Annotated in this window: 46 protein-coding genes, 2 tRNA genes, 3 rRNA genes and 1 pseudogene (2 of these 52 only partly in view); 28 read left to right on the top strand and 24 right to left on the bottom strand. The window is 62.8% G+C overall.

The window, feature by feature from the left end; translation table 11 throughout:
- The 3 genes in view from LOY54_RS03280 to LOY54_RS03270 are tightly spaced (at most 11 nt apart) and all read left to right on the top strand, a layout consistent with a single transcriptional unit that may run on beyond the window.
- On the top strand, positions 1-308 hold the 3' portion of the coding sequence (locus LOY54_RS03280) for a hypothetical protein (RefSeq protein WP_258609249.1). The gene continues 151 nt to the left of window position 1, outside the view; 308 of the gene's 459 nt are visible here — the last part of the coding sequence; its start codon lies beyond the left edge, outside the window; the stop codon is at positions 306-308.
- An 11-nt stretch (positions 309-319) separates the two neighbouring features.
- Positions 320-943, top strand: a complete 624-nt coding sequence (locus LOY54_RS03275) for a 1-acyl-sn-glycerol-3-phosphate acyltransferase (protein WP_045195830.1) — start codon at positions 320-322, stop codon at positions 941-943.
- A 1-nt stretch (position 944) separates the two neighbouring features.
- Complete coding sequence (locus LOY54_RS03270) at positions 945-1,877, top strand: phosphatidate cytidylyltransferase (protein ID WP_045195828.1); 933 nt, start codon at positions 945-947, stop codon at positions 1,875-1,877.
- A gap of 3 nt (positions 1,878-1,880) precedes the next feature.
- Here LOY54_RS03270 and LOY54_RS03265 read toward each other — a convergent pair whose 3' ends face one another.
- Positions 1,881-2,639: a TSUP family transporter gene (locus tag LOY54_RS03265; protein WP_045196566.1), complete on the bottom strand. Its 759-nt coding sequence runs from the start codon at positions 2,637-2,639 to the stop codon at positions 1,881-1,883.
- 102 nt (positions 2,640-2,741) lie between these two features.
- On the opposite strand from LOY54_RS03265, the gene LOY54_RS03260 reads away from it, so the two are divergent.
- Positions 2,742-3,650: a LysR family transcriptional regulator gene (locus LOY54_RS03260; RefSeq protein ID WP_258596320.1), complete on the top strand. Its 909-nt coding sequence runs from the start codon at positions 2,742-2,744 to the stop codon at positions 3,648-3,650.
- Between the two features lie 105 nt (positions 3,651-3,755).
- Positions 3,756-4,100: a cupin domain-containing protein gene (locus LOY54_RS03255; protein ID WP_045195824.1), complete on the top strand. Its 345-nt coding sequence runs from the start codon at positions 3,756-3,758 to the stop codon at positions 4,098-4,100.
- A 101-nt stretch (positions 4,101-4,201) separates the two neighbouring features.
- Here the strand turns inward: LOY54_RS03255 and mmsB are convergent, their stop codons facing one another.
- Positions 4,202-5,089 (bottom strand): 3-hydroxyisobutyrate dehydrogenase, encoded by an 888-nt coding sequence (mmsB, locus tag LOY54_RS03250; RefSeq protein ID WP_258609246.1) that lies wholly within the window; start codon positions 5,087-5,089, stop codon positions 4,202-4,204.
- A 10-nt stretch (positions 5,090-5,099) separates the two neighbouring features.
- Positions 5,100-6,626: a CoA-acylating methylmalonate-semialdehyde dehydrogenase gene (locus LOY54_RS03245; protein WP_093387789.1), complete on the bottom strand. Its 1,527-nt coding sequence runs from the start codon at positions 6,624-6,626 to the stop codon at positions 5,100-5,102.
- 136 nt (positions 6,627-6,762) lie between these two features.
- On the opposite strand from LOY54_RS03245, the gene LOY54_RS03240 reads away from it, so the two are divergent.
- On the top strand, positions 6,763-7,710 hold the full coding sequence (locus tag LOY54_RS03240; protein ID WP_045195818.1) for a LysR family transcriptional regulator: 948 nt from the start codon (positions 6,763-6,765) through the stop codon (positions 7,708-7,710).
- On the opposite strand, the gene LOY54_RS03235 is transcribed toward LOY54_RS03240, so the two are convergent.
- From LOY54_RS03235 to LOY54_RS03175, 13 genes are all read right to left on the bottom strand, one after another.
- Positions 7,711-8,202 (bottom strand): OmpA family protein, encoded by a 492-nt coding sequence (locus LOY54_RS03235; protein WP_371128691.1) that lies wholly within the window; start codon positions 8,200-8,202, stop codon positions 7,711-7,713.
- A gap of 12 nt (positions 8,203-8,214) precedes the next feature.
- Positions 8,215-9,486: a diguanylate cyclase domain-containing protein gene (locus LOY54_RS03230; protein WP_045195816.1), complete on the bottom strand. Its 1,272-nt coding sequence runs from the start codon at positions 9,484-9,486 to the stop codon at positions 8,215-8,217.
- Entirely contained in the window at positions 9,483-10,058 is a 576-nt protein-coding gene (locus tag LOY54_RS03225; protein ID WP_045195814.1) for a YfiR family protein, read from the bottom strand. The genes LOY54_RS03230 and LOY54_RS03225 overlap by 4 nt, the downstream gene beginning before the upstream one ends.
- Positions 10,059-10,171: 113 nt before the next feature.
- On the bottom strand, positions 10,172-12,253 hold the full coding sequence (gene recD, locus LOY54_RS03220; RefSeq protein ID WP_258609244.1) for an exodeoxyribonuclease V subunit alpha: 2,082 nt from the start codon (positions 12,251-12,253) through the stop codon (positions 10,172-10,174).
- Positions 12,250-15,939, bottom strand: coding sequence for an exodeoxyribonuclease V subunit beta (gene recB / locus LOY54_RS03215; protein WP_258609242.1), 3,690 nt, complete (start codon positions 15,937-15,939; stop codon positions 12,250-12,252). Before recB ends, recD begins: the two co-directional genes overlap by 4 nt.
- Entirely contained in the window at positions 15,936-19,415 is a 3,480-nt protein-coding gene (gene recC / locus LOY54_RS03210; protein ID WP_258609240.1) for an exodeoxyribonuclease V subunit gamma, read from the bottom strand. The genes recB and recC overlap by 4 nt, the downstream gene beginning before the upstream one ends.
- Positions 19,416-19,542: 127 nt before the next feature.
- Positions 19,543-19,658, bottom strand: a 5S ribosomal RNA gene (gene rrf, locus LOY54_RS03205).
- A gap of 135 nt (positions 19,659-19,793) precedes the next feature.
- Positions 19,794-22,684 (bottom strand): 23S ribosomal RNA (locus LOY54_RS03200).
- A 214-nt stretch (positions 22,685-22,898) separates the two neighbouring features.
- Positions 22,899-22,974 (bottom strand) — tRNA-Ala (locus tag LOY54_RS03195).
- Positions 22,975-23,003: 29 nt separating this feature from the next.
- Positions 23,004-23,080: transfer RNA gene (locus tag LOY54_RS03190), tRNA-Ile, on the bottom strand.
- Positions 23,081-23,146: 66 nt separating this feature from the next.
- A 16S ribosomal RNA gene (locus LOY54_RS03185) occupies positions 23,147-24,683 on the bottom strand.
- The 16S, 23S and 5S rRNA genes sit together here with 2 tRNA genes alongside, the layout of an rRNA operon.
- A gap of 608 nt (positions 24,684-25,291) precedes the next feature.
- Entirely contained in the window at positions 25,292-26,785 is a 1,494-nt protein-coding gene (locus LOY54_RS03180; RefSeq protein ID WP_045197105.1) for a CoA-acylating methylmalonate-semialdehyde dehydrogenase, read from the bottom strand.
- Between the two features lie 72 nt (positions 26,786-26,857).
- Positions 26,858-28,204, bottom strand: a complete 1,347-nt coding sequence (locus LOY54_RS03175; protein ID WP_093376384.1) for an aspartate aminotransferase family protein — start codon at positions 28,202-28,204, stop codon at positions 26,858-26,860.
- Between the two features lie 237 nt (positions 28,205-28,441).
- Here LOY54_RS03175 and LOY54_RS03170 point away from each other — a divergent pair, with 237 nt between their 5' ends.
- From LOY54_RS03170 to LOY54_RS03145, 6 genes are all read left to right on the top strand, one after another.
- On the top strand, positions 28,442-29,461 hold the full coding sequence (locus LOY54_RS03170) for an AbrB family transcriptional regulator (RefSeq protein ID WP_258609238.1): 1,020 nt from the start codon (positions 28,442-28,444) through the stop codon (positions 29,459-29,461).
- Between the two features lie 48 nt (positions 29,462-29,509).
- Positions 29,510-30,424: a LysR family transcriptional regulator gene (locus LOY54_RS03165; protein ID WP_093376392.1), complete on the top strand. Its 915-nt coding sequence runs from the start codon at positions 29,510-29,512 to the stop codon at positions 30,422-30,424.
- Positions 30,425-30,486: 62 nt separating this feature from the next.
- On the top strand, positions 30,487-31,149 hold the full coding sequence (locus LOY54_RS03160; RefSeq protein WP_045197097.1) for a TetR/AcrR family transcriptional regulator: 663 nt from the start codon (positions 30,487-30,489) through the stop codon (positions 31,147-31,149).
- A 9-nt stretch (positions 31,150-31,158) separates the two neighbouring features.
- Complete coding sequence (locus LOY54_RS03155; RefSeq protein ID WP_093376399.1) at positions 31,159-31,743, top strand: YigZ family protein; 585 nt, start codon at positions 31,159-31,161, stop codon at positions 31,741-31,743.
- A gap of 337 nt (positions 31,744-32,080) precedes the next feature.
- Positions 32,081-32,761: an SDR family oxidoreductase gene (locus LOY54_RS03150; RefSeq protein WP_258609236.1), complete on the top strand. Its 681-nt coding sequence runs from the start codon at positions 32,081-32,083 to the stop codon at positions 32,759-32,761.
- Positions 32,762-32,876: 115 nt separating this feature from the next.
- Positions 32,877-34,232 carry an 8-oxoguanine deaminase gene (locus LOY54_RS03145; RefSeq protein ID WP_195885619.1) on the top strand — a complete coding sequence of 452 codons (1,356 nt, stop codon included), beginning with the start codon at positions 32,877-32,879 and terminating at the stop codon, positions 34,230-34,232.
- A gap of 4 nt (positions 34,233-34,236) precedes the next feature.
- Here the strand turns inward: LOY54_RS03145 and LOY54_RS03140 are convergent, their stop codons facing one another.
- Entirely contained in the window at positions 34,237-35,325 is a 1,089-nt protein-coding gene (locus tag LOY54_RS03140) for a calcium:proton antiporter (protein WP_213602531.1), read from the bottom strand.
- Between the two features lie 146 nt (positions 35,326-35,471).
- Here LOY54_RS03140 and LOY54_RS03135 point away from each other — a divergent pair, with 146 nt between their 5' ends.
- Positions 35,472-36,425 (top strand): adenosine deaminase, encoded by a 954-nt coding sequence (locus tag LOY54_RS03135; protein ID WP_258609232.1) that lies wholly within the window; start codon positions 35,472-35,474, stop codon positions 36,423-36,425.
- Positions 36,426-36,634: 209 nt separating this feature from the next.
- Here the strand turns inward: LOY54_RS03135 and LOY54_RS03130 are convergent, their stop codons facing one another.
- Entirely contained in the window at positions 36,635-37,351 is a 717-nt protein-coding gene (locus LOY54_RS03130) for a helix-turn-helix transcriptional regulator (RefSeq protein WP_045197087.1), read from the bottom strand.
- A 432-nt stretch (positions 37,352-37,783) separates the two neighbouring features.
- The gene (locus LOY54_RS03125; RefSeq protein ID WP_258609230.1) at positions 37,784-38,701 is read right to left on the bottom strand and encodes a LysR family transcriptional regulator; all 918 of its coding nucleotides are present in this window, start codon (positions 38,699-38,701) and stop codon (positions 37,784-37,786) included.
- A gap of 117 nt (positions 38,702-38,818) precedes the next feature.
- Here LOY54_RS03125 and LOY54_RS03120 point away from each other — a divergent pair, with 117 nt between their 5' ends.
- On the top strand, positions 38,819-39,832 hold the full coding sequence (locus LOY54_RS03120; RefSeq protein WP_195885616.1) for a zinc-binding alcohol dehydrogenase family protein: 1,014 nt from the start codon (positions 38,819-38,821) through the stop codon (positions 39,830-39,832).
- A 125-nt stretch (positions 39,833-39,957) separates the two neighbouring features.
- Complete coding sequence (locus LOY54_RS03115; RefSeq protein WP_176794194.1) at positions 39,958-40,122, top strand: hypothetical protein; 165 nt, start codon at positions 39,958-39,960, stop codon at positions 40,120-40,122.
- Here LOY54_RS03115 and LOY54_RS03110 read toward each other — a convergent pair.
- The gene (locus LOY54_RS03110; RefSeq protein WP_123565040.1) at positions 40,106-41,287 is read right to left on the bottom strand and encodes a multidrug effflux MFS transporter; all 1,182 of its coding nucleotides are present in this window, start codon (positions 41,285-41,287) and stop codon (positions 40,106-40,108) included. The two genes, LOY54_RS03115 and LOY54_RS03110, sit on opposite strands and share 17 nt — an antisense overlap.
- Positions 41,288-41,401: 114 nt before the next feature.
- A complete protein-coding gene (locus LOY54_RS03105) occupies positions 41,402-41,599 on the bottom strand; it encodes a heavy-metal-associated domain-containing protein (RefSeq protein ID WP_258609229.1) in 198 nt (65 codons plus the stop codon).
- Between the two features lie 147 nt (positions 41,600-41,746).
- Between LOY54_RS03105 and LOY54_RS03100 the strand changes: the two genes are divergently transcribed.
- From LOY54_RS03100 to cueR, 3 genes are read left to right on the top strand one after another with little or no spacing between them, the layout of a single operon-like run.
- Positions 41,747-42,133 (top strand): hypothetical protein, encoded by a 387-nt coding sequence (locus tag LOY54_RS03100; protein WP_045197115.1) that lies wholly within the window; start codon positions 41,747-41,749, stop codon positions 42,131-42,133.
- Between the two features lie 54 nt (positions 42,134-42,187).
- Complete coding sequence (locus LOY54_RS03095; protein ID WP_258609227.1) at positions 42,188-44,590, top strand: heavy metal translocating P-type ATPase; 2,403 nt, start codon at positions 42,188-42,190, stop codon at positions 44,588-44,590.
- A complete protein-coding gene (cueR, locus tag LOY54_RS03090; protein WP_010221738.1) occupies positions 44,587-44,991 on the top strand; it encodes a Cu(I)-responsive transcriptional regulator in 405 nt (134 codons plus the stop codon). The genes LOY54_RS03095 and cueR overlap by 4 nt, the downstream gene beginning before the upstream one ends.
- Positions 44,992-44,996: 5 nt before the next feature.
- Here cueR and LOY54_RS03085 read toward each other — a convergent pair whose 3' ends face one another.
- Complete coding sequence (locus LOY54_RS03085; protein ID WP_045197075.1) at positions 44,997-45,890, bottom strand: PA4780 family RIO1-like protein kinase; 894 nt, start codon at positions 45,888-45,890, stop codon at positions 44,997-44,999.
- A 280-nt stretch (positions 45,891-46,170) separates the two neighbouring features.
- Here LOY54_RS03085 and LOY54_RS27525 point away from each other — a divergent pair.
- Together LOY54_RS27525 and LOY54_RS27520 are read left to right on the top strand one after the other, a co-directional pair.
- Positions 46,171-47,259, top strand: a pseudogene (locus LOY54_RS27525) (cache domain-containing protein); the annotation flags it as partial.
- A 90-nt stretch (positions 47,260-47,349) separates the two neighbouring features.
- Positions 47,350-48,117, top strand: coding sequence for a methyl-accepting chemotaxis protein (locus LOY54_RS27520; RefSeq protein WP_404944413.1), 768 nt, complete (start codon positions 47,350-47,352; stop codon positions 48,115-48,117).
- Positions 48,118-48,120: 3 nt separating this feature from the next.
- Here LOY54_RS27520 and LOY54_RS03075 read toward each other — a convergent pair whose 3' ends face one another.
- Entirely contained in the window at positions 48,121-48,909 is a 789-nt protein-coding gene (locus tag LOY54_RS03075) for a helix-turn-helix transcriptional regulator (RefSeq protein ID WP_213602537.1), read from the bottom strand.
- 87 nt (positions 48,910-48,996) lie between these two features.
- Between LOY54_RS03075 and LOY54_RS03070 the strand changes: the two genes are divergently transcribed.
- Positions 48,997-50,019 carry a bile acid:sodium symporter family protein gene (locus LOY54_RS03070; protein WP_258609225.1) on the top strand — a complete coding sequence of 341 codons (1,023 nt, stop codon included), beginning with the start codon at positions 48,997-48,999 and terminating at the stop codon, positions 50,017-50,019.
- On the opposite strand, the gene LOY54_RS03065 is transcribed toward LOY54_RS03070, so the two are convergent.
- Positions 50,006-51,283, bottom strand: coding sequence for an acetyl-CoA C-acetyltransferase (locus LOY54_RS03065; RefSeq protein ID WP_258609224.1), 1,278 nt, complete (start codon positions 51,281-51,283; stop codon positions 50,006-50,008). The genes LOY54_RS03070 and LOY54_RS03065 overlap by 14 nt on opposite strands.
- Before the next feature lie 116 nt (positions 51,284-51,399).
- Between LOY54_RS03065 and LOY54_RS03060 the strand changes: the two genes are divergently transcribed.
- From LOY54_RS03060 to LOY54_RS03030, 7 genes are all read left to right on the top strand, one after another.
- Entirely contained in the window at positions 51,400-52,752 is a 1,353-nt protein-coding gene (locus LOY54_RS03060; RefSeq protein ID WP_093376441.1) for a 3-oxoacyl-ACP reductase, read from the top strand.
- Between the two features lie 2 nt (positions 52,753-52,754).
- Complete coding sequence (locus tag LOY54_RS03055; protein ID WP_258609222.1) at positions 52,755-53,609, top strand: MaoC/PaaZ C-terminal domain-containing protein; 855 nt, start codon at positions 52,755-52,757, stop codon at positions 53,607-53,609.
- Between the two features lie 61 nt (positions 53,610-53,670).
- Positions 53,671-53,976: a MazG-like family protein gene (locus LOY54_RS03050; protein ID WP_258609220.1), complete on the top strand. Its 306-nt coding sequence runs from the start codon at positions 53,671-53,673 to the stop codon at positions 53,974-53,976.
- Entirely contained in the window at positions 53,973-54,722 is a 750-nt protein-coding gene (locus tag LOY54_RS03045) for a methyltransferase domain-containing protein (protein WP_258609215.1), read from the top strand. The genes LOY54_RS03050 and LOY54_RS03045 overlap by 4 nt, the downstream gene beginning before the upstream one ends.
- Positions 54,723-54,745: 23 nt before the next feature.
- Positions 54,746-55,381 carry a DUF4136 domain-containing protein gene (locus tag LOY54_RS03040; RefSeq protein ID WP_045197059.1) on the top strand — a complete coding sequence of 212 codons (636 nt, stop codon included), beginning with the start codon at positions 54,746-54,748 and terminating at the stop codon, positions 55,379-55,381.
- A gap of 19 nt (positions 55,382-55,400) precedes the next feature.
- Positions 55,401-55,961: a DUF4136 domain-containing protein gene (locus tag LOY54_RS03035; protein ID WP_093376454.1), complete on the top strand. Its 561-nt coding sequence runs from the start codon at positions 55,401-55,403 to the stop codon at positions 55,959-55,961.
- 103 nt (positions 55,962-56,064) lie between these two features.
- A protein-coding gene (locus LOY54_RS03030) for a pilus assembly protein TadG-related protein (protein ID WP_249744380.1) crosses the window boundary here: on the top strand, positions 56,065-57,671 show its 5' portion. The gene runs 331 nt beyond the window's last position; the window shows 1,607 of its 1,938 coding nt (coding positions 1-1,607); the start codon lies at positions 56,065-56,067; its stop codon lies beyond the right edge, outside the window.

Raw genomic sequence — 57,671 nt, 5'->3', positions numbered from 1 at the left:
TACTGAGCGGCCTGTTGTTGCTGGCAGGCTTGCTGCAAAAGTTCTTTGCCATGCGCGTCGCGCTGGACGCCGACCTGTTTGCGCACCTGGCCACGCGCAGCGATCAGCTTGCGCAACACACCCAGGCGCTGGACCAGTCGTTGTTCAGCCTGGGCCTGAAAGCCAACCCGGCCGATAACCGCGACTGGCAGGCACGCGGCCTGGCGGCGCTGGGCCTGCTGCGCAAACAACTGCTGTGCTTTGCCGTACAGGCCGTGCTGGCGCTGGTCGGCATCCTACTGTTGCCCTTGCTTCATTTCGCCGGATAAGGACCTTGCCCATGCTTGCTGCCCTCACCGCCTTTGCCATCACCTCGGTCGCCCGCCTGATCACCGGCGCCCGCGCCTTGTGGCTGGGCTGCACGCCGCAACCGGTGCAACGGCTGTACTACGCCAACCACAGCAGCCACGGCGACTTCGTGCTGATCTGGGCCTCGCTGCCCCAGCCGCTGCGCCAGCACACGCGGCCGGTGGCCGGTGCCGATTACTGGCAAAAACCCGGTGTCCGCCAGTTTCTGATCAAGCGGGTGTTCAATGGCGTGCTGATCGATCGCCAGCACAACGACGCCCAAAGCAATCCCCTGCAACCTATCCAGGATGCGCTGGCCCAGGGCGATTCGCTGATCTTCTTCCCCGAAGGCACGCGCAACCTCAGCGACGAACCGTTGCTGGCGTTCAAGAGCGGCCTGTTCCACCTGGCCAGCGCCCACCCGCAGGTCGAGGTGATCCCGGTGTGGATCGCCAACCTCAACCGGGTCATGCCCAAGGGTCGCGCCCTGCCGCTGCCCTTGCTGTGCACCCTGAGCTTTGGTGAGCCGCTGCACCTGCAAGCGGACGAAAGCAAGCACGCGTTTCTCGACCGGGCCCGCCAGGCCCTGTTGGCCCTGGCCCCGAAGGAATCCTGAGATGGACAACAACACCCTTTCGCTGTTCGCCGGCATCGGCGGCCTGCTGCTGCTCGCCAGCCTGATCGGCCGCCTGCTCAAATGGCGCGCCGGCCCCGCCCCCCACGCGGTGATCGACAACCTCAACGCGCGGATCAACGCCTGGTGGGTGATGGTCCTGGTCATCGGCCTGGCGTTTCTGTTCGGCAAGCTGGGCGTGATCCTGCTGTTCTACTGTGTGTCGTTTTACGCCTTGCGTGAATTCCTCACCCTGACACCCACCCGGCGCAGCGACTACCCGGCACTGGTCGCGGCCTTTTACGTCGCCCTGCCGGTGCAGTACCTGTTGATCGCCATGGACTGGTACGGGCTGTTCAGCATTTTCATCCCGGTCTACCTGTTCCTGCTGCTGCCGATTCTCGCCAGCTTCGGCGGCGACACCACGCGCTTTCTCGAGCGTGCCTCGAAGGTGCAGTGGGGCTTGATGATCGCGGTCTACTGCCTGTCCTCGGTACCGGCCTTGATGACCCTGGACATCCCCGGATACGAAGGCCGCAACCTGCTGCTGATCGCCTGGCTGATCCTCGTGGTGCAGATCTCCGATGTGCTGCAGTACGTCTGCGGCAAGCTGTTCGGCAAACACAAGGTGGCGCCGAAGCTGTCGCCGTCAAAGACCGTCGAAGGCCTGGTTGGCGGCGTGGCCCTGGCCACCCTGATTGGCGCCACCCTGTGCTGGATCACGCCGTTCAGCTTCTGGCAGGCGGCGCTGATGGCCCTGACCGTCAACCTCATGGGCTTTGCCGGCGGCCTGGTGATGTCGGCGATCAAGCGCGATCGCGGCGTCAAGGACTGGGGCCACATGATCGAAGGCCACGGCGGTATGCTCGACCGCATGGACTCGGTATGCTTCGCCGCGCCGGTGTTCTTCCACTTCGTGCGTTACTGGTGGGCGTAAGCGTTATACCAACAGATCGTAGGACAGCTTGCCGATCAGTATGAGCAGCAACACCAGGAACAGCGCGCGCACGAAGGGTACGCCCTTGCGCACTGCCAGCCAGGTGCCAGTCAGCGCGCCAAGGATGTTGAAGGCGGCCATGGGAATGGCGATCAGGTAGAGCACGTTGCCGGTGGGAATGAAGAACATCAATGCGGCGACGTTGGTGGCGATGTTCACCAGTTTCGCCGACGCCGAGGCATGCAGGAAGTCGAAGGCGAAGCAGCGAATGAACAGGAAGATCAGAAAGCTGCCGGTGCCCGGTCCGAACAGGCCATCGTAAAAACCGATGGCGCCGCCGATGACGATCGCCAGCAATTTTTCGCGGGTGCCGATGCGCATCGGTTTGTGCAGGGCACCGAAGTCCTTTTTCCAGAAGGTGTAGATCGCCATCAGCACGATCAGCACCAGCACCGCGGGGCGCATCAGCCCTTGCGGCACCAGCGATACCGTGGCGGCGCCGACGAAGGCCATGGCAAAGGCCGCACAGGCCGCCGGAACCACCAGCCCCCAGTCGATCACCACCTTGCGCACGAACGAGCGGGCGGCAAACGCCGTGCCGCAGGCCGAGGCAACCTTGTTGGTGCCCAGCAAGGCAGCCGGGGGCGATGCTGGCAGCACGTTGAACAGCGCCGGAATCTGGATCAACCCGCCACCACCGACTGCCGCATCGATCAGCCCGGCGGCAAAGGCAAACACGCAAAGCACAACGATATCGACCATGGGTTTCAGGCTCTGGCAGTCAAAGAAGGGCGCGCCAAGGTTAACCAACGGCCGGGTTTTGTGTTGCAATGCCATATTGCAAAAACTGCAACGAGGTAGTGCATGGCCCTGGATATGCTCGCGGAGCTGGAAGCCTTCGCAATGGTTGCCCGCAAGCGCAGCTTCGTCGCTGCGGCACGCGCTCTGGGGCGCTCGCCCAGTGCTGTAACCCGCGCTGTGCAGGCCCTTGAGGAAAACGCCGGGGCCAAGCTGTTCAACCGCTCGGCCAATGCCGTGAGCCTTACCGAGGCCGGCGAGCGCCTGCTGCCCTATGCCGACAAAATGCTTGATCTGCAACGTGAGGCCGATGAGGAGCTGGCCGGGCTCAGCGGCCTGGCCTCCGGCTGGGTGCGGTTCTGCGCCCCCGAATCACTGGCGCCGGTATTGCCTGGCCTGATTGCGCGATATGGCGAACGCTACCCGCAGGTGAACGTCGATGTGATCTTCAGCGACGAGCCGATCGACCCGGCCAAGAGCAAACTGGACTTCGCCATTCGTGGCGCCTTTGCCCAGGACAGCGAACTGATCGGTTATCCGCTGTGGCGCTACTCGCGCTCCTTGTATGCCAGCCCTGCCTACCTGCAAAAACACGGCATGCCCGCCTCAATCGAGGCGCTGGAAGCACACGCGCTGATCCTGCATACCGCGCCGCGGATCCTCAAGGAATGGCAGTTTCGCAGCGCCGACCAGGCCGTCAGCCTGCGGGTGCATCCAAAGTTTCGCTTCAGCTCCGGGATCGCTGTATTCCAGGCCGCCCTGGCCGGCGTCGGCATCGCCCGCCTGGCCGACTGGCTGGCCGAACCCGAGGTGCAGGCCGGGCGCTTGCAGCGGGTTTGTGCCGAGTACCGGCTGACCGCCAGCAACGGCGACAGCCCACAAATGCATGCGGTGTACCCGGCCGGCAGCTTGCCGCAGCGAGTCAAGGCGCTGCTGGAAGTGATCCGCGGCTTTGGTGACAGCCTCGAGCGCTAATCGAAGGTTTGCGCTCCCAGACAGCCAAAGGTCGAGACCAGACATCTGCCCGGCGCCGATCGCGCCTATGGTGATGGACCTTTGAGTCATCCTCTGGAGCCTGGAATGTCCGATTTCATCACCGTGCTGCGCGAGACCTGCCCTACCCCCGTGCTGGATGCGACCAAGTGGCAACGCATCGGCGGCGACCCGCACACCGTCAACCTCAACGCCTATGTGTCGGCCGATGGCAGCAAGATCATGGGCACCTGGATCTGTACGCCGGGCAAGTTCCAGGTCCATTACGAGAAGTGGGAGTATTGCCACTTCCTCGACGGCTACTGCGTGATCACCCCGGAAGGTGAGCAGCCGGTACATTTGAAGGCCGGTGACGTGTTCGTCATCGAACCTGGGATGAAAGGCACCTGGGAGGTGGTGGAGACGGTGCGCAAGTACTTCGTTTTTGCCTGACAGTTGGGGCTGCCCAGGCAGCCCATCGCTGGCAAGGCCAGCCCCCACAGAATGATGTGTGCGCAGTACCTGTGGGAGCCAGCCTTGCTGGCGATGCTCTTTTACTCGGGCTTGCGATAACCTTCGACAATCGCCGAGAAATCCTTGCCACCCTCGCCGCGCAGGCTCATGGCCTGGTACAGCTGCTGGGCCACCGCGCCGAGAATCACCGGCTGGTGCGCCTGACGCGCGGCTTCTGTCGCCAGGCCCAGGTCCTTGAGCATCAGCTCGGCACCAAAGCCACCGGTATAGCCGCGCGATGCCGGGGCCGTGTCGATGATGCCCGGCCACGGGTTGTAAGTGTCCGAACTCCAGCAACGGCCGGTCGAGCTGTTGATGATCCCGGCCAGGACTTTGGTGTCGATCCCCAACGCGTTGCCCAACGCCATGGCTTCGGACACGCCGATCATCGAGATACCCAGTAGCAGGTTGTTGCAGATCTTGGCGATCTGCCCGGTGCCGACTTCGCCGCAGTGGACGATGTTGCGGCCCATCTGCGCCAGCACCGGCTGCAAGGTGGCGAACAGCGTGTCGCTGGCGCCGACCATGAAGGTCAGGGTGCCGGCTGCGGCACCGCCGGTACCACCGGACACCGGCGCATCGGCAAGGTCAACGCCCTGTTTGGCCGCTGCGGCCGCTACGTCACGGGCGGTCTGCGGGTCGATGGTGCTGCAGTCGACCACCGGGGTCCCGGCCTTTACCCCGGCCAGCACGCCATCTTCGTTGAGGTACACGCCGCGCACATGGGCGGCGGCCGGCAGCATGGTGATCACCAGTTCGCTCTGCTGCGCGGCATCGCGCGGCGAGTTGCTGATCTGCCCGCCGAGCTCGGCAAGCTCTGCCAGCACGGTCTTGTTCAGGTCGAACAGGTTCAGCTGATGCCCGGCCTTGATCAGGTTGCGGGCCATGGGCGCGCCCATGTTGCCAAGGCCGATGAATGCAATACGCATGATGAGCTCCTTAGCGCAGGCTGATGGTGGTGTTCACGCCATCGTTGACGCTGTCATCATCAAACCAGCGGCTGGTGACGGTCTTGGTCTGAGTGTAGAACTGCACCACTTGTTTGCCGTACGGGCCCAGATCGCCGAGCTTGGAGCCGCGCGAGCCGGTGAAGCTGAAGAACGGTACCGGCACCGGGATCGGGATGTTGATGCCGACCTGGCCGACGTCGATCTCGTTCTGGAACTTGCGCGCCGCCGCGCCGCTCTGGGTGAACAGGCCAGTGCCGTTACCGAAGGGGTTGCGGTTGACCAGGGCGATGGCTTCGTCGAGGGTGTCGACTTCCAGCACCACCAGCACCGGGCCGAAGATTTCCTGGGTGTAGATCTGCATGTCGGTGGTCACCCCGGAGAACAGGGTCGGGCCGACGAAGTTGCCCTGCTCGTAGCCCGGCACGCTGACCTCGCGGCCGTCGAGCTCGAGCGTGGCGCCTTCCTTGATACCGCTTTCGATCAGGCCCAGCACCCGCTCCTTGGCGCGCTTGGAAATCAGCGGGCCGACATCGGTGCCCGGCTCGCTGCCAGCGTTGACCTTGAGTTTGCAAGCCAGCTCCTTGAGCTCCGGCAGCCACTCGCGGGCCTTGCCCACCAGCACCGCCACCGAGGTGGCCATGCAGCGCTGGCCAGCCGCGCCGAAACCGGCACCAACCAGGGCATTGAGGGTTTGCGTGCGATTGGCGTCCGGCAGCACCACGGCGTGGTTCTTGGCGCCCATCATCGATTGCACGCGCTTGCCGTGCTGCCCCGCCAGGTTATAGACGTGGGTGCCAACCTCGGTGGAGCCAACGAAAGAGATCGCCTTGATATCGGTATGGGTGCACAGCGCATCGACCACCTGCTTGCCACCATGGACGACGTTGAGCACGCCGGCCGGCACACCGGCTTCGACCGCCAGCTCCACCAGCAGCATGGTCGACAGCGGGTCCTGTTCGGACGGTTTGAGCACGAAGGTGTTGCCGCAGACGATGGCCATCGGGAACATCCACAGCGGGATCATCGCCGGGAAGTTGAACGGGGTGATACCGGCGCAGACGCCGATCGGCTGGCGCAGGGTGTAGGTGTCGACGCCACCGGCAACGTTTTCGGCGAACTCGCCCATCTGCAAGGTGCCGATGCTGCAGGCATGCTCGACCACTTCCAGGCCGCGGAAGATATCGCCTTCGGCGTCGGCAATGGTCTTACCCTGTTCAGCGCTGAGGACTACGGCGATGCGCTTGGAGTGTTCGCGGATCAGCGCCTGCAGCTTGAGCATGATGCGCATGCGCGCGCCGATCGGGGTGTCGCGCCAGGTCTTGAACGCACGCTGGCCGGCGGCGATGGCGGCGTCGACTTCTTCGGCGGTGGCGAAGGGGACGCGGGCCAGCACTTGCTGGGTGGCCGGGTTGACCACGTCGCGCCATTCGCTGGTTTTCGATTCGACCCATTGGCCGTCGATCAGCAGCTTGACCTGCTCGACCTTGGTCTGGCCGGGAGTAAGGGATGCGTTCATGTGCGTTCTCCTGAAATTGTTGTTAGGGAGAGATCGACGCCACCGGGTCAGCCACGGCGGGCGCTTGGGTCCAGGGCTTTTTTGGAGTATAGATGTGCAAACATCTAATAAGAACGCACATAAAAGCCGGACCAACATGCAAAAAAACATCACCTCCCTGGGGTCGCTGAACTGGGATGACCTGAAGTTTTTCCTTGAAGTGGCGCGTACCCGCAAGGCCAGTAGCGCGGCCAAACGCCTGGGCGTCGACTACACCACGGTGTCGCGGCGGATCAGTTCGCTGGAAGTGGCGCTGGGCACTCTGTTGTTCGAAAAGTCGCGGACCAACGGCTTTGTCCTCACCGCCGAAGGCCAGCGCCTGCTCAGCTATGCCGAATCCATCGAAAGCACCCTGCACATGGCTTGCGAGCAGGTTTCCGGCTCCGGCGTGGCGTTGTCGGGGCATGTACGCATGGGCTGCACCGAAGGATTTGGAAGCTTCTTCGTCACCCCGCAGCTGAGCCATTTCGTTGATGCCTACCCGGCGATCTCGGTGGACATCCTGCCGCTGCCGCACTTCATCAGCCTGTCCAAGCGCGAGGCCGACATCGTCATCGCCCTCGAGCGCCCGGAACACGGGCCCTACGTGTGCTGCAAGCTGTGCGATTACCGCCTGCGCCTGTACGCCACCCAGGAATATCTGGACAGCCACGAGCCGATCACCCGCAGCAGCGACCTGGCCCGCCATCAGTTCATCAGTTATGTCGACGACCTGGCCTTCAGTTCCGAGCTCCTGTACCTGGCCAACCTGATTCCGGCCGCCAGCGCCAACCTGCGCAGTACCAGCGTGATCGCCCAGTATGTAGCGGCGCAGCAGGGCCGTGGCCTGGCGATCCTGCCGTGTTTTCTGGCCGCACAAGACCCGCGCCTGGTGGCGATTCTGCCGGAGGAGGTAGAGATTACCCGGCAGTTCTGGATGTACTGCCGGGAGGATTTGAGGAAGTTGAAGCGGATCACCCTGTTGTGGGATTACATCCGCGATGTCACCGAGCGCAACACCCCGCTGCTGATGGGCGAGTCGCGCGCGATGAGCTTTGCCGACTGATCAGTCGGAGGCGACCACGATCGACACCCGGCGGTTTTCCAGGCGTCCGGCGCGGGTGTCGTTGCTGGCCACCGGCTCGCTGCTGCCCAGGCCGCGGGTTTCGACGTTTTCCGGGCGCATGCCGACGCCGACCAGCACATTGGCCACGCTCTGTGCGCGGCGCTTGGACAGTTGTTCGTTGTAGGCCGCGCGGCCCGAGGCATCGGTATGGCCGTCGACCCGCACGCGCTGGATGTTCACCGACAGCAGCGACTTGCCGATGCGCTCGACAATCGTCCGGCTCTGGGCGTTGAGGGTGTCGACATCGCTGCCGAACAGCACTTTGCTCGACAGGCCGAACTCCCAGCCTTCATCGGTGAGCTGAAAGCCCTCCTGCTTGAGCAGGGCAATCTGTTCGGCGGTCAACCCTTTGGGTGGCACGCTCTGGCAGCCGCCCAGGGCGAACAACGCCAGGGCCAGGCAGATAAAATGAAAACGTAGTCGTTGGCTCAAATGAATCACGGTTCAGCTCCTGTTTTTTACATGATGAGCAGAGCGCTCCGGCTCTGCCATTTGCCCCTGGCCACGCAAGTTGCGCTTGGCCTGATACATCGCCGCATCAGCGGCATTGAGGAGGTCGGAAGGATTACCGCCGTCGTCGGGAAAATAGGCAATACCGATGCTCAGCGACGTGACGATGATCTGCCCTTCGCTCAGGCGGATTGGCAGTTTCATGCTGGCGGCAATCTTCTCGGCGATGCGCCGGGCGTCTTCGTGCGCGTGCAGTGGCGCCAGCAGCACGGCGAATTCGTCACCGCCCAGGCGAGCCACCAGATCATTTTCACGAAGCTGCGCACGCACCCGGGTGGCCACGCTGATCAGCACTTCATCGCCAGCGGCGTGGCCAAAGTTGTCGTTGACCTCCTTGAAGTTGTCGCTGTCGAGAAACAGCAAGGCCAGGTGTTCATTGTGCTTTTGCGCATTGCGCAGAGTGCGGCTCAGGCGGCCTTCGAAAAACGCCCGGTTCGGCAAGCCGGTGAGGCTGTCGTGGCTGGCCTGGTGGGCCAGGCTTTCGTTCTCGCTCTGCAAGTGGCTCTGCCACGACTCCAGCTCGTCAAGCAAGGCGTTGAAGTCGTTGCCCAGCTCGTTGAGCTCGGCGATCTGCGCCGGTGGCACGCGGCGGTCGAAGCTGCGCTCGCGGCGCGCAGCATGGGCGACGTTGGCCAGGCTGCGCAGCGGCCCGACAATGTCGCCGAACATACGCCGCGACAGGTACAGCGCACTGAAAGCGCTGAGCGCCGTGCACAACAGGATCCCGGCCAGGCCGCTGAGCAGGAAGCGCACCAGGCTGCCGCCCTGCCCCACCAGTTCGATACGCCCGACCTGCTGGCCCTGGTGCAGCACCGGCAGAATGATCGGCTCTTCCAGGAGGCTGCGGGCGATCAGTTGCTCGGTCTGCGCCAGCAGGCCGCTGTCATTGCGCTGCCAGCGCGCCAGCAGCTCGCCATTGTCGTCGAACACCTTGACGTCGGCGACTTCTTCCGTGGTGGCAATCAACGCCAGCGCTTCGTTGGCCGCACCGGCGTCGTTGAATACCACTGCCGCTTCCACGGTGTAATTGATCGAACGGGCAATCAGGTGCAGGTTGTGATTGGCGTAAACGCGCAAGGCCAGCACGCCGAGCAGGGTCAGCGAGACCCCGGCAAGGCCGACGGCAAGCAGCGCCACGCTCAGGTGGCGGCGACCAAGCACGGCACGCAGGGTCGGGCGCTCGCGCCCCTTGCCAAAGCCAATCATGGTTGCGCCGCCCGCCGCCGCGAGAGCTGCAGCACGCTGGGGTGGATGCGCACGCCGCTGCGCGCCACCGAGTCGAGGTTGACGTCGAACGCTACCTGGCGATCGCCGACCCGCAGGCAGAACAGGCTGCCGACCGTGCACGGGTCATCGGCCTCGCTCATGCTCAGCACCGGATGACCGCTCAACGCAGTGAACAACCGGCTACGTTCGTCCTGGCTGAGCTTGCCGATATAGATCGCATCGCACTCATTGGCGATGCGCGGGTCGCTGGCCAGCAAGCGGCGCACCAGCACCGGGCGACCGGTGGCCTGGGTGGTGCCTTTGACCAGATCGTCGGCATATTCGGTCGGGCCGATCAGGCACAGGCGCAGTTGTGCCGGCTCAACCGGCCAGCGTGCGTAACTGAGGATACCCAGCACAACCTGGGTGACTGCCTTGGCTCGCTGCTCGGCCAGGTTCGACGTGACCTCAGCCTCGGCACCGGCCTGCGCGGCGAACAGCAACAGCATCGCGGCCAGCAGCGAACGCGTCAGGCTCGTCACACGTCCCGATGTCGGGGCGGCCACATTCATGAGGGAAATCTCTTAAAACCACGCAGGATGATGCCGCAACGATAGCACAGAGGCCGATTTTCCAGCGAGGGAGCACCTCCCCGGCGATCCGGTAATAGGCCGAATCGCCGTGCTTAAACCTGCTCCAGCATCAGCCCCGAGATACGTTTGACCTTACGCCGCACCGCGTCTTCAAACACGCCCTGGCGTGGCTCGATCAAACTAAAGCAGGTCTTGGCCCGGGTGATACCGGTGTAGATCAACTCCTTGGTCAAAACCGGGTTCAGGGCGTCTGGAAGCACCAGCGCGGTGTGGGTGAACTCCGAGCCCTGGGACTTGTGCACGGTCATGGCGAACACGGTTTCGACTTCATTGAGCCGGCTCGGCAAGACGAAACGCACACCGCCGTGCCCGTCATTGCGGGCAAAAGCCACGCGCAGTACCTGTTGCCCCTCATGCTGCTCATCGGGCAGGCGCAGGGCGATGCCGATATCACCGTTCATCAAACCCAGGCTGTAGTCGTTGCGGGTCATCAGTACCGGGCGGCCTTCATACCAGGGCTGCTCACTGTCGATCAGCCCCGCCGCGCCGAGCACCCGGCTGACCCGCTGGTTCAGGCCTTCGACACCCCAGGCCCCCTTGCGCACGGCACACAGCAACTGAAAGGTCTCGAAGCCCTGCAACACCTGCATGGCCCAGGTTTCCCAGCGTGGATCATCCACCGGCGTACCAGGTTGCGGGCGCTGCTGGCGAAGGGTTTGCAGGTAGCTGCGATAACCCTGGGGGCCATCACTGCCACGGCCCAGGCCTTCGAGCAGCAAGCGATCGAAGTTGCGGTCCTGCTCACCGCGCAGGGTCAGGGCAAACACATCGTCCTGTTTCTGGTTGAGCAGGGCCCGGGCCTGATCGGCCTCCTGGCGGTTGACCAGGCGTGCCAGCTGGCCAATGCCGCTGCCTTCGCCAAAGCGCCGCGAGTAGCGCAGCATCACCACTTGCTGCGCCAGCGGATACTGCCCGGCGCTGCCCGGCAGCAGTTCGCTGCCCGCCAGGGTTTCACCACTGACCTGCTCCAGCCAGGCCTGGGTCTCGGGGCTGTAGCGCCCGGCCTCGGCATCGCGGCACAGGTCACCGAGTACCGCGCCGGCTTCCACCGAAGCAAGCTGGTCCTTGTCGCCCAGCAGCACCAGGCGCGCATGGGGCGGCAAGGCGCCAAGCAGGTTGGCCATCATCTCCAGGTCGATCATCGAGGCTTCGTCGACCACCAGCACATCCAGCGGCAGCGGGTTGCCGGCATGGTGCCGGAAATGCCGTGAGCCCGGGCGGCTGCCGAGCAGACGGTGAACAGTGGAGACGTCGGTGGGAATGTTGTCTCGGACCTCGGCAGCCACCGCCAGGCGCTCGACCTGCTGGCCGATGGACTCGGTCAGACGCGCGGCGGCCTTGCCGGTGGGTGCCGCCAGGCGAATACGCAGCGGTCGCCCCGCCTCCACCGCAGGCGCCTGCAACAGGGCCAGCAAACGCACCACCGTGGTGGTTTTACCGGTACCCGGGCCGCCGGTAATGATGCTGAAGGCGCTGCGGGTGGCCAGGGCACAGGCCAGCTTTTGCCAGTCCACCTGAGCGCCAGGAACGCCACCCTCGAACAGTTGCGCCAGCCGCGCCGAGAGGTCCGCCGGGGTTGGCTCGACCTGCTGCAGGCGCTCGCGCAAGGCGTTGTCGATACGCCGCTCGTAGGCCCAGTAACGGCGCAGGTACAGGCGCTGGCCATTGAGCACCAGCGGGCGGGCGCTGTCTTCGCTGTTGCTGCCATGGGCCACCAACCGGCTGCGGCCCAGTTGCTGCAGCCAGGTGTCGAGGGTCAGGCGCTCGAGCAGTTGCGAGGGCAACAGCAATGGCCCGGCCAGGGCGTCCCCCTCCGGCGGCAGCGACAGGGCAAAATCCGGCTCGGCCAAAGTTTCACCCAGGTCGAGGCAGACATGCCCGTGGCCCAGCTGATGACTGGCCAGGGCCGCCGCCAGCAGCACCAAGGGCTCGCCGCCAGGGTCGCGGTCACCGAGGAAACTCACAAAGGCCCGGTCCAGGGCACGCAACCAGCCCCGCTCGACCCAGCGATCAAGCAAGGCCAGCAGGTCTGCGCCCTTGCTCAGCGGCTGCAGGGCCGCCAGGTGGCCGGCATCCAGCGGCGTCGGCAACAGGTCGTCGAGGCTACGGCTCATGGGGCGTCTCCGAAAAACAGGTCGTGTTGCTGCGGGGCGCTGACGCCGCGGAACAGCGCATCGAGCTGCTCGATCAGCTCACGCGGTGGCTTGACGAAATACAGGCCGCGAGAAGCCGAATCGACGCCACGCAGGAAGATGAACAGTGCCCCGCCGACATGCAGGTCGTAGTCATAACCCGGCAGCCGCGCGCGCAACTGGCGATGCAGGGCCAGCAGGTAGAGCACGTATTGCAGGTCATAGCGGTGGCTGAGGATCGCGCCTTCCATGGCCAGTTCGCTGTAGGCCAGGTCATCAGGCCCCAGCCAGTTGGATTTGTAGTCCGCCACGTAATAACGGCCGTCGTGTTCGAAGGCCAGGTCGATAAAACCCTTGAACATGCCATTGAGCAGCGCCGGTTGCGCAGCCAGGCGCGCGACGCCCTGATGGGTGTATTCGCACACCAGCTGGTCGAGCCGGCCGACATCGACCTTGTGGCTGGCGAACCAGAACTCCATTTCGATCTGGTACTGGCTTAGCTGGCTCAAGGACAACGGTGAGCTATCAGGTGCCAGGGCCATGGGCTGTGCGAGCAGTTGCTGCAACCACTGGCTGAGGGTCGGGATCCAGCCGGTCCAGTCGCGGCGGTTGCAGCGCTGGCCGACGGTGCGGGTCAATTGCTCGGGGTCGGCGCTGACCTGGGCGAACCCTTCGTGCCCGGCCCACTCAAGCAAGCCGTGGAGGAAGGTGCCGGGGTTCGGCCCGCGCGGGAAGCGGTGGATGTCGCCACTACCGGGCATCACTTCACGCAGCTGCTGCGCGTCAGGCCGCTCGTCATCGAGCAGTTGTTGCGCCTGAGAGCTGTCGGCTGCCAGGGTCATGGCCTCTTCGCCGATGCGCAAAGCACTGTAGGAGGCGATCCACCAGTTCTCCGCAGCCCGGCGTTTGGGCTGGCGTGCAGGCAGCAGTTCGGCCTGGTTGCGCGGGGCGCTGTAGGCCTGTTCATCCGGCGCTGGCAACTCGATACTGGCGATGGCCGGGCAGCCGGACTGCAAGGCCTGCAGCCAATCGCCCAGTTGGGTCGAGGCCGCCAGGGGCGTGCCGCCACCCAACAGGTAACCCAGGGCCGAGCGATGCAGGGTCGAGGCCTTGCCGGTGCCACGCTTGAGGTCGGCAACACCGAGCCAGCAAGCATGCTGGGCGCGGGTCAAGGCCACGTACAGCAGGCGCAGGTCTTCGGCCAGGCGCTCGTCGTCAGCCAGGGCGATCTGTTCGGCATCCGGGGTCAGGGTCAGGTGCGCCTGGCCTTCGCCGTCGTGCCAGGCCAGGGGCAAGCGCGAGCCATCGACCGGCTTGCTGGTGCAGATGAAGGGCAGGAACACCAGGGGGTATTCCAGGCCTTTGGATTTGTGGATGGTTACCACCTTGACCAGTTGTTCGTCGCTTTCCAGGCGCAGGATCTGCTCTTCGCCAGCCTGACCCGAGCTGGCCAGGTGCTCGCCCAGGTGGCGAATCAACGCCTGCTCGCCATCCAGCTCGGTGGCCGCCTGTTGCAGCAGTTCGGCCAGGTGCAGCAGGTTGGTCAGCACCCGCTCGCCATCACTGCGGGCCATCAACACTTGAGGCAAGTCGAAATCGTGCAGCAGGCGCCGCAGCATCGGCAGCACACCCTGGCTACGCCAGATCAGCCGGTACTGGCGAAACTGCATGACCCAGCGCTCCCATACCCGCTCATCCTGGTTCAATTGCGCCAGGGCGCTGAGCGGCAGGTTGAGGGTGATGCTGGCAAGTGCCGCCTTGAGCAGGCGCTCGGCATCCGGCTCGGCGCAGGCCTTGAGCCAGGCCAGCAAGTCATGGGCCTCCTGGGCGGCGAATACCGAATCCTTGTCGGAGAGGTACACACTGCGGACATCGCGAGCCGCCAGTTCGCCGCGAATCAGCTGCGCCTCACGGCCATCGCGCACCAGGATGGCGATATCCGAAGGCAGGCAGCCACGCAGCGACTGATCGGCTTGCATGAAACCGCTGCGCCCCTGCTGTCCGCCATTGAGCAAGGCGACGATCTGGCTGGCACAGCTGGCAGCCTGCTGCTGCCGGTAAACGGCGCCGGAAACCGGTTCTTCAGTTATCAGTTGCCAGAGGTTGAGTGCTGGCACCGGCACGCCATCGACCTGCAGCTGCTCGCTGCGGCCCTTGGCCTTGACCTCGAGAAACGGCACCGGGTTGTCATTGCCGTCACGGAACAAGAAAGCGCCACGGCCCGACTCACGCACTTCAGCCTGCATGAACACATGGTTGACCGCCGTGACCATGGCCTGGCTGGAGCGGTAGTTGGTATCCAGGCTGTGCAGGCGCCCGGCCGTGGCCCGGCGTGCCCCCAGGTAAGTGAAGATGTCGGCGCCGCGGAAGGCATAGATCGCCTGCTTGGGGTCGCCGATCAGGAACAGGCCGGTGTCGCGGACGTTCTCTTCAATCCGGTAGATGCGCTGGAAGATCCGGTACTGCACCGGGTCGGTGTCCTGGAATTCGTCGATCAGCGCCACCGGGAACTGCTCGCGAATCAGCCCGGCCAGGCGCTCGCCGGCGTCACCGTGCAGCGCATGGTCGAGGCGCAGGAGCATGTCGTCGAAGCCCATTTCGGCGCGGCGGCGCTTTTCCTGCTCGAAGCGGGCGCCAACCCAGGCCGCAGCGTGCTCAAGCAGACAGGCATCAGGCGTGGGCAGGCCCTGAAGCTGGTCGCGCAGCGCCTCCATTGCCTGCAATGCCGGGTGCGCTGGCGGTTCGCCCTTCCAGGCTTCGGCCATGCCGGCGCGGGTAAAGCGGCTGAAGCCGGTGCCCAGGTCCAGCTCCAGTGCCTGGTGGTCTTCGGCCCAGGCCTTGAGCTTCTCGCACCAGGGCTCGAAATAGCGTGCCTGCATCTTGCGCCCATCGACCTGCTTGGCGGCCAGGCCGTCCCGGCAGATCTGCAGCAACTCGTCGGACCATTGCGCCCAGGGTGCCTTGAGCGTTTGCAGCAACTCGGTACGCTGTTGCAGCACCGCCTCGATCAGGGCCTGGGGCTCTTCTTCGTCGCTCTCGATGCGCTGGCGGCCGAACAGCGCGCGCACCCGTGGCAACAATGCTTCGGGGCTGACCCAATGGGCTCGGACCCAGGCCAGCGCATCGCCTTGCATGCTGTAGCAGAAGCGCCGCCAGTAATCACGCATGACCTGGCCGAGCAGGTCGCTGTGGTCGGTTTCCAGGGTCTGGGTAAACAGGCTGCCGCTGTCGAAAGCGTGCTCGCGCAGCATGCGTTGGCACCAACTGTGGATGGTCGACACCGCGGCTTCGTCCATCCATTGCGCGGCCACGTCCAGGCGATTGGCGCACGCTGCCCACAGCGCCGGCTCATAGTCATCGCGCAGTTGCTCAAGCAAAGGGTCGGCTTCACTCAACTCGCCACGGAAATAGCGCGCAGCTTCTGCCAGGCGAGTACGAATGCGTTCGCGCAACTCCTTGGTGGCGGCGTCGGTAAAGGTCACGACAAGAATCTGCGGCGGCAACAGCTCGCGGCCAAAGCCCTGCTCGCCGCCATGGCCGAGCACCAGGCGCAGGTACAGCGCCGAGATAGTGAACGTCTTGCCGGTACCGGCGCTGGCTTCGATAAGCTGGCTGCCGTGCAGGGGAAAGGTCAGGGCCAGGGGGGCAGGGGCAACTCCAAGGCTCATCGAGCACTCTCCTCTTTGCCCAGCGTCTGCCAGGGCGCTTCGAACATGGGGCGGTACAGGGCCTCGCACCAGCCTTCGAATTCTTCACTGGCACTGAGTGCCGCAAAATCGCTGAACTGCCGGGCCAGCGCGGTGCTTTCGCTGCGCTCGCCAAAGCTGTTCTGGCCATCGCCGTCGTAGGCCTTGGCCGCTGCGGCCAGGGCTTTGTCGGCATCGCTCTGGGCCAGCCAGGCAAAGGCCGTTTTCACCGCCACCGGCAGCGGTGCGTTCATGCCCGTTTGCCGGGCCAGTAACAGGTCGCCCAGCAGTTCAGCGGCACGGGCTTGTTCGAGCGGCGCCAACAATAGCGTAACGTCGGTGGCGACCACGGCGCTGTACAGCTTCAGGCCCACCGCACAGGCGGCCAGGTGCATGACCCAGGTTGGCGTCAGCCGGTGCCACTTGAGGGTGCGGCCACTGCTGATGCCATTGGGCAAGGTGGTGATGCTTAGCAAGGACTCGTCTTCGCGCTGGTAGACCCGGCCCAACCAGCCTTCAAGCTTGAGCTGGCGATACTCGAAGCGGATCGGCACGGCGTTATCCACAGGCAACGGCCACTGCTGCAGCAGCTGTTGATAACGCTGCAGCAGGTCGGGCAACGGCTCGATCAGCTCGGCCTGCAGGCATTCACCGAAACCGGCCAGTGGCAGCAGCCCGTAGCCCTGCAGGCGCCGGGCTTGAGTGGTCAACGCCCGCTCGCTGTCTTGCGGGTCGGCCAGGGCTGCTGCCAGCAGGCTTTCACTCAGGCTGTAGCGCTGCAGGGCATCGAGCACGAATGGCTCTTCATCGGCCAGGGGCGCTTCCACCGACTCGAAGAACACCTTCAAACGCTGGCTGAAGAAGTGCCGTACCGGATGGCGGAGGAAGTCTTGCAGCAAGGTCAGGGTCAGCGGTTCATCGCTGCTGTAAGCCGGCAGCTCATCCTCAGGCTTGAGCTGTTGTTCGCCAGGCAGATGCAGGGAGCGCCACTCACGGGCATAGCTGAACAGGTTGCTGCCCTTGTGAAAGTAGCGGGCGCTGAACGGCTGCAACGGATGCTCCACGGTCAGCGCATGCAACAACTGCTCACCGGCGTTGAGCTTGCCGCCCACCTCGGCACCGGCCAGGCGCCAACCCGCCGCCAGATGATCACGCAACTGGCCGATCAGCACCGAGGCCGGGCGTTCGCTGTTGTCGCGAATGCTGCGCCCGACCCAACTGACGTACAACTGATCACGGGCCGACAGCAGCGCCTCGAGCAACAGGTAGCGATCGTCCTCGCGCCGCGAGCGATCACCTGGACGGTAGTCACTGCCCATCAGGTCGAAGTCCAGCGGCGGCTGCGCACGCGGATAGTCGCCATCGTTCATACCCAGCAGACAGACCACCTTGAACGGGATCGCGCGCATGGGCATCAAGGTGCAGAAGTTCACCGAACCTGCGAGAAAGCGCTGGGACAGCCGACCCTGGTCGAGCCCGGCCAACCAGGCTTCACGGACCACCGTGAGCGGCAGCAAGTCTTGCAGGCCGACCGACTCACAGGTCTGCAACCAGGTTTCGCGCAGGGTCTGCAGTTGCACCAGCAGGTAGTCGTCATGCTCGGTTTCGGCGAGGAAGAACACTTGCAGCAAGGCATGCAGGCGCTCGCCCCACTCGGCAGCGGATGCCGCTTGGGAGAGCTGCTCATGCGCGATCTCCAGGGCATCGAGCAGTGCCACCAACGGGCCAATCAAGGCGGCGTCCAGGCCACCGATTTCATCGAACGGCTCGATACCGTCGCAGCCTTCGCCGACACCGACGGCGTAACCCAGCAACATGCGCCGCAAGCCGAATCGCCAGCTGTTCTGTTCAAGGTCTGCAGGCAAGCCGAGACCGGCGCGTTGCTCGGCGTTCAGCCCCCAGCGAATGCCAGCGCCTTCGATCCAGCGGTGCAAGGTCGGCAGGTCGCTTTCCTTGATGGCGAAGCGCGCACGCAAGGCCGGTACATCAAGCAGATCGAGGATCTCACTGACGGCGAAACGGCTGTCGGGCAACTTCAGCAGGTGCTCGAGGGCAATCAGCAACGGGTCGCGGCCACGCTGGCCCTGGTCGGTCAAGGTGAAGGGGATGAAACGCGGGTCGTTGCGGTCGAGCTGGCCGAACACGGCGCGGATGTGCGGCGCGTAGGTGTTGATGTCCGGGAGCATGACGATGATGTCGCGGGGGCGCAGCGCCGCATCGGCGCTGAAGCGGGCGAGCAACTGGTCGTGGAGGATTTCCACTTCACGTTGCGGGCTGTGGCCGATATGAAAACGCACCGAGCGATCTTTGCCGGGGTCGACGTCAGGCCACAGCTCGCGGGTTTCGGCCAGCGGGCGCAACTCGAGAATGTCGTCCTGCAACTGGTTGAGCAGGGTCTTGGGCTCGCTTTCGCTGAACAGGTCGATACGCCCGTCGCTGAAAGCTGCGCGGTAACTGCCAGGGTCGTCGTAGCTGTCGAGCAGGTTGATGTAGTCGCGGCCCTGCTTGCCCCAGGCAGCCAGCAAGGGATGGGCGTGCTGGTGCAGGGTTTCGGCGTCGATCAGGCTGGGCATGCCCTGCTTGCGTTGCTGGCGCTTGTACTGATGGCGCAGCAGGTCCTTGTCGGCGACGATGTCGGCCCAATGGTGACGGCAGGGGTTGTGCACGCAGAGCAGCACCTGGCTGAAACGCGCCAGGCCGGCGAGGGCTTCCAGCGCCTGGGCAGGCAACGACGAAATACCAAAAACGATAACCCGGGACGGCAGGCCAGCGGGCGCCTGCTCCAGGCTGTTGATCCGTTCGATGAAGCGCTGGTGTACACCGGCGCGGCTCTGGGCCATGCCCTCTTCGCCGACATCCAGCAACAAGGCGCGCCACAGCTCGGCCTGCCAGCAGTTGGCGGGCGGCAGCGGCTTGGATTCGCCACGGGCGGTATTGAGCACATGACGGCCAGCGGCCCAGTCCTTGAGCCAGTCGGCGCGATACACCTGGTACTGGTCGAACAGGTCGGCCAGGCGCTCGGCCAGCTGGTAGCGCTTGCGCAGGTCGCTGTCGTCGGTGAGAAAGCGCTGCAAGGGCTCGAAGTGCGGCTTGTCGATGACCTCTGGTAGCAGGCGCATCAAGCGCCAGGTCAGCGGCGCCTTGTCGAGCAGCGACACCTCGGGGATTTCTTCGCGGCCCAGCACCTTGCGGTACAGCTGCCACATGAAACTGCCGGGCAGCTGCACCTCGACCGCCGCAGCGATGCCGCAGCCGCCCTGATCGTCATCTTCAGGATCTTCGGCCAGGGCCAGCTTCAACCACTGGGCGATGCCGTTGCTCTGCACCAGGGCGATTTCGTTTTCCAACGGTGCCAGCGGGTAACGCCGCATCCAGCTCACCACCAGGCTGCGCAGTTCATCCAGGCGGTTGCCGTGAACCACCATGAAACCTGGTAGGAGTGGGTTTGTGTGCGGCATTGGGCATCCTTAAGGCTGTGCGGGCAGAGGGAAACCTTATCATGCTCGGCGAGCCTGACTGTGTTGTGCAACAGCCAGAAAGACAAAACCCCTACCTGCATGCGCAGATAGGGGTTTCGGAATTTAATCTTGACGATGACCTACTCTCACATGGGGAAACCCCACACTACCATCGGCGATGCATCGTTTCACTGCTGAGTTCGGGATGGGATCAGGTGGTTCCAATGCTCTATGGTCGTCAAGAAATTCTGTTGCCAGAAGGTCTTGTTAGACACTCCAGCGAATCGGGTATGTGATGTTTTGTGAGTTACAAATTCTCGGCTTTGCAGTCTTCACAACACCGCAATCTGGCTTTCGCTCAAATTGCTTGGGTGTTATATGGTCAAGCCTCACGGGCAATTAGTATTGGTTAGCTCAACGCCTCACAGCGCTTACACACCCAACCTATCAACGTCGTAGTCTTCGACGGCCCTTCAGGGAGCTCAAGGCTCCAGTGAGATCTCATCTTGAGGCAAGTTTCCCGCTTAGATGCTTTCAGCGGTTATCTCTTCCGAACATAGCTACCCGGCAATGCCACTGGCGTGACAACCGGAACACCAGAGGTTCGTCCACTCCGGTCCTCTCGTACTAGGAGCAGCCCCTCTCAAATCTCAAACGTCCACGGCAGATAGGGACCGAACTGTCTCACGACGTTCTAAACCCAGCTCGCGTACCACTTTAAATGGCGAACAGCCATACCCTTGGGACCGGCTTCAGCCCCAGGATGTGATGAGCCGACATCGAGGTGCCAAACACCGCCGTCGATATGAACTCTTGGGCGGTATCAGCCTGTTATCCCCGGAGTACCTTTTATCCGTTGAGCGATGGCCCTTCCATACAGAACCACCGGATCACTAAGACCTACTTTCGTACCTGCTCGACGTGTCTGTCTCGCAGTCAAGCGCGCTTTTGCCTTTATACTCTACGACCGATTTCCGACCGGTCTGAGCGCACCTTCGTACTCCTCCGTTACTCTTTAGGAGGAGACCGCCCCAGTCAAACTACCCACCATACACTGTCCTCGATCCGGATAACGGACCTGAGTTAGAACCTCAAAGTTGCCAGGGTGGTATTTCAAGGATGGCTCCACGCGAACTGGCGTCCACGCTTCAAAGCCTCCCACCTATCCTACACAAGCAAATTCAAAGTCCAGTGCAAAGCTATAGTAAAGGTTCACGGGGTCTTTCCGTCTAGCCGCGGATACACTGCATCTTCACAGCGATTTCAATTTCACTGAGTCTCGGGTGGAGACAGCGCCGCCATCGTTACGCCATTCGTGCAGGTCGGAACTTACCCGACAAGGAATTTCGCTACCTTAGGACCGTTATAGTTACGGCCGCCGTTTACCGGGGCTTCGATCAAGAGCTTCGCGTTAGCTAACCCCATCAATTAACCTTCCGGCACCGGGCAGGCGTCACACCCTATACGTCCACTTTCGTGTTTGCAGAGTGCTGTGTTTTTAATAAACAGTCGCAGCGGCCTGGTATCTTCGACCGGCATGGGCTTACGGAGCAAGTCCTTCACCCTCACCGGCGCACCTTCTCCCGAAGTTACGGTGCCATTTTGCCTAGTTCCTTCACCCGAGTTCTCTCAAGCGCCTTGGTATTCTCTACCCAACCACCTGTGTCGGTTTGGGGTACGGTTCCTGGTTATCTGAAGCTTAGAAGCTTTTCTTGGAAGCATGGCATCAACCACTTCGTCGCCTAAAGGCAACTCGTCATCAGCTCTCGGCCTTAAGATCCCGGATTTACCTAAGATCTCAGCCTACCACCTTAAACTTGGACAACCAACGCCAAGCTGGCCTAGCCTTCTCCGTCCCTCCATCGCAATAACCAGAAGTACAGGAATATTAACCTGTTTTCCATCGACTACGCTTTTCAGCCTCGCCTTAGGGACCGACTAACCCTGCGTCGATTAACGTTGCGCAGGAAACCTTGGTCTTTCGGCGTGGGAGTTTTTCACTCCCATTGTCGTTACTCATGTCAGCATTCGCACTTCTGATACCTCCAGCAAGCTTCTCAACTCACCTTCACAGGCTTACAGAACGCTCCTCTACCGCATCACCTAAGTGATACCCGTAGCTTCGGTGTATGGTTTGAGCCCCGTTACATCTTCCGCGCAGGCCGACTCGACTAGTGAGCTATTACGCTTTCTTTAAAGGGTGGCTGCTTCTAAGCCAACCTCCTAGCTGTCTAAGCCTTCCCACATCGTTTCCCACTTAACCATAACTTTGGGACCTTAGCTGACGGTCTGGGTTGTTTCCCTTTTCACGACGGACGTTAGCACCCGCCGTGTGTCTCCCATGCTCGGCACTTGTAGGTATTCGGAGTTTGCATCGGTTTGGTAAGTCGGGATGACCCCCTAGCCGAAACAGTGCTCTACCCCCTACAGTGATACATGAGGCGCTACCTAAATAGCTTTCGAGGAGAACCAGCTATCTCCGAGCTTGATTAGCCTTTCACTCCGATCCACAGGTCATCCGCTAACTTTTCAACGGTAGTCGGTTCGGTCCTCCAGTCAGTGTTACCTAACCTTCAACCTGCCCATGGATAGATCGCCCGGTTTCGGGTCTATACCCAGCGACTAAACGCCCTATTAAGACTCGCTTTCGCTACGCCTCCCCTATTCGGTTAAGCTCGCCACTGAATATAAGTCGCTGACCCATTATACAAAAGGTACGCAGTCACCTAACAAAGTAGGCTCCCACTGCTTGTACGCATACGGTTTCAGGATCTATTTCACTCCCCTCTCCGGGGTTCTTTTCGCCTTTCCCTCACGGTACTGGTTCACTATCGGTCAGTCAGTAGTATTTAGCCTTGGAGGATGGTCCCCCCATATTCAGACAAAGTTTCTCGTGCTCCGTCCTACTCGATTTCATGACTAAGAGATTTTCGCGTACAGGGCTATCACCCACTATGGCCGCACTTTCCAGAGCGTTCCGCTAATCTCAAAGCCACTTAAGGGCTAGTCCCCGTTCGCTCGCCACTACTAAGGGAATCTCGGTTGATTTCTTTTCCTCAGGGTACTTAGATGTTTCAGTTCCCCTGGTTCGCCTCTTGCACCTATGTATTCAGTACAAGATACTCAGCTTATGCTGAGTGGGTTCCCCCATTCAGAGATCTCCGGATCAAAGTCTGTTTGCCGACTCCCCGAAGCTTATCGCAGGCTACCACGTCTTTCATCGCCTCTGACTGCCAAGGCATCCACCGTATGCGCTTCTTCACTTGACCATATAACCCCAAGCAATCTGGTTATACTGTGAAGACAACATTCGCCGAAAACTTGTAATGACTCACAAATTTTACCTTAGCCTGAACACACACCAGTGAAAGTGCTGTCCAGTCTATCTTTCTATCACATACCCAAATTTTTAAAGAACGATTCTGAAAAAGTTCAGAAATCAATATTCGATCCGAATATTCATTTCTAAGCTTTGACGTAAGGTGGTGGAGCCAAGCGGGATCGAACCGCTGACCTCCTGCGTGCAAGGCAGGCGCTCTCCCAGCTGAGCTATGGCCCCGTATTGCTACAGGCTGCACCACATGTAATTGGTGGGTCTGGGCAGATTCGAACTGCCGACCTCACCCTTATCAGGGGTGCGCTCTAACCAACTGAGCTACAGACCCAATCGTCTTCTTCAATGAATCAAGCAATTCGTGTGGGAGCTCATAAGACAGCTGATGTCTGTCGATTAAGGAGGTGATCCAGCCGCAGGTTCCCCTACGGCTACCTTGTTACGACTTCACCCCAGTCATGAATCACACCGTGGTAACCGTCCTCCCGAAGGTTAGACTAGCTACTTCTGGTGCAACCCACTCCCATGGTGTGACGGGCGGTGTGTACAAGGCCCGGGAACGTATTCACCGCGACATTCTGATTCGCGATTACTAGCGATTCCGACTTCACGCAGTCGAGTTGCAGACTGCGATCCGGACTACGATCGGTTTTGTGAGATTAGCTCCACCTCGCGGCTTGGCAACCCTCTGTACCGACCATTGTAGCACGTGTGTAGCCCAGGCCGTAAGGGCCATGATGACTTGACGTCATCCCCACCTTCCTCCGGTTTGTCACCGGCAGTCTCCTTAGAGTGCCCACCATAACGTGCTGGTAACTAAGGACAAGGGTTGCGCTCGTTACGGGACTTAACCCAACATCTCACGACACGAGCTGACGACAGCCATGCAGCACCTGTGTCAGAGTTCCCGAAGGCACCAATCCATCTCTGGAAAGTTCTCTGCATGTCAAGGCCTGGTAAGGTTCTTCGCGTTGCTTCGAATTAAACCACATGCTCCACCGCTTGTGCGGGCCCCCGTCAATTCATTTGAGTTTTAACCTTGCGGCCGTACTCCCCAGGCGGTCAACTTAATGCGTTAGCTGCGCCACTAAAATCTCAAGGATTCCAACGGCTAGTTGACATCGTTTACGGCGTGGACTACCAGGGTATCTAATCCTGTTTGCTCCCCACGCTTTCGCACCTCAGTGTCAGTATGAGCCCAGGTGGTCGCCTTCGCCACTGGTGTTCCTTCCTATATCTACGCATTTCACCGCTACACAGGAAATTCCACCACCCTCTGCCCTACTCTAGCTTGCCAGTTTTGGATGCAGTTCCCAGGTTGAGCCCGGGGATTTCACATCCAACTTAACAAACCACCTACGCGCGCTTTACGCCCAGTAATTCCGATTAACGCTTGCACCCTCTGTATTACCGCGGCTGCTGGCACAGAGTTAGCCGGTGCTTATTCTGTCGGTAACGTCAAAATACTCACGTATTAGGTAAGTACCCTTCCTCCCAACTTAAAGTGCTTTACAATCCGAAGACCTTCTTCACACACGCGGCATGGCTGGATCAGGCTTTCGCCCATTGTCCAATATTCCCCACTGCTGCCTCCCGTAGGAGTCTGGACCGTGTCTCAGTTCCAGTGTGACTGATCATCCTCTCAGACCAGTTACGGATCGTCGCCTTGGTGAGCCATTACCTCACCAACTAGCTAATCCGACCTAGGCTCATCTGATAGCGCAAGGCCCGAAGGTCCCCTGCTTTCTCCCGTAGGACGTATGCGGTATTAGCGTTCCTTTCGAAACGTTGTCCCCCACTACCAGGCAGATTCCTAGGTATTACTCACCCGTCCGCCGCTGAATCGAAGAGCAAGCTCTTCTCATCCGCTCGACTTGCATGTGTTAGGCCTGCCGCCAGCGTTCAATCTGAGCCATGATCAAACTCTTCAGTTCAATACTGCTTGGGTTTTGAGAAAACCCTAAACTTGGCTCAGCAATCTCAAATGACTTACTTTCAAATCTTTCGATTTTCGTGTAGCCACTTGTGATGCTGATAATCTTTTTGACTATCAGTCTGAGCTCACAAGCACCCACACGAATTGCTTGATTCAGTTGTTAAAGAGCGGTTGGTTAAGAGTTTTTCGTCTCAACCGAGGCGCGCATTCTACGCTTTCCTCAGAGCCTGTCAAGCGTTTATTTTGAAGTTTTTCGTTTCACTTCAAACACTTGACTCGCTGCGATCGCTCGTAGCGGGAGGCGAATTCTACAGCGTTTCAAACCGCTGTCAACTGCCTTTTTCACCGCTGCCGATCTTTCGACCGAAGCACCTCCGGATGACCCTGGAACCGCTAACTCATTGAAACTCAAGGAGTTTTCAGTTCCGACTGCGCCGGAAGTGGGGCGAATTATAGAGAGATCTGCGGGGGCGTCAAGGACTTATTTCAACTTTGTTTCAGCAGGGGCGTTTTGGCTATAAGCCACAAGCTTCAAGCTACAAGTAAAAGCAGTAACACCGCGCTCAACTTGTAGCTTGCAGCTAGCAGCTAGCCGCTGTAAAAGCCTTAAAGGCTCGGGAAGGCAAACTGCGACGCTTCATGGCTGGCACGTTGCGGCCAGCGCTGGGTAATGGCTTTGCGGCGGGTGTAGAAACGCACGCCATCCGGGCCATAGGCATGCAGGTCGCCGAACAGCGAACGCTTCCAGCCGCCGAAGCTGTGGTAAGCCACCGGCACCGGCAGCGGGACGTTGACGCCGACCATGCCCACTTCGATCTCGTCGCAGAACAGGCGCGCCGCTTCACCGTCACGGGTAAAGATGCAGGTGCCGTTGCCGTATTCGTGTTCGTTGATCAGGCGCATGGCCTCTTCCAGGCTGTCGACGCGTACCACGCAGAGTACCGGCCCGAAGATCTCTTCTTTATAGATGCTCATCTCGGTCGTCACGCGGTCGAACAGGGTGCCGCCGACAAAGTAGCCGTCTTCATTACCGGCAACCCGGTAGCCACGGCCGTCGACCACCAGCTGCGCACCAGCAGCCACACCTTGGTCGATGTAGCCAACCACCTTGTCACGGGCGGCGGCGGTAACCAGCGGGCCCATGTCCAGGCCGCAGGAGGTACCGGCACCAATCTTCAACGCCTTGATCTGTGGTTCGAGTTTGGCGATCAGCGCATCGGCCACCTGGTCGCCAACGCACACGGCCACCGAGATCGCCATGCAGCGCTCGCCGCAAGAACCGTAGGCTGCGCCCATCAGCGCGCTGACCGCGTTGTCCAGGTCGGCATCAGGCATCAGCACCGCGTGGTTCTTCGCCCCGCCCAGGGCCTGAACGCGTTTGCCGCGCTTGGTGCCTTCGGCATAGATGTACTCGGCGATCGGCGTCGAGCCAACGAAGCTCAGGGCCTTGACCTCTGGCGCCTCGATCAGCGCATCCACCGCTTCCTTGTCACCGTGCACAACGTTGAGCACGCCTTTAGGCAGGCCGGCTTCATGCAGCAGTTGGGCAATCAGCAGGGTCGAGCTCGGATCACGTTCCGATGGCTTGAGGATGAAGCAGTTACCACAGGCGATTGCCAGTGGGTACATCCACAGCGGCACCATGGCCGGGAAGTTGAACGGGGTAATACCGGCCACTACGCCCAGCGGCTGAAAGTCGGACCAGGCATCGATGTTCGGGCCAACGTTGCGGCTGTACTCGCCCTTGAGCACTTCCGGCGCGGCGCAGGCAAACTCGACGTTCTCGATACCGCGCTTGAGTTCACCGGCGGCGTCTTCCACGGTTTTGCCGTGCTCTTCGCTGATCAGCTGGGAGATACGCGCTTCATTCTGCTCCAGCAGTTGCTTGAAGCGGAACATTACCTGGGCGCGTTTGGCCGGCGGCGTGTTGCGCCAGGCCGGGAAGGCGGCCTTGGCCGAGTCGATGGCCTGCTGCACGGTTTGCTTGCTGGCCAGGGCAACCTTGTGGATGGCCTGGCCAGTGGACGGGTTGAAGACATCGGCGGTGCGCGTGTCGGCAGCAACCAGTTCGCCGTTGATCAGGTGTTGAACAGTGCTCATGCAGAACTCCAGAAAGAGGGTATGCCTGGGCGCGAGATCACTCGCGCCCGCTGCTTATATATAGAGGGACAATCAATCGACCTGGTTGATGGCCTCGCCGACCGCATCGAACAGGCGGTCCAGTTCCTGCGGCTGGCTGTTGAAGGTTGGGCCGAACTGCAGGGTGTCGCCGCCGAAGCGTACATAGAAGCCGGCTTTCCACAGCTTCATGGCGATCTCGTATGGACGCACGATGGCGTCACCGTCGCGGGCGGCAATCTGGATGGCGCCGGCCAGGCCGTAGTTACGGATGTCGATGATGTTCTTCGCGCCCTTGACCCCGTGCAGCACCTTCTCGAAGTGCGGCGACAGTTCGGCGGCCGATTGCACCAGGTTTTCTTTCTCCAGCAGGTCCAGCGCGGCGAGACCGGCGGCGCAGGCGACCGGGTGCGCCGAGTAGGTGTAGCCGTGGGGGAATTCCACCGCGTATTCCGGAGTCGGCTGGTTCATGAAGGTCTGGTAGATCTCGCTGCTGGCGATCACCGCGCCCATCGGGATGGCGCCGTTGGTGACTTGCTTGGCGATGCACATCAGATCCGGGGTGACGCCGAAGGCATCGGCACCGAACATCGAGCCCATGCGGCCAAAGCCGGTGATGACTTCGTCGAAGATCAGCAGGATGTTGTGCTGGTCGCAGATTTCCCGCAGACGCTTCAGGTAGCCCTTCGGCGGTGGCAGTACACCTGCGGAACCGGCCAGCGGCTCGACAATCAGCGCGGCGATGTTCGAAGCATCGTGCAGCTCGATCAGCTTGAGCATTTCATCGGCCAGGGCGATACCGCCCTCCTCCGGCATGCCTTTGGTGAAGGCATTGCCCGGCAGCAGGGTGTGCGGAATGTGATCGACGTCGAGCAACTGGCCGAACAGCTTGCGGTTGCCGTTGACGCCACCCAGGCTGGTACCGGCGATATTCACCCCGTGATAGCCACGGGCACGGCCGATCAGCTTGGTCTTGGTGGCCTGGCCTTTCAGGCGCCAGTAGGCACGGACCATCTTCACCGCGGTGTCGGCGCACTCGGAACCGGAGTTGGTATAGAAGACGTGATTGAGGTTGCCCGGGGTCAGGTCGGTGATTTTCTCGGCCAGCTGGAACGACAGCGGGTGGCCGAACTGGAAAGCCGGCGAGTAATCGAGCACGCCCAATTGGCGCGATACTGCTTCCTGGATCTGCTTGCGGGTGTGACCGGCGCCGCAAGTCCACAAGCCGGACAGGGCGTCATAAATCTTGCGGCCCTTGTCGTCGGTCAGGTAGCTGCCTTCGGCGGCGACGATCAGCCGTGGATCGCGCTGAAAATTGCGGTTGGCGGTGTAGGGCATCCAGTGGGCGTCCAGCTTGAGCTGGCTGGCCAGACCGACAGGAGCGTTTTCAGGCAGATTCATCGGACAAGTCCTCGCAAGGCAATTGGGCAGCGACAAGTGTTGTTGTGCCTAAATTGGCATGAGCTTAAGGTTTGGAAAATCTGGCTTTTCTAATCTTCAGATCACCACGGGCTAAACATTAATTCACAACATCCAGCCGCAACGATGTTACAAAGTGTTTCCATGCACCCCGGCAAGGCGCATGATGCGGGCGGCCCCTTCAGGAGACTTGGCGCAGGACGCGCAAGCACACTCACCATGAAAACCATCCTGTGTTTACTGATCTGCGCCCTGGTTGGCGCCGCCGTACAGTTTGCCGGTGTGCCTCACGGGCTGTTGCTGGGCGCCATCGTCGCCAGCGCCATGTTGGTCAGCCGGCTGCGCTTTACCCCCGACCTGCGCTTTGGTCTGGAATACGTGCAACTGGTCATGGGTATCGCCACCGGCTTGATGTTCGAAGCCTGGGACAGCGACACGGTGGCCAGCATCCTGCCGAGCCTGGGTTTTCTGCTGCTGTGCCTGAGTGCGCAGATTGCCATCGCCGGCCTGTGGCTGTTCAGGGGGTGCGGCTGGAACCTCAAGGATTCACTGCTGGCGGTGTACCCCGGCGCCCTGGCTGCGGTGTTCGACTTGCTCGAGTCGGAACGGGCTTCGAGCAAGGTGATCGTTGTGCACCTGATGCGCCTGGTGTCGATTACCCTGCTGGTCAGCCTGAGCATTCGCGCCGGTAGCGATGTCCCTGCAAGCGCGAGCACCGCGCTTAATCCAGGCCTGTTGCTGACCCTGGCGTCGCTGCTTGCCCTGTGCATCCTGCTCGGGCGCCTGCTGCTCAAGCTTGGTGTTCCTGCGCCCTTCATGCTCACGGCGATCATCGCCACGGCGGTCTATGTAAAGCTGGGCTTGCTCCAGGCGTTTCATCTGCCCGGCTGGAGCGTCGATTTTGCCGCGCTGATCCTCGGTGTGCTGATCGGCGCCAGGTTCAGGGAAATCAGCCTCAAGGAGCTGGTCCGTCACGGCGGCGCCGGGCTGATGTCGGTGGGCCTGATGCTGCTGGTCGCTGCCGTCTTTGCCGGGGTGGCCGCCAAGGTGCTGGGCAGTGATCCATTCACTTTGTGGCTGGCCTACATGCCCGGCGCCATCGAGACCATTGCCATCGTCGCCTTCAGCGGTGGGCTGAATGTGGTATTCATCCTGACGCACCACCTGCTGCGGATGGTCGTACTGCACTTCGCCCCGGCCCTGCTCGTCCAGGCGCGCCGCTGGCGTGAGAATGTCTGATCAGCGTATGTTGTCTGCCTTTCATGTTCCTCAACGCAAAGGCATCGCGTGAAACGTCCACAACCCCTGGCCCAGGTCAGCGATTTCGATATCCGCCTGCTGAAGATCTACCGCAGCGTGGTGGAGTGCGGCGGCTTTTCGGCCGCCGAGAACGTCCTGGGCATTGGCCGCTCGGCCATCAGCCAGCAGATGAGCGACCTCGAGCAGCGCCTGGGCCTGCGCCTGTGCCAGCGCGGGCGCGCCGGTTTTTCGCTGACCGAGGAGGGCCGCGAGGTGTATCAATCGGCGTTGCAATTGCTCAGCGCCCTGGAAAGCTTTCGCACCGAGGTCAACGGCCTGCACCAGCATTTGCGTGGCGAGCTGAACATCGGCCTGACCGACAACCTGGTGACCCTACCGCACATGCGCATCACCCATGCCCTGGCCCAGCTCAAGGACCGCGGCCCGGACGTGCGTATCCAGATCCGCATGATCGCCCCCAGCCAGGTCGAGCAAGGCGTGCTCGATGGCAGCCTGCACGTTGGCGTGGTGCCGCAGACCAGCCCGCTGTCGGGCCTTGAGTACCAGCCGCTGTACAGCGAACGTTCACTGCTGTACTGCGCGGTCGGTCATCCGTTGTTTTACGCCGACGACCGGCAACTGGACGACGAGCGCCTCAACAGCCAGGACGCCATCGCCCCGACCTTCCGCCTGCCCGCCGATGTCCAGGCCCATTACCAGGCGCTCAACTGCACCGCCAGCGCCTCGGACCGCGAAGGCATGGCCTTCCTGATTTTGACCGGGCGCTACATCGGCTACCTGCCCGACCACTACGCGACCTTCTGGGTACAACAAGGCCGGCTGCGGGCACTCAAGCCCGCCGAGCGCTTTTATGACCTGAGCCTGTGCTGGGTAACGCGCAAGGGCCGGCGCCCGCACCTGGTCCTGGAAAGCTTCCTAGAAAGCCTGGCGGCTACTCGCTGAGGGCTAATGCTGGTAGGTTAGCCAGTCATAAGAGATACCCATTGCCTTGTCTGGAATCGTTCATGACCTTTGAAGTCCCTGCGCATCGCCTCCAAGCCTCGGGCAAGCCCGCCGGCCGCATTCGCCAGAAGAACGAGCAGGCCATCATCCAGGCCGCCGAGGACGAGTTCGCCCGCCACGGTTTCAAGGGCACCAGCATGAACACCATCGCCCTCAAGGCCGGGCTGCCCAAGGCCAACCTGCATTACTACTTCACCAACAAGCTCGGCCTGTATGTGGCGGTGCTGAGCAACATCATCGAGTTGTGGGACAGCACCTTCAACGCCCTGACCGTCGACGACGACCCGGCCCTGGCCTTGAGCAGCTACATTCGCACCAAGATGGAATTCTCCCGGCGCAACCCGCAAGCCTCGCGGATCTTCGCCATGGAGATCATCAGCGGCGGGCAGTGCCTGAGCGACTATTTCAGCGAAGACTACCGTGCCTGGTTCAAGGGCCGTGCCGCAGTGTTCCAGGCCTGGATCGACGCCGGCAAGATGGACCCGGTCGACCCGGTGCACCTGATCTTCCTGCTCTGGGGCAGCACCCAGCACTATGCCGACTTCGCCACCCAGATCTGCCAGGTCACCGGCCGCAGCCGCCTGACCAAGCAGGACATGGAAGATGCCAGCAACAATCTTATCCACATCATTCTCAAGGGCTGTGGCCTGACACCTCGCGACTGAACCTGCCTTATGCCTTTTACCCTGCTCGACACCTGCGAGTTTCGCGAAGAGATTCGCAAGAGCCGTTTCATCACCCTGGCTGCGCCAATCAGCAGCCCGGCCGAAGCCATGAGCTTCATCGAACGCCATAGCGACCTCGCCGCCACCCACAACTGCTGGGCCTGGAAACTGGGCGGGCAATACCGCAGCAGCGACGACGGCGAACCCGGCGGCACCGCCGGGCGGCCGATCCTGGCGGCCATCGAGGCGCAGGACTGCGACCAGGTGGTAGTCTTGGTGATCCGCTGGTACGGCGGCATTCAACTGGGCACCGGCGGCCTGGCCCGCGCTTACGGCGGCGGCGCCAACAAGTGCCTGCAGCAGGCAGAAAAGCGCTTGCTGGTCAGCCGCAGCGAACTGACCTGCAGTTGCAGCTTCAGCGAATTGGCACTGCTCAAATTGCGCGTGGCCGAGGCTGATGGCCTGGTGCTGGACGAACAGTTCACCGCCAATGGCGTCGACCTGCGCCTGGCCCTGGGCGAGGAACAGATCGAGGCGCTGCAACGCCAGCTGGCCGACCTCAGCCGTGGCCGCATCCTGCTGGAACGGGCTTGAACATTTGCCCACATTCACTGTGGGCCCGGCTGTGGATAAGCTCTGGGCATTCGCCTGCGAGCCTTTAACCACGGGGCCTGCAGAAGAACGATCATATTTTGATCAAGATTTCATGACAGCGCTTGAACTGGCGAAAAATCAGTAAGTTATCCCCAGTTATTGCGCCTGCAAACCACCACTACACGGCTTGTACCCAGCCTGCATGCTTGCACACAAATACTGTGGAGCAAGCTGTGGATAAGCCGTGCACCCCTGCGCCAACGGCTTGCCGGGCCACGGCTTGGCTAGACTGGTTATTCTTTGATCAACGTTTGATAACCCTCGAAAGGAGTTCTCCATGTCCACGAACAAAACCGCCCTGATCATCGGCGCCTCGCGCGGCCTGGGCCTTGGCCTGGTGCAACGCCTGGTGGAAGACGGCTGGAATGTGCTTGCTACCGTGCGCGACCCGGCCAGGGCCGAGACCCTGCGCGCCCTGCCCCGCGTGCAGGTCGAAACCCTGGAAATGAACAGCACTAGCCAGCTCGACGCCCTCCAGCAACGTTTGCAGGGACAGGTGTTTGACCTGCTGTTCGTCAATGCCGGGGTCATGGGCCCGGGTGACCAGAACCCTGAGCGCGCACAACTGGCCGATGTGGGCGAGCTGTTCCTGACCAATGCCGTATCGCCCATTCGCGTCGCCCAGCGCCTGGCCCCGCAACTGCGCGAAGACGGCGTGCTGGCGTTCATGAGTTCGATCCTTGGCAGCGTCGCCATTCCCGACGGCAGCGAGATGTGCCTGTACAAGGCCAGCAAGGCGGCCTTGAACTCGATGATCAACAGCTTCGTTACTCTGCAACAGCCACAGCAAACCGTCCTGGCCATGCACCCGGGCTGGGTGAAAACCGACATGGGCGGGGAAAACGCCGAGATCGACGTGCTCACCAGCACCCGCGGCATGCTTGAGCAGATCAAGGCCAATGCCGGCAAAGGTGGCCTGCATTTCATCAACTACAAAGGCGAAAGCCTGATCTGGTGAAACCTTGCGCGGTGGGTGTAGACTCGACACCTCGCCCACCGCGGCGGACCTGGATCAGCAGACAGGGCAACACTGAGCTGGCTAACCTGAACCCACTTTCAGAGGAGCCGGCACCATGCCTGCGACCCGTATCTGGTTGAAAAACCCCCTGGCCATCTTCACCGCCAACACCCTCGACGCCCGTGGCGGCCTGGTCATCGAAGACGGCCGTATCAACGAAGTTCTCGGCCTAGGGCAAGCCCCGGCCCGCCCCTGTGGACAAGTCTTCGACGCCCGCGAACACGTGGTGCTGCCGGGGCTTATCAACACCCACCACCACTTCTACCAGACCCTGACCCGCGCCTGGGCGCCGGTGGTCAATCAGCCTTTGTTCCCCTGGCTGAAAACCCTCTACCCGGTCTGGGCCCGGCTGACGCCGGCCAAGCTTGAACTGGCGACCCGCGTGGCCCTGGCCGAGCTGTTACTGTCGGGCTGCACCACCGCCGCCGACCACCATTACCTGTTCCCCGATGGCCTGGAAAACGCCATCGACGTGCAGGTCGAAGCGGTGCGCAAACTGGGCATGCGCGCCATGCTCACCCGTGGCTCCATGAGCCTGGGCGAAGCCGACGGCGGCCTGCCGCCGCAACAGACAGTGCAACAGGGCGAAGTGATCCTGGCCGACAGCCAGCGACTTATCCACAGCTACCACGAGCGTGGCGACGGTGCGCAGATCCAGATCGCCCTGGCCCCCTGCTCGCCGTTCTCGGTCACCCCTGAGATCATGCGCGCCAGCGCTGACCTCGCCGCAGAGCTGGACGTGCGCCTGCACACCCACCTGGCTGAAACCCTCGACGAAGAAGACTTCTGCCTGCAGCGTTTCGGCCTGCGCACGGTCGATTACCTCGACAGCGTCGGCTGGCTCGGGCCGCGCACCTGGCTGGCCCATGGCATCCATTTCAATCCGGACGAGATCGCCCGCCTGGGCGCCGCCGGCACCGGCATCTGCCATTGCCCGAGTTCAAACATGCGCCTGGCTTCGGGCATCTGCCCGACCCTGGAACTGACCGGCGCCGGCGCGCCAGTGGGCTTGGGCGTGGACGGTTCGGCCTCCAACGACGCATCGAACATGATTCTCGAAGCGCGCCAGGCCCTGTACCTGCAACGGCTACGCTATGGCGCCGAAGCGATCACCCCGGAGCTGGTGCTGGGCTGGGCCACCCGCGGCTCGGCGCAGTTGCTCGGGCGTACCGACATCGGCGAACTGGCGGTGGGCAAACAGGCTGACCTGGCCTTGTTCAAACTCGATGAACTGCGCTTCTCCGGTAGCCACGATCCACTCTCGGCGCTGCTGCTGTGCGGCGCCGACCGCGCCGACCGGGTCATGGTCGGCGGCCAGTGGCGGGTGATCGATGGCCAGATCGAAGGCCTCGACGTGCAGAAACTGATCGCCGATCACCGTCAGGCCGCCGCCCAGTTGATCGCTGGCTGAAGGCTCAAAGGCCGAGCAATGCCAGCATGATGAAGGTGGCGAACAGCACGAAGTGGGTCATGCCCTCGATCGCGTTGGTTTCGCCATCGTTCAGGTTGATCGCGCTGACAATCAGGGTGATGAAGATCATCACCGTTTGCACCGGTGTCATGGCCATCTGGAACGGCTGGCCAGTGTAGAGCGCCATCGCCTCCATCAGCGGAACGGTCAATATCACCGTGGACAGCGACGCGCCCAGGGCGATATTGACCACCGACTGCATGCGGTTGGCCAATGCTGCGCGCAAGGCAGTGAGAATCTCCGGGGCGGCAGAAATGGCCGCCACCACAATTGCCATCAGCACCGGCGGCGCGCCGCTGCCTTCCAGGCCGTAGTCGAGGGTGTGCGACATGACTTCGGCAAGCAGGCCGATGATCACCACGCCGCTGACCAGGATGGCGATCGAGCGGACTTTATTCACCGGCGCCGGTGTACCGCCCTGCGGGTCGCGGCGCTTTTTCTGTGGATAGCTGTAACTGAAGAAGTAACTGTGCGGCCCGACCTGCATGCGCAGGAACAAGGCATAGAGCACCACCATCGCGGCGATGGTGAACCCCGAATAGAGCTTCCAGTCGGCCCGCGGAATGAACTCCGGCACTACCATCGACACGCCCATGGCAGTCATGATCATCACGCTGTAGGTGCGCGCCGAATCATCGTTGTACGACTGCTCGCCATGCTTGAGCCCGCCCATCAGCGCGGCCAGGCCGAGGATGCCATTGATGTCGAGCATCACCGCCGAATAGATGGTGTCCCGCACCAGGGTCGGCGACGCCTGGTTGCTCATCATGATCGCCAGGATCAACACCTCGACCAGCACCGCCGACAGGGTCAGGATCATGGTGCCGTAAGGGTCGCCGACTTTTTCCGCTAGCAGCTCGGCGTGCTGGGCCACGCGCATCGAGGCACAGATGATCGCCGCCACCAGCACCGCGCCGGCAAACAGCGCCACGCCATGGCCATGTCCGAGCAGCTGGCCCTGCAGCGGCCAGGCCAGCGCGGCCAGCAGCACTGCAAGCAGCAGCGGCTTTTCCTGATTAAGAAGTGCAAGCATCGGCGGCCCTGCGCAGGTGGGTACTGGCTAGTGACTGTAGTCACTGTAGAAGGTTTCCCCGGCCAACCGCCTGGTCAGCTTTCTCCGCGCGGGCAGCGCAAGCTCTGTAGAATGACGGCAACCGCACCTGATGAGATTTCACCACTATGTACGACTGGCTTAACGCTCTGCCCAAGGCAGAATTGCACCTGCACCTGGAAGGATCGCTGGAGCCCGAGTTGCTGTTCGCCCTGGCCGAGCGCAACAAGATCGCCCTGCCCTGGAATGATGTCGAAGCCCTGCGCGGCGCCTACGCGTTCAACAACCTGCAAGAATTTCTCGACCTCTACTATCAGGGTGCCGACGTATTGCGCACCGAGCAGGACTTCTACGACCTGACCTGGGCCTATCTGCAGCGCTGCAAGGCGCAGAACGTGATTCACACCGAGCCGTTCTTCGACCCGCAGACCCACACCGACCGCGATATCCCTTTCGAAGTGGTGCTCAACGGCATCAGCGGCGCACTCAAGGATGGCCAGCGACAACTGGGCATCAGCAGCGGCCTGATCCTCAGCTTCCTGCGCCACCTCAGTGAAGAAGAAGCGCACAAGACCCTCGACCAGGCCCTGCCGTTTCGCGATGCCTTCATCGCCGTCGGCCTCGACAGCTCGGAAATGGGCCATCCGCCGAGCAAGTTCCAGCGCGTGTTCGACCGTGCCCGCAGTGAAGGCTTCCTGACCGTTGCCCACGCCGGTGAAGAAGGCCCGCCCGAGTACATCTGGGAAGCCATCGACCTGCTCAAGATCCAGCGGATCGACCACGGCGTGCGCGCCATCGAGGACGAGCGGCTGATGCAGCGGATCATCGACGAGCAAATCCCGCTGACCGTCTGCCCACTGTCCAACACCAAGTTGTGCGTGTTCGACCATATGAGCCAGCACAACATCCTCGACATGCTCGAGCGTGGCGTGAAGGTCACGGTCAATTCCGATGACCCGGCGTACTTCGGTGGCTACGTCACCGAGAACTTCCAGGCCCTGCATGAACACCTGGGCATGACCCAGGAACAGGCACGGCGCCTGGCGCAGAACAGCCTGGATGCGCGGTTGGTCAAACCCTGACGGGCGGAAGGTGGGAACGGATTCGCCACGAAGGGTCGCGCAGCGGCCCCACAGACCGGACTGCGATGCAGTCCTTCGCGGCGATCCGACGTACCGGTGAATCTGCTCCCACTCCGCCCCCCGGAAGTTGTGCCAACCCCGAGTGTCACGGCATCTGCCTTCGGGCGCATTGTCAGTAGCGACCTCGCCAGACACCGTACCTCCTGGGTTCAGCCAGCAGTCTTCAACACGGCAACCTGGGCCATACGGTTGATGTGAGCCAGACCTGCGGCACTGATCTGCAGCATGCGCGAGGTTTCACTCTCGCGGATCCAGCCAGACTGCAAGAACAGCTTGAGCAGGCTACTGCCCAGCGCGCCGCCCAGATGCGGGCGATGATCGCTCCACTCACTGCAACAGCGGCAACTGCTGAAGCTTCGACGTTGATGCTGGGCCAGCGCCTCGATGAAAATGCCGTAGGTGGCGAACTGGCTACGTCCATATTGGGTGACTTCGATGTGCTGCTCGCTGCCCTCCAGCCAGCCAGCATCGAACAGGCGCTGATAAAGGTCCGCCGCCAGCTCGCCCCCCAGGTGATCACCGCACAGCCTCGCCCGGCGCATGGACAACGGGATGCCGCCCACCTCTTGTTCGCGGCTGTCTTCGGGGGTTTTGACCTGGACACTGGCCAGCGCTTCGACAGCCGCGCCGACCTCCGGCGCGGCCAGCCTGAAATAACGTTTGCGCCCCCGCGGCTCCAGCTTCAACAAGCCACTGGCCGACAACCTGGCCAGGTGGGCACAGGCCGAAGAAGGCGTCAGCCCGGCCATGCTGGCAAGCTCATCGGAAGGACGGGCCATACCATCGATCAAGGCCCATAGCATTGCACTGCGTTTCGGGTCGGCCAACAAGCTGGCGATCTGGCTGATACTTGTTACTGGCTTCATATCTCAAACTCCCTGCGAGATCATGTCTGATATCGATTGATTAACCATGTCGGCAGCATTTACTGCGAGGTGTCCGATGCCAGAAAAGCAGGAAGTGGAAGTTATCAGAACGTCGTGTGAGAGGCGTCAGTTGCCGCCCTGGACATGGAAGTATCTCTCGCTGGAAATGACTGCTGGATCCATTATAAGCCGCGTTGCGCGAACTTAATCCGGCGGATCTCCATGGTATGGGCAACCTTGGCAGGGGCTGTCTTCAAAGGCTCTGCAGAGACGTTTGCACATCTGCAGCCCAAGCCCCACGTTACATATCTTGCCCGCAACTGGCGGATTATTCTTGACGTTATATCGCCAGATAAAACCTACAATAAATTTTACTGTAACTCACAAATGCTACCTGCTAACCACGTAGGAATGTGGGAAATTCAAATTACTTTAGCCTGTAATACCAGGCAACTTCTCAAACAATGCCTGACAACGAGCTCGAAGCATATTTCGCAACAACTGCACCGGCTTGCCCAGTTGCGCCCGGTGCGTGCACATCAGGTTCAACGGCGCGGCTTCACCATGCACGTGAGGCAACAGTAACCTCAAGCGCCCGGCCTGCACGTCATAGGCCACATCCAGCCAGGACTTGTAAGCGATGCCGACACCCGCCAGCGCCCAGCGCCGAACCACATCGGCATCGTCACAAAAGCGATCGCCGCTGACGCTCACGCCCACCTCATTGGCGCCCTCGCCAAAGCGCCAATGGTCATGCACGCGGTTGCCAAGCTGGTACAGCAGGCAATTGTGCTGGGCCAGATGCGCGACTTCCATCGGCGCGCCGTACCGGGCCAGGTAGGCGGGTGAGGCACACAGCACCCGACGGTTGTCCGCGCACACTGGCAAGGCCACCAGGCTTGAGTCTTCCGGGGCGCCATAGCGCAGGGCGATATCGGCCGGCTGGCGAAACAGGTCGGCATTGCGGTCGCCCAGCAACAGGCGCAGGTTCAGTTGCGGATGTTCGTGCTGCAGTTCATCGAGCCACGGCAACAGTACGTTGCGACCAAAATCGGACGGTGCCGACAACAGCAAGGTACCGCTGACTTGATCCTGCCCATGGGCCAGGATTCGCCGGCCCTCCTCCAGGCTCGCCAGGGCGGAACGGGTATGCTGCAAAAATCCCTCGCCCTCGGCGGTCAACCGCAGGTTGCGGGTCGAACGCGCCAGCAGGCGCACGCCCAATTGCTGCTCCAGACGCTTGAGCGAGGCGCTGGCCACCGCCGGTGACAAGTCGAGCAGGCGCGCCGCCGCCGACAGGCTGCCCAGTTCGGCGGCACGAACGAACAACTGCAGATCATCGATACGCACCCAACACACCCGCCATTATCAAAATAATATTGAAAGTATCTGTAGTTTTAGCGGCTTTTAACCGCAAGTGAAAGCACCAATCATGGCCCGCATTGACTACCCCACCGAGGAATCTCCATGAAAGCCATTGCCTACTATCACTCCCTGCCCATCAGCGATGCAGCAGCCCTGCAGGACATCGAACTGCCAGCCCCGGAGCCTGGCCCACGCGACTTGCTGGTGGAGGTGCGGGCGATCTCGGTGAACCCGGTGGATACCAAGGTGCGCCAGAACGTGCAGCCAGAGGCTGGCGCCGCCAAGGTGCTGGGCTGGGACGTGGCCGGGGTGGTCAAGGCGGTGGGCAGCGAGGTCAGCCTGTTCCAGCCGGGTGACAAGGTTTACTACGCAGGCTCCATCGCCCGTGCCGGCGGCAACAGCGAGCTGCACGTGGTGGATGAGCGCATCGTCGGCCACATGCCGAAAACCCTCGGCTTTGCCGAAGCGGCGGCGCTGCCGTTGACCGCCATCACGGCCTGGGAGCTGCTGTTCGAACGCCTGCAAATCGCTGAAGGCCAGCAGGACCTGGGCCAGAGCCTGTTGATCGTCGGTGCCGCCGGCGGGGTCGGCTCGATCCTCACGCAACTGGCCAGCAAACTCACCGGCCTCAGCGTGATTGGCAGCGCCTCGCGCCCGCAAACCCAGGACTGGGTCCGTGAGCTAGGTGCCGATAACGTCGTCGATCACAGCCAGCCGCTGGCCGCCGCACTCAAGGCCCAGGGCATCGAGCAGGTCACCCACGTGGCCAGCCTGACCCAGACCGACCAGCACCTTGATCAACTGGTCGAAGCCCTGGCACCGCAAGGCAAACTGGCGCTGATCGATGATCCCAAACAGCTGGACGTGACCAAACTCAAGCGCAAGAGCCTGTCGCTGCACTGGGAGTTCATGTACACCCGCTCGCTGTTCGAAACCGCCGACATGCTCGAACAGCACAAGCTGCTCAACCGGGTGGCCGAACTGATCGACAGCGGCACGCTGAAAACCACCCTCGGCGAACACTTCGGTACCATCAATGCCGCCAACCTGCGCCGCGCCCATGCCCTGCTGGAAAGCGGTGCGGCCAAGGGCAAGATCGTCCTCGAAGGCTTCTGAAAAGGCGCGCCCACCTCGTTTACGGGGTGGGCGCGACCGTCAGTCCGACAACTGATCCAGGTCATTCCGCTGCCCGTGGCCGGCGCTACAATGCATCAGCCAACGCCAACCTCAGGTATGCAGATATGAATATCCAGGTCAGTGCATCAGCAAAAAAGCCCGGCTGCCCCTGGCAGGTCCAGCTCGACCAGCACGTGGTCAGCTTTCGCAGCGAGGCCGAGGCCCGCGCCTTCGTCAACACCCTGCAAACCCGCCTCCAGGCACCCCACCCACTCAAACGGAGCGGCTGAGGTTCAGCCTGCGGGTGAGCATTGCCACGCTCACCACCGCCAGGCCACACAGGCTGATGACGATGGCCATCGGCACCGCCGTGCCGTCGTGCAGCACCCCCACCAGCGCCGCCGCCGCGGCCGCCACACTGAACTGCAGGCAACCGAGCAGGGCTGAAGCGCTGCCGGCACGGGCGCCCTGCCCGCTCATGGCGCAGGCCGAGGCATTGGGGATGATGCAGCCGAGGCTGGCGATACAGATGAACAACGGAATCAGCAATGGCCACAGCGCTGCCGGGTGCAGGGCGCTGATGCCCAGCAAGGTCAGGCCCGCCGCCAGGTAAACCCACACCGCCCGGGCCAGCAAGAAGGCCGGGCCACGCTTGGCCAGCAGCCGTGCGTTGACCTGCGCCACCAGAATGAACCCCGCTGCGTTACTGCCGAACAGCCAGCCATAGTGCTCGGCCGGCACCCCATAGAGCTTGATGAAGACGAACGGCGAGCCGGCGATGTAGGCAAACATGCCAGCGATGGCGATGCCGCCGGTCAAGGCGTGGCCGAGGAAGATACGGTCCTTGAACAGCCGGCCGTACTGGCGTAGCGAACCGGACAACGGCGGGCGTGGCTGGTTGGCCGGCAGGCTTTCCGGCAGGCCCAGGGCCACGGCCAGGGTGCACAGGGCACTGAACAGGGTCAGGGCAATGAAGATCGACTGCCAGCCGTACAGGTTGACCATCAGGCCACCGAGCATGGGCGCCAGGATCGGCGCCAGGCCCATGACCAACATCAGCTGCGAGAAGACCTTGGCCGATCCCACCGCATCGCACTTGTCGCTGACGATCGCCCGCGACAGCACCATCCCGGCACAACCACCAAGGGCCTGAACGAAACGCGCCAGAATCAATGCATCAAGGCTCGGGGCGAAAGCGCAGGCCAGCGACGCCAGGGTGAACAGGGTCACCCCGACCAGCAGCGGAATGCGCCGGCCAAAGCGGTCGGCCACCGGCCCGTAAGCCAGCTGGCCCAGCGACAGGCCAAGGAAGTATGCCGCGAGGGTGGTCTGGATGTGCTTCTCGTCGGTGCCAAAGGCCAGTGCCATGGCCGGGAAACCGGGCAGGTAGAAGTCGATCGCCAGGGGCCCGAACGCACTCAAGGCGCCGAGAATCAGGATGGTTCGCAGGTTCATCGAAAATCCGTAGCAGGCTAAGCAAGTCCGCTAGTCTAACCGCCCTGCCGGGGTTTCGCTGACAGAGTTACGCCTGCGCGATGAATCTTTTAGCCACCGCGCGGGCGTCGGCGGTCAGGCTGGCTCGGCGCCGTAGCCCTCGGCACGAATAGCCTTGAGAATATTGTCTGCCGGCAAATCGCTCTGCACTTTGACCTGCTTGCGCGCCAGATCGATCTCGACCACAGCCTTATCATCATGCTCGCGAACGGCACGCGTGATAGCTTTGGCGCAATGGCCGCAGGTCATTCCTTGAACAGTGAATACTTGCATTGCAACAGCCTCCTGTGGGGTTTGAGCGCAGTTTCAAGCTTGCCATCGGGGCAAGGTCAAGTGCGAGGATTGCCTGCCGGGCTGGAAATCAGCGCGCCGCTCCGCCAAGCTGCAAGCCTGAGAATCGATTTGCAGGAGTTTGAATTCATGCGCAGGGCAGCTTTGGGCCTTTTCGGCCTGCTGGGAGTAATGGGCCTGGTGCCCGCGGCCAGTGCCGAGGGCAACGCCGACTACAGCATTCTGACCATTTCCCGCGAGCGCCTGGAAGTGGCGACCTCGTGCGAGATCGGCGTGTACCTTAATGACCAGCTTTCGGCGCGGCTGTTCCAGGAACAGTCGACCTCGTTCAACCTGCCGCCGGGCAAGGTCGCGGTGCGCCTGCGCCTGCTGCCGGCACAGATGCCGGGCTGCCAGAACGGCCTGGAGAACCAGCGCAACCAGAAGCTCACGCTTAAGGCCGGCGAGATCAATAAATACCGCATCGCCGTGGACCAGAATGGCCTCAAGCTGATCAGGGCCGGCCTGGGCTATTGACCTTCCCCGCGTGGCAAGGTTGATGCTTGAGGCCTGTCCAAGGAGGAGTGCCCCATGTCCGCATCTACCACGTTCGACCTGCCGATTGCCGGCATGACCTGCGCCAGCTGTGCTGGCCGGGTCGAGCGCGCCCTGCGCAAGGTCGTCGGTGCCGAACAGGTCAGTGTCAACCTGGCCACCGAGCAGGCCCGCATCCAGGCCCCGGCCGACAGCTTGCCGGCGCTGGTCGAAGCCGTCGAACAAGCCGGCTACAGCGTGCCCGCGCAAAACCTCGAGCTGCAGATCGGCGGCATGACCTGCGCCTCCTGCGCCGGGCGCGTCGAGCGCGCCCTGGCCAAGGTCGCGGGCGTGCAGCAAGTCACCGTCAACCTGGCCAACGAACGCGCCCACCTGCAGCTGCTGGGCCAGGTCGACAGCAACGTGCTGATCGATGCCGTCAGCCAGGCCGGCTACAGCGCCAGCCTGCCGCAGAGCGCCAAGGTCAACCAGGCCGACGCCGAACGCCGCCTGCGCAAGGAGCGCTGGTCGGTGGCCCTGGCGGTGCTGCTGGCCCTGCCGCTGGTGCTGCCAATGGTCCTGCAACCCTTCGGCATCCACTGGATGCTGCCGGCCTGGGCGCAGTTCGTGCTGGCCACCCCGGTGCAGTTCATCCTCGGTGCGCGTTTTTATGTCGCGGCCTGGAAAGCCGTGCGCGCCGGGGCCGGCAATATGGACCTGCTGGTGGCCATCGGCACCAGCGCCGGTTACGGCCTGAGTCTCTACGAATGGGCCACAGCCAGCGCCGGGGTCATGCCGCACCTGTACTTTGAAGCCTCGGCGGTGGTGATTGCCCTGATTCTGCTGGGCAAGTACCTGGAAAGCCGCGCCAAGCGCCAGACCGCCAGTGCCATCCGCGCCCTGGAGGCCCTGCGCCCGGAGCGCGCGCTGTTGCTGGTCGACGGCCAGGAACGCGATGTCGCCATCAGCGAGCTGCGCCTGCATGACCTGGTGCTGGTCAAGCCCGGCGAGCGCTTTCCGGTCGATGGTGAAGTCGTCGAGGGCCAGAGCCACGCCGACGAAGCACTGATCAGCGGCGAAAGCCTGCCGGTACCGAAGCAACCGGGCGACAAGGTCACCGGTGGCGCGATCAACGGCGAAGGCCGCCTGCTGGTCCGCACCCTGGCGCTGGGCACGGAAACCGTGCTGGCACGCATCATTCGCCTGGTCGAAGACGCCCAGGCGGCCAAAGCACCGATCCAGAAACTGGTCGACCGGGTCAGCCAGGTGTTCGTCCCCGCCGTGCTGGTGCTGGCGCTGATTACCCTGGTGGGCTGGTGGCTGAGCGGCGCGCCGATTGAAACCGCGCTGATCAACGCCGTCGCCGTGCTGGTAATTGCCTGCCCGTGCGCCTTGGGCCTGGCCACACCGACGGCAATCATGGCCGGCACCGGCGTCGCGGCCCGCCACGGCATCCTGATCAAGGACGCCGAAGCTCTGGAACGCGCCCATGCAGTGAATCGCGTGGTGTTCGACAAGACCGGCACCCTGACTTCCGGCAGCCCGCGCATCGTCCACAGCCGTGCGCTGGTCGGTGACCAGGCACAGCTGCTGCAACTGGCCGGCGCCCTGCAGCGCGGCAGCGAGCACCCGCTGGCCAAGGCGGTGCTCGATGCCTGTGAAGAGCAAGGCCTGCGGGTCGCTGATATCAGCAACAGCCAGTCGCTGACCGGCCGGGGTATCGCCGGTAGCCTCGACGGTCGCGAGCTGGCCCTGGGCAACCGCCGCCTGCTGGATGAAAGCGGCTTGCAGCCTGGTGAGCTGGCCGTCGATGCCCAAGCCTGGGAAGCCGAAGGCCGGACCCTGTCGTGGCTGCTCGAACGCAGCCCGCAGCCGCAGGTGCTGGGCCTGTTCGCCTTCGGCGACAGCCTCAAGCCCGGCGCCGGGCAAGCGGTTCGGCAACTGGCCGGGCAAGGCATCAGCAGCCACCTGCTGACCGGCGACAACCGCGGCAGTGCCAAGGTGGTCGGCGAAGCCTTAGGCATCACTGACGTGTATGCCGAAGTCCTGCCTGCCGACAAGGCCGCCACGGTTGCCACGCTCAAGCAGTCCGGGGTGGTGGCCATGGTCGGCGACGGTATCAACGACGCCCCGGCCCTGGCCGCTGCGGACATCGGCATCGCCATGGGCGGCGGCACCGACGTGGCCATGCAGGCGGCAGGCATCACCCTGATGCGCGGCGACCCGCGCCTGGTGCCGGCGGCCCTGGAGATCAGCCGCAAGACCTACGCCAAGATCCGCCAGAACCTGTTCTGGGCGTTCATCTACAACCTGATCGGCATTCCCCTGGCCGCCTTCGGCATGCTCAACCCGGTGCTCGCCGGCGCCGCCATGGCGCTGTCGAGCGTCAGCGTGGTGAGTAACGCGCTATTGCTGAAAACCTGGAAGCCGACCACCCCGCCTGAGGACGATGCCCAATGAATATCGGCCAAGCCGCCCGCCGCTCGGGCCTGAGCGCGAAGATGATCCGCTACTACGAGTCGATCGGCCTGCTCAAGCCGGCCCTGCGCAGCGACAGCGGCTATCGCCTGTACCAGCAGGAAGACCTGCACCAACTGGCATTCATCAAGCGCTCGCGGGACCTGGGGTTTTCATTAGAAGAAGTCGCCCGCCTGCTGACCCTGTGGCAGGACCGCCAGCGCGCCAGCGCCGACGTCAAGGCCCTGGCCAGCCAGCACATCGATGACCTCAACCGGCGCATCGAGGAACTGGTGAGCTTGCGTGACACCTTGAGCGAACTGGTTGCCCACTGCCAGGGCGACGACCGCCCGGACTGCCCGATCCTCAAGGACCTGGCAGCCGGCGGCAGTTGCTGTCACTGACGCGTTTACTGGAGCCAGGGCGGCGCCGGTTCTTCGTCCTTGACCGTACCCCGCTCGGCGTCGGCCTTGGCCGCACGCCGGCGGGCTTCATCGATGCGCGCCGCGTCGATCTCGCGCATGACACCGTCAACGTCGGCACTGTGCTCGTCATCGGCGAACACCCCGGTCAACGGGCTTTCCGGCAACAGCTTGCCGGCCTGGTACAGGGCCCACATTTCACGGGCATAGCGCGTCTGCTTGAGCTCCGGGGCAAAACGGCCGAAGTAGGCGGCCATGTTGCCGACATCGCGCTCGAGCATGCTGAACGCGTGGTTGTTGCCAGCAGCGTCGACCGCTTGCGGCAGGTCGATGATCACCGGGCCGTCTGGCCCGAGCAGCACGTTGAACTCCGAAAGGTCACCATGGACCAGGCCGGTGCAAAGCATCAGCACGATCTGGCGAATCACGAAAGCGTGGTATTCGCGGGCTTGTTCAGGCTCCAGGTGTACGTCGTTCAGGCGCGGCGCGGCGTCACCATGTTCATCGGCGACCAGCTCCATGAGCAGCACGCCATCGAGAAAATCATACGGCTTGGGTACCCGCACACCGGCATTGGCCAGGCGGAACAACGCCGCCACTTCGGCGTTCTGCCAGGCGTCTTCTGCCTCTTTGCGGCCGAACTTGGAGCCCTTGGCCATGGCCCGGGCCTGGCGGCTGTTGCGTACCTTGCGGCCTTCCTGGTACTCGGCGGCCTGGCGGAAACTGCGCTTGTTGGCTTCTTTGTAGACCTTGGCGCACCGTAGCTCCCGACCGCAGCGGACCACATACACCGCAGCCTCCTTGCCACTCATCAGCGGTCGTAGTACTTCGTCGACCAGTCCATCTTCAACCAGCGGTTCAATGCGTTTTGGAGTCTTCATCGGTTTCTGTCGGGGGTCCTGTCTGGCCAAACACGGGATTGTTATAGGTCACAGGTTCTGCAACCTGCTTGTCGCTGAAGCAAGACCGCACTGCGTTGTAACGGCAATCAGCCTGACTTGCCATTCTTTTTCTGCCCGAAGGCGACCAAACGGTCACAAAATTCGGCAATTACCAATAAACACGGGGGATTTCCCCCAAGTAACACTTTATTTCCAGAGCACACGGCCGATGTAGTCTGCAGCAGACTCGTACGTTTACAAGAAAAATTCTGGAGCGCGGATGAACATAAAACAAAAACTGACCTGGGCCTTCGCCGTAATCGCCGGCTTGCCGGTGATTCTGGTCGCCACCCTGGTGGTCCTCAACCTGCGCAGTGAAGCCCGCGAAGGCTTCGTCGACGGCAGCAGCCGCGAGATCCGCCAGGTGGCCAACGCCATGCAACTGTTCTTCGAAGGCATCAGCCAGAACGTCGACTACCTGGCCACCCAGCCACTGGTCAGCGCTACCGGCGGCGAGGTGAAAAAGTACCTGGGCGCCGATGCCGCGCAAATCGCCCTGGGCGAGCATGACAAGAAACTCTACGACTTCTTTGCCAGCCTCGCCGCCAGTCATCCGGCCTACTCCTACGTGTCCTACGGTCTGAGCGATGGCGGTTACGCGTTCTGGCCGGGCGATGCGAAAATGGCCAACTACGACCCGCGCCAACGCCCCTGGTACCAGGCGGCCATGGCCACCCCGGGCAAGACCCTGCGCACCGACGCCTATTACTGGGCCGGCGATGACGCCGTGCTGGTGAGCACCGTGCGCGCTGTCGCCAACCAGCTCGGCAACCCCGGCGGCGTGGTCAACATCGACGTCTCGCTCAAGCAGCTGACCGAGATCGTCAAGCAGATCAAGCTCGGTGAAAGCGGCTACCTGATGCTGCTCGAAGACAACGGCAACGTGCTGGTCGACCCACGCGATCCGGGGCACAACTTCAAGCAGCTGGGCAGCCTCGGCGAGGGTTACGCGCAATTGGCCAAGGCCGGCAAGGGCCTGGTCGAAGTCGAGCTGGACGGCGAACGCTACATGGCCAACATCTGGCCTTCGGAGCAACTGGGCTGGAATTTCATCGGCCTGATCCGCCATGACGAAGTGATGCACACCGCCACCCAGCTGACCTGGCTGGTCGCCGCTATCGCCATCGTGCTGGCGGCGGTGTTCGCCCTGGTCGGTGCGACTTTTGCCAAGCTCATCGTGCGCCCGATCCACAGCGTCACCAGCGGCCTGGAAGGCATCGCCCAGGGTGAAGGCGACCTGACCCGCAGCCTGGAGGTGCGCGGGCGCGACGAAACCGCGCAACTGGCCAACTGGTTCAACCAGTTCCTGGCCGCGATCCGCAACCTGATCCAGAGCATCGGCCAGGCGGCGAACAAAATCCTCGCCACCTCCAGCAGCTCGACCCAGGTTTCCCATGACATGGCCGAAGCCGCCGGGCGCCAGCGCGAAGCGGTGGACATGGTCTCGACCGCCTTCCACGAAATGGTCGCCACCGCCAACGAAGTCGCCCGCTCCTGCAGCCAGGCCGCCGATTCCGCCGACAGCGGCCAGCAGCAGGCCCGCGAAGGCCAACAGCAGATCGACGCGGCAGTGCAAAGCGTTGATCGCCTGAGTCAGGAGATCGAACAGTCGGCGCAGTCGATGCAACAACTGGAGCGCGACAGCAATGCCATTCAGTCGATCCTCGGCACCATCCGCTCGATTGCCGAGCAAACCAACCTGCTGGCCCTTAACGCCGCCATCGAAGCTGCGCGCGCCGGTGAACAGGGCCGCGGCTTTGCCGTGGTCGCCGACGAAGTGCGGGCGCTGGCCAAGCGCACTGCCGACTCCACGGCCGAGATCGACCACCTGCTCGGCAACCTGGCCAACCGCACCAGTGAAGTGGCCCAGCAGATGCACGCCAGCCTGGAAGTGTCGCAACAGTCGGTCAGCCGTATCGGCCAGGCGCGCAACAGCTTCGGGCAGATCCGCGAGTCGGTGGACATCATCCGCGACATGAACACGCAGATCGCCACCGCCGCCGAAGAGCAGCACCAGGTGGCTGAGGACATCAACCGCCATATCAGCCAGATCCATGGTGATGCACAGCTGGTGGCGGAGCTGGCCAATTCGGCGCGCCAGGACTCGCAGAGCCTGGCCGGCTTGTCCAACGAACTGGATGCGCTGGTACGGCGCTTTCGCACCTGAGGGCTACAGGCGCAGCTCGCCCGGGGTAAAGCCGAACAGGCCCTTAAAGGCAGCGATGTAGGCCGAAGTGGAGTCATAACCGCAGCCCAGCGCGGCTTCGGTGACGCTCTGCCCAGCCTCCAGCGCAGTCAGCGATGACAACAGGCGCATGCGCTGGCGCCAGCCGCGAAAGCTCAGGCCGGTTTCGCGCTGGAACAGGCGCGTCAAGGTTTTTTCCGAGGTGTTCAGGCGCTGCGCCCACTGCGCGAGCGTCTGGCCCTGCTCGGGCTGTTCGAGCAGTTCGTTACACAGCTCGAGCAAGCGCGGGTGCTGCGGCAACGGCAGCGAAAAGCCCACCTCCGGCAGCGCCCGCAACTGGTCGAGCAACACCGCGACCAGCCGTGCCTCGGCGCTGTCGCCCTCGGCATAGTCCACCGGCAACAGGCAAAACTGCTTGATCAGCTCGCGGGCCAGCGGTGTCACCTCCAGCACCCGGCACTGCCCCGGGGCCCAGCTGGCTTCTTCGCGGCGAACATACAGGCTGCGCATCTCGGCCTGCATCGAGGTCAGCACCTCATGCTCGACTCCGGCCGGAATCCATACCCCCCACTGCGGTGGAGCAAAGTAGCTGCCATCGGCGGTATAGACCCCGAGCACGCCGCTGATCGCATACGAGAACTGCACCCAGTCATGCCGGTGGCGTGGCGTCCACGAGCCGGCACCGAGGCTTTCAGCGCGGGCGTACAGGGGCCGGGGCAAGCGCTCCAATTGGGGAATCGCCCGAGCGTTGAGTTTTTGTCCGTTACTCGGCATCAGTTGGCCTTATGTCGCAAGACGGTAAGCACTTGCCGAGCGTAGCCTCTGGGCTCGATGAATACAAAATGATTCGCAGGCCCGCCTATGCAAGCGCTCAAACACCTCAAACGCGTAGTAACCGACTGGTTCCTCTGCGGCATGTTCCTCGCCACCTTCCTCGCCTGGCTGTTCCCGCAGTTCGGCCGTAGCGGCGGAGCGCTGCATGCCGAGGTGGTGATCAATGTCGGCGTGTTCCTGGTGTTCTTCCTGCACGGCATCAACCTGTCCAGTGAACAGATCCGCCACGGCCTGAAGAACTGGCGCCTGCACCTGATGGTCCAGGGCTTTACCTTCCTGGTCTTCCCGCTGCTGTGGTGGCTGGGCAATAAAGTGCTCGGCAGCCAGTTGCCGGCGCTGCTGATGCTGGGTTTCTTCTATCTGTGTGCCCTGCCCTCAACCATTTCCTCGTCGGTGGCACTGACCGGCAGTGCCGGCGGCAACGTGCCGGCGGCGATCCTCAATGCCAGCCTGTCCAGCGTACTGGGGATATTCCTCACCCCCTGGCTGGTGAGCCTGGTGCTCGGCAGCGGCAGCGACGGCATTGATCTGGGCGCAACCCTGCTCGACCTGTGCGCACTCCTGTTGCTGCCGCTGCTGCTCGGCCAGTTGCTGCGGCCCTGGTTGGGGCGCTTTTTCGCCCGGCACAAGCGCTACACCAATGTCATGGACAAGCTGGTGATCCTGCTGCTGGTGTATGCGGCGTTCTGCAACTCGATGGTTTCGGGCATGTGGCAGCAGCAAGGCGCCCCGGTAATCGCCATGGCCCTGGTGGGCAGCGCCGTGCTGCTGGGGTTGATTCTGCTGCTGACCACCCGCACCGCGCGGGCCCTGAACTTCAGCCCGGCGGACGAGATTGCGGCGGTATTCTGTGCCAGCAAAAAATCCCTCGCTGCTGGCGCACCGATGGCCGCGCTGATTTTCGCCGGGCACCCGGGGCTGGGGCTGATCCTGTTGCCGATCATGATCTACCACCCGTTGCAGCTGATCGTCTGCTCGATCATGGCCGAGCACTACGCCAGTCGCCCGCCCCGGCAAGCCAGCCCGGCGGCGCTGGTCAACGCTCGATGATCGCCGTTACCCCCTGACCGCCGGCGGCGCAGATCGAGATCAGGCCACGGCCCTTGCCGGCATTGGCCAGCAGCTTGGCCATGTTGGCCAAAATGCGCCCGCCGGTGGCGGCGAAGGGATGCCCGGCCGCCAGCGAACTGCCCTTGACGTTGAGCTTGCTGCGGTCGATTGAGCCCAGTGCGGCATCCAGGCCCAGACGGGTCTTGCAGTACTCGGGGTCTTCCCAGGCCTTGAGGGTGCACAGCACCTGCGCGGCAAAGGCTTCGTGGATTTCGTAGTAGTCGAAATCCTGCAGGCTCAGGCCGTTGCGCGCCAGCAAGCGGGGCACGGCATAGGCCGGGGCCATCAGCAGCCCTTCATGGCCTTTGACGAAATCCACTGCGGCGGTTTCGCCATCGACCAGATAGGCCAGCACCGGCAAGCCGCGCTCGCGGGCCCAGTCTTCACTGCCCAGCAGCACCACCGAGGCGCCGTCGGTCAGCGGTGTGGCGTTGCCGGGTGTCAGCGTGCCCTTGTCGCTGCGCTCGAACACCGGCTTGAGGCTGGCGAGTTTCTCCAGGGTCAGGTCCGGGCGCAGGTTGTTGTCGCGGGTCAGGCCCAGGAACGGGGTCAGCAGGTCGTCGTGCCAGCCTTCGGCAAACGACGCGGCCAGGTTGTGGTGGCTGCGCAGGGCCAGTTCGTCCTGATCCTGGCGGGGGATGTGCCAGGTCTGCGCCATCAGCTCGCAGTGCTGGCCCATGGACAGGCCGGTGCGCGCTTCGCCATTGCGCAGCAACTCCGGCTTCAGATGCCCGGGGCGCAGGTGCAAGAAGGCCTTGAGCTTGTCGGCGGTGCTGCGCGCGCGGTTGGCTTGCAGCAGTATCTGGCGCAGCCCTTCATTGACCGCAATCGGTGCATCGGAGGTGGTGTCGACGCCTCCGGCAATGGCGCTGTCAATCTGCCCCAGAGCAATCTTGTTGGCCACCAGCAGCGCCGTTTCCAGCCCCGTGCCACAGGCCAGTTGCACGTCGTAGGCCGGGGTCTGCGGCGATAGCCGCGAGCCGAGCACGCTTTCGCGGCTGATGTTCATGTCACGCGAATGCTTGAGCACCGCGCCGCCCACCACCTCGCCCAAACGCAGGCCATGCAGGCTGTAGCGCTCGATCAGCCCTTCGAGGGCAGCGGTGAACATTGCCTGGTTGCTGGCCTTGGCATAAGGGCCGTTGGAGCGGGAGAACGGAATTCGATTGCCGCCAATGATCGCGACCCGGCGCAATGAGCGCATACGTAACATCCTCTTTTACGAAACGGTCCGCTACAGCGTAGGTGTTTTTTGCCCAGTCGAACGACCAATGGCCAATCATGGTCCACACTTTGAAGCTATTTCAGGGAGAACCGCACATGAGCGACCGCTATATCGACTTCGCCAACTCCGACCTTGGCCGCCGTCTGGTAGGTGCCGTCGGCCTGCCCAGCCCGGCGCGCCTGGAACGTTGGCAAGCCGGCCGCCTGCGGCCGATCGAGGGCGCCCTGCTGCTCGGTGGCGGGTCGCTGGCAAAGACCGTCGAAACCTTCGCCAAGCGCCTGACCGATGAGTTGTACAGCTTTGCCAGCCCCGACCTTGAGGCCAGCGAATGGGTGGCAGGCTTGGGGCCCAAGCTCAAGGCGGTGGTGTTCGATGCCAGCGAACTGGACGATATCGACCAGCTCAAGCAATTGCGCGAATTCTTCCAGCCGCTGCTGCGCAGCCTGGCGCCCAGCGCCCATATCGTCATTCTCGGCCGCGCCCCGGAACAACTCGATGACCCGCTGGCGCAGGTTGCCCAGCGTGCCCTCGAAGGCTTCAGCCGCTCGCTGGCCAAGGAACTGCGCGCCGGTGGCACCCTGCAACTGTTGTATGTGAACGAAGCGGCCGAAGATCAGCTCGAAGGCGCCCTGCGATTCTTTCTTTCGCCCAAAAGCGCGTTCATCTCCGGCCAGGTCCTGCGCCTGGAGGCCTGCGGCACAGCGGTCCAGGACTGGAGCCGGCCGCTGGCCGGGCGCAAGGCGCTGATCACCGGCGCCGCCCGTGGCATCGGTGCGGCGATTGCCGAAACCCTGGCCCGCGATGGCGCCGAAGTGATCCTGCTCGATGTACCGCCGGCCAAGGCCGACCTCGAGGCCCTGGCCGCGCGCCTGGGCGGGCGCAGCCTGGCCCTGGACATCTGCGCGACGGACGCCCCGGCACAATTGCTTGAAGGACTGCCCGACGGCATCGACATCGTCGTGCACAACGCCGGCATTACCCGCGACAAGACCCTGGCCAACATGACCCCGGAATTCTGGGACTCAGTGCTGGCGGTCAACCTCAAGGCCCCGCAACTGCTGACCCAGGCGCTGTTCGACAGCGGCGCCCTGCACGACAACGCACGTATCGTGCTGCTCGCTTCAATCAGCGGCATCGCCGGCAACCGTGGCCAGGCCAATTACGCCGCCAGCAAGGCCGGGCTGATCGGCCTGGCCCAGGCCTGGGCACCGAAGCTGGCCGAGCGCGGCGCCAGCATCAACGCCGTGGCCCCCGGGTTTATCGAAACACGCATGACCGCGGCAATTCCCTTCGCCCTGCGCGAGGCCGGCCGGCGCATGAGTTCGCTGGGCCAGGGCGGCCTGCCGGAGGATGTCGCCGAAGCGGTGGCGTGGCTGGCGCAACCGGGCAGCGGCGCGGTCAATGGCCAGGTGCTGCGGGTTTGCGGCCAAGCCGTGATGGGGGCCTGAACATGAGCCGCACATGGATCGAGTTGGGCAGCACGGCGGCGCTTTCCGGGCTGTACCTGCGCGCCGCGCGCAAGCGCAAGATCAGCGGCGACCGCCTGCCCGGCACTGGCTTGCGCTGCCACTTGAGCGTCGACCCGCAGCAGCTTGAGGCTTACCGCAAACTCTGCCATTTCAGCGACGACGGGCGCCTGCCGCCGACCTTCCCGCATGTCATGGCCTTCGCCCTGCAGATGCAGTTGCTGACCGCAAAGGACTTTCCCTTGCCGCTGCTGGGGCTGGTGCACCTGGACAACAGCATTCGTGTGCTGCGCCCGCTGGGCGGCATCAGTCGCCTGCGTTTCAGCGTGCATGTAGAGAACCTGCAGCCCCATGAAAAAGGCGCCACCTGCGACCTGATCACCGAAGCCGAAGACGGCCTCGGCCTGATCTGGTCCGAAACCAGCCGCATGCTCTGCCGAGGGCTGAAACTGAGCGGCGACGCGCCTGCGGTAGACGAGCCCGAAACCCTGCCCTTGAGCGAACTGACCCGCTGGTACGCCGACAGCGATATCGGCCGGCGTTACGCCAGGGTCTGCGGCGACTACAACCCGATCCACCTCAGTGCCGCCAGCGCCAGGCTGTTCGGCTTTCCTACCGCCATTGCCCATGGCATGTGGAGCAAGGCCATGGCCCTGGCCGCCTTGCGCGGGCACCTGCCGGTCAGTGGCTATGAGATAGGGGTGGGCTTCGTTAAACCGGTGCGCCTGCCCAGCGAGGTGATCCTCAATGCCAGCCCGGCCGTGGCCGAGGGCCAGTTGCAGCTCGACGGCCATGGCGAGCTGGTGCACATGCGCGGCGCCTGGCAGCCACTGAGCTGACAGCGCCCTCTTGCGTTGCGACGGCGCCCGCCTGAAGCTATGCCGCTTGAGGAGAGCCCCGATGAATTTGCAAGAACTGACCGAACGCCTGCACCGCATCCGCGACAACAACGACTGGCGCGGCTTTCACAGCCCGAAGAACCTGGCCATGGCCGCCAGCGTCGAGATGGCCGAGCTGGTGGAAATATTCCAGTGGCTGACTGAAGACCAGTCGCGCCAGTTACCGCCCGAGCAGCTGGAACACGCCGGCCAGGAAGTCGGCGATATCGTCCTCTACCTGTTGCTGCTGTGCAGCGAGCTGGGCCTGGACATGGAGCAGGTGGTCAGAAGCAAACTGGCCGACAGCGAAAGGCGTTTTGCCCAATGAACGACCGTCACTTCGATGAGCTGGCGACCCGTTTTGCCGAAAAAATCTATGGCGGTGCCAAAGGCGCGATCCGCCTGGCAGTACTCCAGGCGGACCTCGCCGAAGCGCTCCCTGATCGCCCGCTGCGGGTACTGGATATCGGCGCGGGCCTGGGTCATATGTCGCTGTGGCTGGCCCAGCGCGGGCACCAGGTGACTCTGGCCGAACCCGCCGCGCCGATGCTCGACGGCGCCCGAGAGCGCTTTGCCAAAGCCGGCCAGCAAGCCACCTTCATCCAGGCACCGTGGCAGGACCTGCTCGGCCAGTTGACCGAGCCTTATGACCTGGTGCTGTGCCACGCGGTACTGGAATGGCTGGCCGAACCTGAGGCCATCCTGCCGGTGCTGCATCAATTGACCCGCACCGATGGCCTGCTGTCGTTGGCGTTCTACAACCGCGACGCGCTGGTGTACCGCAACCTGCTCAAGGGCCATTTCCGCAAGTTGCGCAGCAACGAGCTGGCCGGTGAAAAGCAGAGCCTGACCCCGCAAAAACCACTTGATCCACGCACGCTCAAGGCGCAACTTGAAGGCTTGTGGCAGGTCGAAAGTGAAAGTGGCGTGCGGGTTTTCCACGACTACATGCCCCGCGATTTCCAGGCCAAGGCCGAGCTGCTCGACCTGCTGGAAATGGAACTGGCGCATCGTCGTCACCCGGCCTTCGCCGGCCTGGGCCGCTACCTGCACTGGATCTGCCGACCGCGCTGAAGCGCACCCGCCGGGAGGGTGACATGCCGTACCGTTTGACCCTGGGCTTGCTGTGCCTGGCCCTGGCCGCCTGCCAGGGCAGCAACCCGTATGTGGCCAGCTCCCGCCCGTTGCCCCCGGCCCCCGCACAGGCCGCCACGACCTTCGATGCCAGCGCCTACCCGGCCGCGCCGCGTGACTACGCCCGCTACCGCAGCTGGGCCTGGCTCAACGGCCAGTTGCCGGCGGGCAGCACCTATGCAGAGCCTGCACAGCTGGCCGATGCGGTCAGCAACGCCCTCGACCAGCGCGGCCTGCGCCCGGCGCGCAATGGTCAGGCAGGCGACCTGCTGGTGAGCGCCGACCTGCGCCTGGAACGGCGCCTGCGCCAGGTGCGCGAAGACTACTACCCCTACGACAACTACCCCTATGGTGGTTACGGCGGTTACGGCAGTTTTGGCCGCTATCACAATGGCTACGGGGCCTACGCCAGCGTGCCGCTGGTGCGCACATACGAGGTCGAAGTGATGGTGGTGCACGTCGAGCTGTATGACGCCCGCGACGGCCAGCCAGTCTGGAGCGCCAGCGCCGAGACCGCCAGCCAGGACTCCCAGGGCAAGCGCGCGGACGCGGTGCGCGAATCGGTGCAAAAGGCCCTGGCCAGCTATCCTCCCAGTTAAAGGTAATCGGAGAACCATCATGTTGCGCCGCCTCGCTTTACTCTCGCTCGCGCTGCTGCTCGGCGCCTGCCAGAGCAACAATGTCACCCAGGATTTCGACGCCAGCCGCGACTTCGCCGCTTACCGCAGCTGGGCCTGGCAGGAGCCGGGGCTGCAATACCGCCCGGATGACCCGCGGATCAAGAGCGACCTCACCGAACAACGCATCCGCCAGGCGGTGGCCGGCCAGCTTGACCAGCGTGGCCTGCGCCCGGCCCAGGGCAACAGCCGCCCGGACCTCAAGGTGCAGTCCTACCTGATCGTCGAGAACCGCCAGCAACAAGTCACGACCAATTATGGCGGCGCCTGGGGTGGCTATTGGGGCGGCTACTGGGGTGGGCCGATGTACAACGAAACCCGCAGCGTCGACTACAAGGTGGCAACCATCCAGGTCGACCTGTTCGACGCCCGCGACGGCAAGCTGGTGTGGCGCGGCAGTGCCGAGCAGATCATGAACAACTACCCGCCAAGCCCGCAAGAGCGCAACTCGGCAATCCAGAACACCGTCGCCAAGCTGATGGGCAACTACCCGCCACGCTGAACCCCACCCGCCAGTCGCCATGCAGGCGACTGGCCATTATCTTGTCTACACTCCTTTGCACTGCTGCTGCCCCGCGCGGCCTTGGGCCGGCAAAGGAGTGCTCGTGTCTACTCGCTTTCCAGCACGGCAACGTGGCGCCATCGGCTTGATCGCCGCCCTGACCCTGGGCATGGCCTTATTGTTCGGGCTGTTGGTGGTCGACAGCGGGCGGCTCTACCTGGAGCAGCGCAAGTTGCAGCGGGTGGTCGATATGGCGGCACTGGAGGCAGCCGGGCAAAGCGCCGTGTGCAGCGGCCCCGGGCCCCAGGCCGCGGCCCTGGCCCAAACCAGCGCCAGCCGCAATGGTTTTACCCTGGCCGAAGGGCGAACCCTGGCCACCGCTTGCGGCACCCTGCAGACCGGCGTCGACAGCCTGCGCCGTTTTACCGTCAACCCCGCACGCAACGATGCGATCAGGGTTATCGCCCAGAACAGCGTGCCCACCAGCATCGCCGCCGGGGTGCAGGCGCTGGTTCGCGGCAATACCCTGCCTACCACCACCAACCTCACGGCCCAGGCCGTGGCGGCGACGCCGAAGCCACCCTTGGCCGTATTGCGCATCCGTACAACCCTGGCCGACATCGACTCACGCAAGTCGGCATTGCTCAATGCCCTGCTCGATCCGTTGGGTGGGCGGGTGCAACTGGATGCCCTGGGCTGGCAAGGCTTGGCCAACACGGATATCAACCTGCTCAAGTACCTGGACCAACTGGCAATTAACGTCAGTGTACAAGCCGGCAACTACGACGAGCTGCTGGGTAAGCAGCTGTCGGCCACGCAACTGATCCAGGCGGCAATCGACGTATTCAAACAAGGCAGCAACACTGCCATCGACGTCGCCACCAACCTGGGCAAGCTCACCGTCGCCACCGATGACAACCGCGTGCTCAAGCTCAACGAAATCCTCGATATCCAGGCCGGCACCGCCAAGGCCGGGCTGGACACCAGCCTGCAATTGCTGCAACTGGTGCAAGGGGTGATCCTGCTGGCCGACAAGTACAATGCCGCTTCGGTCGAGTTGCCCTTCAATGCCCTGGGGCTGGTCAGCGGCAAGGTGCAGATCAAGGTCATCGAGCCGCCGCGAATTTCCGCCATCGGCAATCCGCAGACCGACGACATCAGCGTGCAGACTGCACAGATCCGCACCCTGGTGTCGCTGAATACGCCCGTAGTCGATACCCTCGGTGGCATCGTCACGGAAGTGCTGAAGCTGGCCGCACCGCTGACCAATATCCTTAACAACCTGCTGCACCTGAACCTGCTGGGCACCGTACAGTCCCTGACCTGCGCACTCGGCGTGCCGTGCAAGGTCAGTGACATCGAAGCCCTGAGCAAAGCTGCGCGCATTGATATCAGCATCGACACGGTCAAGGCGACCAGCCGTGTCAGCGCCTACCGCTGCAGCCCCGACAAGCAATTGACTGCGTCAACCGACAGCGCGGCAGCCACGGTCACCATCGGCAAGATCGACAACCCGGCGACCTTCTTCAGCACCGGTAGCGGCACGGTCACCCCGATCCCGCTGATCGATATCGGTACCAACATCTGCACCAGTGTGCTCGGGCTGTTTCCCAAATGCGCAACCCGGGTGCCCTGGGTAGGCGGGGGCGTGGGCATCAAGCCGGATCCGCTGCAGGTACTGTCACGCCACGAGAACCTGCTGTTCAGTGG

The sequence above is a fragment of the Pseudomonas sp. B21-032 genome (genome assembly GCF_024748965.1).
Classification (GTDB): Bacteria; Pseudomonadota; Gammaproteobacteria; order Pseudomonadales; family Pseudomonadaceae; genus Aquipseudomonas.
The sequence above is the reverse complement of the archived record's forward strand: the minus strand, read 5'-3'. Positions and strand labels throughout refer to the sequence as shown.

Coding starts and splice junctions, on each gene's coding strand:
- LOY54_RS03275 (WP_045195830.1), top strand. CDS start 320: ATGCTTGCTGCCCTCACCGCCTTTGCCATCACCTCGGTCGCCCGCCTG.
- LOY54_RS03270 (WP_045195828.1), top strand. CDS start 945: ATGGACAACAACACCCTTTCGCTGTTCGCCGGCATCGGCGGCCTGCTG.
- LOY54_RS03265 (WP_045196566.1), bottom strand. CDS start 2,639: ATGGTCGATATCGTTGTGCTTTGCGTGTTTGCCTTTGCCGCCGGGCTG.
- LOY54_RS03260 (WP_258596320.1), top strand. CDS start 2,742: ATGGCCCTGGATATGCTCGCGGAGCTGGAAGCCTTCGCAATGGTTGCC.
- LOY54_RS03255 (WP_045195824.1), top strand. CDS start 3,756: ATGTCCGATTTCATCACCGTGCTGCGCGAGACCTGCCCTACCCCCGTG.
- mmsB (WP_258609246.1), bottom strand. CDS start 5,089: ATGCGTATTGCATTCATCGGCCTTGGCAACATGGGCGCGCCCATGGCC.
- LOY54_RS03245 (WP_093387789.1), bottom strand. CDS start 6,626: ATGAACGCATCCCTTACTCCCGGCCAGACCAAGGTCGAGCAGGTCAAG.
- LOY54_RS03240 (WP_045195818.1), top strand. CDS start 6,763: ATGCAAAAAAACATCACCTCCCTGGGGTCGCTGAACTGGGATGACCTG.
- LOY54_RS03230 (WP_045195816.1), bottom strand. CDS start 9,486: ATGATTGGCTTTGGCAAGGGGCGCGAGCGCCCGACCCTGCGTGCCGTG.
- LOY54_RS03225 (WP_045195814.1), bottom strand. CDS start 10,058: ATGAATGTGGCCGCCCCGACATCGGGACGTGTGACGAGCCTGACGCGT.
- recD (WP_258609244.1), bottom strand. CDS start 12,253: ATGAGCCGTAGCCTCGACGACCTGTTGCCGACGCCGCTGGATGCCGGC.
- recB (WP_258609242.1), bottom strand. CDS start 15,939: ATGAGCCTTGGAGTTGCCCCTGCCCCCCTGGCCCTGACCTTTCCCCTG.
- recC (WP_258609240.1), bottom strand. CDS start 19,415: ATGCCGCACACAAACCCACTCCTACCAGGTTTCATGGTGGTTCACGGC.
- LOY54_RS03180 (WP_045197105.1), bottom strand. CDS start 26,785: ATGAGCACTGTTCAACACCTGATCAACGGCGAACTGGTTGCTGCCGAC.
- LOY54_RS03175 (WP_093376384.1), bottom strand. CDS start 28,204: ATGAATCTGCCTGAAAACGCTCCTGTCGGTCTGGCCAGCCAGCTCAAG.
- LOY54_RS03170 (WP_258609238.1), top strand. CDS start 28,442: ATGAAAACCATCCTGTGTTTACTGATCTGCGCCCTGGTTGGCGCCGCC.
- LOY54_RS03160 (WP_045197097.1), top strand. CDS start 30,487: ATGACCTTTGAAGTCCCTGCGCATCGCCTCCAAGCCTCGGGCAAGCCC.
- LOY54_RS03155 (WP_093376399.1), top strand. CDS start 31,159: ATGCCTTTTACCCTGCTCGACACCTGCGAGTTTCGCGAAGAGATTCGC.
- LOY54_RS03150 (WP_258609236.1), top strand. CDS start 32,081: ATGTCCACGAACAAAACCGCCCTGATCATCGGCGCCTCGCGCGGCCTG.
- LOY54_RS03145 (WP_195885619.1), top strand. CDS start 32,877: ATGCCTGCGACCCGTATCTGGTTGAAAAACCCCCTGGCCATCTTCACC.
- LOY54_RS03140 (WP_213602531.1), bottom strand. CDS start 35,325: ATGCTTGCACTTCTTAATCAGGAAAAGCCGCTGCTGCTTGCAGTGCTG.
- LOY54_RS03135 (WP_258609232.1), top strand. CDS start 35,472: ATGTACGACTGGCTTAACGCTCTGCCCAAGGCAGAATTGCACCTGCAC.
- LOY54_RS03130 (WP_045197087.1), bottom strand. CDS start 37,351: ATGAAGCCAGTAACAAGTATCAGCCAGATCGCCAGCTTGTTGGCCGAC.
- LOY54_RS03120 (WP_195885616.1), top strand. CDS start 38,819: ATGAAAGCCATTGCCTACTATCACTCCCTGCCCATCAGCGATGCAGCA.
- LOY54_RS03115 (WP_176794194.1), top strand. CDS start 39,958: ATGAATATCCAGGTCAGTGCATCAGCAAAAAAGCCCGGCTGCCCCTGG.
- LOY54_RS03110 (WP_123565040.1), bottom strand. CDS start 41,287: ATGAACCTGCGAACCATCCTGATTCTCGGCGCCTTGAGTGCGTTCGGG.
- LOY54_RS03105 (WP_258609229.1), bottom strand. CDS start 41,599: ATGCAAGTATTCACTGTTCAAGGAATGACCTGCGGCCATTGCGCCAAA.
- LOY54_RS03100 (WP_045197115.1), top strand. CDS start 41,747: ATGCGCAGGGCAGCTTTGGGCCTTTTCGGCCTGCTGGGAGTAATGGGC.
- LOY54_RS03095 (WP_258609227.1), top strand. CDS start 42,188: ATGTCCGCATCTACCACGTTCGACCTGCCGATTGCCGGCATGACCTGC.
- cueR (WP_010221738.1), top strand. CDS start 44,587: ATGAATATCGGCCAAGCCGCCCGCCGCTCGGGCCTGAGCGCGAAGATG.
- LOY54_RS03085 (WP_045197075.1), bottom strand. CDS start 45,890: ATGAAGACTCCAAAACGCATTGAACCGCTGGTTGAAGATGGACTGGTC.
- LOY54_RS27520 (WP_404944413.1), top strand. CDS start 47,350: ATGGCCGAAGCCGCCGGGCGCCAGCGCGAAGCGGTGGACATGGTCTCG.
- LOY54_RS03075 (WP_213602537.1), bottom strand. CDS start 48,909: ATGCCGAGTAACGGACAAAAACTCAACGCTCGGGCGATTCCCCAATTG.
- LOY54_RS03070 (WP_258609225.1), top strand. CDS start 48,997: ATGCAAGCGCTCAAACACCTCAAACGCGTAGTAACCGACTGGTTCCTC.
- LOY54_RS03065 (WP_258609224.1), bottom strand. CDS start 51,283: ATGCGCTCATTGCGCCGGGTCGCGATCATTGGCGGCAATCGAATTCCG.
- LOY54_RS03060 (WP_093376441.1), top strand. CDS start 51,400: ATGAGCGACCGCTATATCGACTTCGCCAACTCCGACCTTGGCCGCCGT.
- LOY54_RS03055 (WP_258609222.1), top strand. CDS start 52,755: ATGAGCCGCACATGGATCGAGTTGGGCAGCACGGCGGCGCTTTCCGGG.
- LOY54_RS03050 (WP_258609220.1), top strand. CDS start 53,671: ATGAATTTGCAAGAACTGACCGAACGCCTGCACCGCATCCGCGACAAC.
- LOY54_RS03045 (WP_258609215.1), top strand. CDS start 53,973: ATGAACGACCGTCACTTCGATGAGCTGGCGACCCGTTTTGCCGAAAAA.
- LOY54_RS03040 (WP_045197059.1), top strand. CDS start 54,746: ATGCCGTACCGTTTGACCCTGGGCTTGCTGTGCCTGGCCCTGGCCGCC.
- LOY54_RS03035 (WP_093376454.1), top strand. CDS start 55,401: ATGTTGCGCCGCCTCGCTTTACTCTCGCTCGCGCTGCTGCTCGGCGCC.